The sequence below is a fragment of the Pseudomonas sp. MIACH genome (assembly GCF_001269925.1).
Taxonomy (GTDB): domain Bacteria; phylum Pseudomonadota; class Gammaproteobacteria; order Pseudomonadales; family Pseudomonadaceae; genus Aquipseudomonas.
The window spans coordinates 171,952-229,077 of the sequence record NZ_LHVO01000051.1; the positions used below are offsets into that span (position 1 = coordinate 171,952).

The window sequence follows — 57,126 nt, forward strand, 5'->3', positions numbered from 1 at the left end:
TCGCGGGGCAATCCGCGTGCAAGTAAGTGCTCAACCAGGCGCACTTGCAGCTGTTGCAAATGCGGCAGGCTCAATTGGTGACGAGCGGCCGCCTGGCAAGCATAGCCCAGCAAGTAGCTGATTTCGGTGCGACGGGCGTTGACCACGTCCTGGTACATGGAGGAGTAGTTGGCGGCGGTGGCCTGGATCACCCGTTCCACTTCGTGCTGCAGATCCTGCGCGGCGGCGGGTTGGCCACAGCATTCCAGCAATTCGCCAAGTTCGGCGCACAGGGTCGCGACTTCACATTGATGGTGTTGCAGTTCACCGTTGCGGCACTGGTAAAGCACTGTCAGCGGGTTGATCGCGCAATTGAGCGCCAGCTTGCGCCACAGGCGGGTGAGGATGTCGGTGCTCCATTCGTGGGGGATGCCCGCAGCGTGCAGGTCGTCCAGCCACAACGGTGGGGTAGGGTGGCTCGCGTCCCCCAGCCAGGTGTAGCCATGGCCGGCGAACACCACGCGCCAGTCACCGTCGCGAAATGCGCCTTCGGTACTGGAGGCAAACATGCAGCGGGCCTGGGGCAGTTGGGCGGCCACCGCGTCCTGGCTGCCGAGGCCGTTTTGCAGCAGGATCAGCTCGGCGTCCGGTGCCAGGCGATGTTGCAGTTGTGCGACAGCGCTCTGGGCATCGTAGGCCTTGCACGCTACCAGCAGGCGATGAATGGGCTCTGGGTTGTCGGGTGTTTCGCCGATCACTGGGTAAGTGTGGGCGACGTCGTGCTCCACCAGGGTCAAGCCTGGTGTAGCCCGGTAGCTGGCCAGGCGCGCAGCATCGCGCAGGATCAACCTGACGGGCACACCGGCGCGCGCCAGGCGGGTGGCCCACAGTGTGCCCAGGCTGCCGGCGCCGAGAATATGCCAGGTGGTCGACATCAGTTTTTGCTCCGTAGGATCGCTCACAGTGAACGGGACGAAAGAACCGCTATAATGCCTCGGCATTTTAGCTCGGGCGCGCTCCATCTCTACTGAGCCCGCCCCTTATATTGGAGAAATCACATGCCTTCGTTCGACGTGGTATCTGAACTGGACAAACACGAAGTCACCAACGCCGTCGAGAACGCCGTCAAGGAGCTGGACCGTCGCTATGACTTGAAAGGCAAGGGCAGCTTCGAATTCAAGGAAAAGGAACTGACCGTCAACCTGACCGCTGAAGCCGATTTCCAGCTGGAAGCGATGATCGAGATCCTCAAGCTGTCGCTGGTCAAACGCAAGATCGACGCGCAGTGCCTTGAAATCAAGGATGCCTACGCCTCCGGCAAGCTGATGAAGCAGGAAGCCGTGCTCAAGGAAGGCATCGACAAGGAACTGGCGAAGAAGATCGTCGCCCATATCAAGGATGCCAAGCTGAAAGTCCAGGCTGCTATCCAGGGTGAGCAGGTTCGCGTCACCGGCAAAAAACGTGATGACCTGCAAGACGCTATCGCGGCCCTGCGCGCCAAGACCTTCGACATGCCGCTGCAGTTCAATAACTTCCGCGACTGATGGCACATTGGGGAACCTGCGGGCGTTTTCGGCGTCCCACGCCCCACAACCTGCGCCCTCACTTGAGCCCTACGGGGCTCATTTGCATTTTAAGCAGTCAATAAAGCCGCACATCCGCCATACAGGAGAAGCTACATGGATTTAAACGCTGAAATGGATCACTTGATCAAGACCTCGCAGTCGTGGATCCCGATGATCATGGAATACGGCAGCCGGGTGTTGCTGGCGGTGATCACCCTGGCCATTGGCTGGTGGCTGATCAACGTATTGACCCACCGAGTGGGCCGCCTGCTGGCCTTGCGTAACGCGGACCTGGCACTGCAGCACTTCATCACCAGCCTTGCGAACATCGCGCTGAAAGTCATGCTGATTGTGAGTGTGGCGTCGATGATCGGCGTGGCGACTACCTCGTTCGTAGCTGCCATCGGTGCTGCTACCCTGGCCATCGGCCTGGCGTTGCAAGGCAGCCTGGCCAACTTCGCCGGTGGTGTGCTGATTCTGTTGTTCCGCCCGTTCCGCATTGGTGACTGGATCGAAGCCCAGGGCACCTCGGGGACTGTCGATAGCATCCAGATCTTTCACACTGTGCTGCGAACCGGCGACAACAAGACTGTGATCGTGCCTAACGGCATCCTGTCCAACGGCATCATCACCAACACCAACCGTCAGCCGACCCGCAAGGTGGTGTTTGACGTGGGTGTGGACTACGAGGCGGACCTGCAGAAAGCCCGTGAAGTGCTGCTGGAGCTGGCAAAAGACCCGCGCGTGCTGGCCGATCCTGCCGCTGTGGCCGTGGTGTCGACCTTGGGCGATAGCTCGATCACCGTCTCCCTGCGTTGCTGGACCAAGACGTCGGATTATTGGGACGTGGTGTTCATGCTCAATGAACTGGCGCGTGATCGTTTGAAGGCCGCGAATATTGATATTCCTTTTCCGCAGCGGGTTATTCGAGTCATGCAGGAAGCAGCACCGAAGTAAGTTCAACAGTTACGTTTGAGTTGGCCGAAAGGTCAGGTTAAACGTATCACCTGTATCTCGTTAGTTAGCTTGCTAGTTATTCTTCGCTGAAATAAAACTGCAATGAAAAAGCCGCTCCCTTGTAAACAGGGGAGCGGCTTTTTTGTTTAAGGCCGAGGCCTTAAGTCATCGTTGTAATTGAACGGGCAATTACAAGATGTTCAGCGGGTATTGCGCGATCAGACGCAGTTCGTCGAGAGAACCCGAGTAAACCTGGTCAGACGAACGATAGGTCGCTTGACGTACGCGCAGGCTCAGGTCTTTGGCTGGACCGCTCTGGATCACGTATTTGGCTTCGATATCGCGTTCCCACTCTTTACCGTTGTTAGTGGTCGAGGTGTTGGCGCCAGTACCTTTCACATAACGAGTCATGAAGCTCAGGCCTGGGATGCCAAAGGTCGCCATGTTCAGGTCATAGCGAGCCTGGTAGGACTTCTCGTCTTCAGCGTTGAAGTCGGAACGGGCGATGGAGTTGGCCAGGAAAATCGTGCCGCCGCCGTCTACGCCGTAGCCGTACTGGCCGTCGCCGCTGACCTTCTGTGCTGCCAGGGTGAAGGTGTGAGCGCCAATGGTGTACGCGCCTTGCAGGCTGAACGCACGGTTGTCGAGCTTGGTGGTGCTGTCTTTGTCAGCACGGACCAGGCCGGCGCCGTCGCTCTTGGTGTCGTAGATGTTGAAGTCGACAGCCACGGACTGGTCATCGCTGAGCGCGTGGGTCCAGTTGACGTTGGCGTAGATCTTCTTCCAGTAGTCTTCCACTTTCGAGTAGTAGAGGCTGGTGGTGAACTCTGGGGTCCAGGAGTACACGCCGCCCAGGAAGTTGGCGTCTCGCAGGCCACGTTTTGAGCCTGGTTCGGAGCTGGCGATACTGTCGCGGTAGGTTTGATCCTGGGCAACGATCGAGGTGAAGTGACCGGCTTCCAGTTTCAGATCTTTGATTTCGTTGCTGGTGATGGAAACGCCTTGCGGCAGTTCCGGCAGCAAACGGCTGTCATCGGAGGCGAACACTGGAGCGGTGGTGTATTGATCACCGACCTTCAGGACCGTATTGGAAATACGGAACTTAACGGCAGCACCGGCTTTGGAATAGTCGTCCTGCGAACGGCCGTCGGAACCCTCAGGGAACAGACCGGTACCGGCACGACCCTTGCCGCTGTCGAGCTTGACGCCGAGCAGGCCGATCACGTCGACACCGACACCGATGGTGCCTTGGGTGTAGCCCGAGCTGAACAGGCCGTGGAAGCCGAGACCGGTTTCTTCGATACGGCTTTGTTCTGCATCGTGGTTGCGGCGGTCACGGCTGAAGTACAAGGCACGCGTCAGGATGCTGGCGGTACTGTCTTCGATAAAGCCCTTGGAATCGTCCTGGGCGGACGCCATTGCGAACTGCGAGGTGCCTGCTGAAACAGCCAGGGCGATCATGCTCCACTTCATCACGCGCATCGTGATTTGCTCCTTTGGTTTTAGGAAGAGTACTGCCGTCCCACCTGTATTTTTATCTGGGCGGCTCTTTCTTTTTGTGTCGGCGCAAAGTTATATCACGCAGACCCTATTGACGATACTTACCCAACTTTCCTTTCAGCTTCTTTACGAGGCTGTCGTAAATTGCTAGATCCATGTCGCAAATTCACAGTCCGAATGTAACGGGACTGACAACTTCAATGCTGTTTTCAAACGCCTTTCGAAGTTTGAATTCTTCCGTGGGATGCACTGAAACGCTGCTGTTCTGTTATCGCGAAACACCGGCGTCCGAATCGGTGTCGTTGTCGACGATAGGGGGGTGAATGCAACAAGCGCGCCCAAACCGATAATCGAATGTCATTTTTTCGTGAAAAACGTGAAGAGCCTGTAAAAACCGCATAAGCACGGGCTTTTTACGCCGTTTGGTTTGGGCTTGACGCCCGTGTGTTACCCCTGTTCGCAGGTGCAAAAAAGCTGTACCGGAGAAAAACGTTACCGGACCACCCCTCTGAGTGGGTACTGGCGGATCTCTTTGAAGCACAAGTGGGTCATTTTGGTGCAGCCCGGTGAGGCCCGAATTAGCGTAGCTCAAATAAATACCTGCATCGAAAGGGTGCAGGCTTTTTGTCGGATTGCGCAGGCCTCTGCGCAATCGCCGTGAAGCCTGAGGCATTCAACGGTATGCTGGGCGCCTGAACTTGACCTGCCGAACGGAGCGCCCGTGGTGTTTGCCTTAGATCAACGCCTGCAACAAGACACGCTGGTCATCGGGGACTTCCCGTTGTGCCGTCTGCTGCTGTCCAATGACTCGAACTACCCCTGGTTCATCCTGGTGCCGCGTATCAACGGTATCAGCGAGGTGTTTCAGTTGGGTGTCGCAGATCAACAAACGCTGTGGCAGGAAACAACGGCCCTGGCGCAGTGGCTGAACGAAGGCCTGGCCGCCGACAAGATGAATATTGGTGCGCTGGGTAACGTTGTCAGCCAATTGCATGTGCATGTGATCGTACGTAAGCGTGACGATGCCGCCTGGCCAGCGCCGGTATGGGGCAAGCAGCCGGCCGTGCCTTACACAGACCAGCAAGTGACGGCGATTCGCGCGCGTTTGCGCGAGCTGCTGCCGGCTGACTTTATTTTTATCCAGGGTTGAATCATGGATCTGCAAGACCGCGTCACCGATCTGGAAAGCCGCCTGGCCTTTCAGGACGACACCATCGAGACCCTCAATGACATCCTGGTCGCCCAGCAGCGCGCGGTTGAACGCCTGCAACTGCAGATGACCGCGCTGCTCAAGCGTCAGGAAGAGATGGGCGGTCAGTTCGAGGCGTCCGAAGAAGAGGCGCCGCCGCCGCACTACTAATCCCCGTGCAATAAAAAACCGCGATCCAGCCAGGCTGGATCGCGGTTTTTTTATGCCTGCGAAGGCGGGTATCAGCGACGCGGCAGGGCCGCGATCACGTCTTCGGCTTGCAGGCCTTTGTCGCGATTCATCACGGAGAACTCCACGCGCTGGCCTTCCACCAGGACGCGATGGCCTTCGCCACGAATGGCCCGGAAGTGGACGAAGATATCGTCGCCCGAATCACGGGAAATAAAGCCGAAGCCTTTGGACGTGTTGAACCACTTGACGGTACCGGTATCCCGATTGGTCATGTCGTAGTTTTGCGACGCGGCCGCCGGGGACGAACGGTAGAAGCTGATGGCCAGATGAAGAACGATGGCGACCACAGCAATCACCAGGCTGAGCAGGATGGCCGGGTGGCCGCCCACTTCAGGCATAGGTGCCAGGAGGGTGAGGGTTTGTACGACAACGGTCAGTACCAGCAGTGCGCTGACCAGGTTTTGCAGTTGATGACGTGTGCCTTTGTTCCAGTAAGGGATTACGGGAGCGAGCGTCAGGTTAAGAAGGCCGAACAAGGCCAGGTACAGAGCGTCGTGTTGTTGCAGGTAGGGCAGGCTTTCAGGCTGCAGGGTCGGGATAAAGGACAGCAGCAAAGCTGCAACGCCCGTTAGCAGGTGGACGATTTTCAACATTTTGATTAACTCACGTTAAGACGGATCACAAGGAAGAGCTGACTGGCACGGTTCGCTTCTGAACAATGGGAGGCGTTGGGCACGTGCGCGGGCATCAGCCTATGCCGCTTGCCGTGGGAAATAACGGCGGCGACACGCTGCCTATTTAACAGCAAAGGCCGTGCCTACTCAAATCAAGCATTTGCGGGGGGTGAAAGGGGTACGGCATTTCTGCGGGAAACGCTTGTCCTAGACATGTGCAGGTGTTTCAGGCGGACTTAAAGGAAATTTCCTATGCGCCCCAAAGGCTTGTCCTGCACGGGCTGACAGGTCGTGCAGGGGCGATTTGCCGCATGTCGCCCTAGCGTGCCGGGCTGCGTATCTGCGGTGCTCTTGCTAGAGTGGCCTTGCACCTGATCAATGAATGCTTGTCAATTGAAGGGGATAAACATGGCAATCGATATCGGTATCAGTGAAGAAGATCGTAAATCCATCGTCGATGGGCTTTCACGACTGCTTTCCGATACCTATGTACTGTACCTGAAGACCCACAACTTCCATTGGAACGTCACGGGTCCCATGTTTCGTACGCTGCACTTGATGTTCGAAGAGCAGTACAACGAACTGGCGCTGGCGGTGGACTCCATTGCCGAGCGTATCCGCGCCCTGGGTTTCCCGGCACCGGGCGCCTATTCGATCTACGCCCGTCTTTCCTCCATCAAGGAAGAAGAGGGCGTGCCCAGCGCCGAAGAGATGATCAAGCAACTGGTGGCAGGCCAGGAGGCGGTCACACGTACTGCGCGTGGCATTTTCCCGCTGCTCGACAAAGTCAGCGATGAGCCGACTGCGGACCTGCTGACCCAGCGCATGCAGGTTCACGAGAAAACCGCGTGGATGCTGCGCTCCCTGCTCGAAAACCAGTAAACGTCGACCCGCAGTGGCGCCGTTTTGGCGCCACTCGCTTGTTTCCGCGCATTTCCTGGCGTTGTCCTACGCTGATCAACGTCCCGTCTTCTGGCTGCCTGCCCCGTCCTGCTGTTTTATAGCTCCACTGTCCATTGGGAGAACCCATGGGCTGCTGTTTGGCAATGGAGTGTCAGGTGTATGTCACGTGGAGTGGATGTTGGAGTGATGGAAATCGGCGGTTTTCATAAGATAAACGTCGACCCCTTCGCTAAGGGGTTTGATATGGGACTGGCCAAGCCACTGTCCCGATCGGTAAGGCTCAATGGGTTTTCCACCTGTCTGCGACTTGAGCAGATTTATTGGAATATCCTCACGGAAATAGCCAGGATCAACGCTTGTTCGGTCAGTGCGTTGTTGTCTTATGTTGATCGGGAAGTGCACTTGCGCTACGGAGGTGTGAAGAACTTCAGTGGGCTGGTCAGGGTGGTATGTGTCGTTCACGTATTAAAAGGTCGGGTGACCTCGCCGACCCCTGAGTAGTCAACGGGCACCGGGGCCGGCCTGCCGTCGAGGTGGGCGAGGCTCCGGGCAGAAAGGCGGCTGCGCTGCCTTGATTTACCAGATATAATCCCGCGCTTTGCTGCGCATGCCGGGGCTGTATCCCTGGTCAGGCGTGGCGCAGTAACGATCTGATCGCCGAGACATCTCCATGCCCATGTACGACTATCAATGTGCTTCCTGTGGTCATCAGTTGGAAGCCATTCAGAAGATCAGCGCCGCGCCGCTGGTCGATTGCCCGGCCTGCCAGGCACCGGAGCTCAAGAAGATGTTGTCCATGCCGGGCTTCCGCCTGAGCGGCAGCGGCTGGTACGAGACCGACTTCAAGACCGGCACGAAGAAGAATCTTGCGGGCGGCGACAAAGCAGACTGAGTTGAACTCTACGCGCAGGCTCCTGCATTATCCGTCCCCTGCTTTAATGTACGGTGACGAGGCGGGCCTCCACCGAATTTCGAATTACGAGAAGTGAAACCACTACCATGATGCGCAGCCACTATTGCGGCCAACTGAACGAGACCCTGGATGGTCAGGAAATCACCCTTTGCGGATGGGTTCACCGTCGCCGCGACCACGGCGGGGTGATCTTCCTCGATATCCGTGATCGTGATGGTCTGGCCCAGGTGGTGTTCGACCCGGACCGCGCCGAGAGCTTCGCCGCTGCCGACCGCGTGCGCAGCGAGTACGTCGTGAAGATCACCGGCAAGGTTCGCCTGCGTCCGGCCGGTGCCGTGAACGCGAACATGGCGTCCGGTGCGATCGAAGTGCTGGGCTACGAGCTGGAAGTACTGAACGAGTCGGAAACCCCGCCGTTCCCGCTGAACGAATACTCCGACGTTGGCGAAGAAACCCGCCTGCGCTACCGCTTCCTGGACTTGCGTCGTCCGGAAATGGCCGAGAAGCTGCGCCTGCGTTCGCGCATGACCGCCAGCATCCGCCGTTTCCTCGACGAGAACGGCTTCCTCGACGTTGAAACCCCTATCCTGACCCGGGCCACCCCGGAAGGTGCGCGTGACTACCTGGTACCTAGCCGTACCCACGCCGGTAGTTTCTTCGCCCTGCCGCAATCGCCACAGCTGTTCAAGCAACTGCTGATGGTGGCCGGCTTTGACCGTTACTACCAGATCGCCAAGTGCTTCCGTGACGAAGACCTGCGTGCTGATCGCCAGCCTGAATTCACCCAGATCGACATCGAAACCAGCTTCCTCGATGAAAAAGAGATCATGGGCATCACCGAGCAGATGATCCGCAACCTGTTCAAGGAAGTGCTGGACCTGGAGTTCGGCGAGTTCCCGCACATGACCTTCGAAGAAGCCATGCGCCGCTACGGTTCCGACAAGCCAGACCTGCGTAACCCGCTGGAACTGGTAGACGTGGCCGACCAGCTCACTGAAGTTGATTTCAAGGTGTTCAGCGGCCCGGCCAACGACCCGAAATGCCGCATCGCCGCCCTGCGCGTGCCTGGCGGCGCGAGCATGCCGCGCAAGCAGATCGACGACTACACCAAGTTCGTCGGCATCTACGGTGCCAAGGGCCTGGCGTACATCAAGGTCAACGAGCGCGCCAAGGGCGTTGAAGGCCTGCAGTCGCCAATCGTGAAGAACATTCCCGAAGCCAACCTCAATGTGATCCTGGATCGCGTCGGTGCGGTCGATGGCGACATCGTGTTCTTCGGCGCCGACAAAGCCAAGATCGTCAGCGAAGCCTTGGGCGCTCTGCGGATCAAGCTGGGCCACGACCTGGACCTGCTGACCTGCAAGTGGGCTCCGATGTGGGTCGTCGACTTCCCGATGTTCGAAGAGAACGACGACGGCAGCTTCAGCGCCTTGCACCACCCGTTCACCGCGCCGAAGTGCTCGCCTGAAGAGCTGGAAGCCAACCCGGCAGGCGCTCTGTCCCGCGCCTATGACATGGTGTTGAACGGTACTGAGCTGGGTGGCGGTTCGATCCGTATCCACCGCAAAGAGATGCAGCAAGCGGTCTTCCGCCTGCTGGGCATCAACGAAGCGGAACAGGAAGAGAAATTCGGCTTCCTGCTCGACGCCCTGAAATACGGCGCGCCGCCCCACGGTGGCCTGGCTTTCGGCCTCGACCGCCTGGTGATGCTGATGACCGGTGCCCAGTCGATCCGTGAAGTGATCGCCTTCCCGAAAACCCAGAGTGCTGCGGACGTCATGACCCAGGCTCCAGGTGTGGTGGATGCCAAGGCATTGCGCGAGCTGCATATCCGCCTGCGCGAGACGCCGAAGGCTGAGTAAGGCTGCTGCGTGAAAGCGCTCTAGGGTTTTTACGCAGTCAAAAAGGCGCATCTTCGGATGCGCCTTTGCGTTAAAGCGCCTTGTTTTGAAGAGATGGGCCCGCCCGGCGGGTTTGATCAAGGTTTCTAAAGAATTTCGGAGTTGTGTTATGGCTGGCCATTCCAAGTGGGCGAACATCAAGCACCGCAAAGAGCGTCAGGATGCCAAGAAAGGCAAGATCTTCACCAAGTGGATTCGCGAGCTGACGGTTGCTGCCCGCCAGGGCGGTGGTGACCCGGGCTCCAACCCGCGTCTGCGCCTGGCGCTGGACAAGGCTCTCGGCGCCAATATGAGCCGTGACATTATCGACCGTGCCGTGGCCCGTGGCGCGGGTGCTGCCGACACCGACGATATGGTCGAGTTGAGCTACGAAGGCTACGGCCCGGGTGGCGTGGCAGTGATGGTCGAATGCATGACCGATAACCGCAACCGTACTGCCGCCGCCGTGCGTCATGCGTTCAGCAAGTGTGGCGGTAACCTGGGGACTGACGGTTCGGTGGCCTACCTGTTCGAACGCAAGGGGCAGATCTCCTTCGCGCCGGGCGCGGATGAAGATGCGCTGATGGAAGCGGCGATGGAGGCGGATGCCGACGACGTGGTGACCAACGAAGATGGCTCCATCGACGTGTTTACCTCGTTCGCTGGTTTCTACGCCGTGCGTAATGCCCTGGAAGCGGCCGGTTTCAAAGGCTCCGACGCCGAGATCGTGATGCTGCCGACCACCAGTGCCGAACTGGACCTGGACGGCGCACAGAAGGTGCTGAAGATGCTCGATATGCTTGAAGACTTGGATGATGTGCAAAACGTGTATTCCAACGCCGACATCCCGGAATCCGTGGCCGAACAGTTAGGCTGAAGAATGACGTAGATCCAAATGTGGGAGGGGGCTTGCTCCCGATGGCGGTGTAGTCAGTCAGCTTACGTCTAACTGGACGATCGGCATCGGGAGCAAGCCCCCTCCCACATTAGAGCTACGGTGTATCAAAAAATGTGTTTATCCAACCCGCAGGCATTATGACTTTAATCCTAGGTATCGACCCCGGTTCGCGTATTACCGGCTTTGGCGTGGTGCAACACACCCCGCGCGGCTGTGTTTACGTGGCCTCGGGCTGCATTCGTACCGGTGCGGGCGAGTTGGCCGAGCGGCTGCAGATCGTCTATCGCGGCGTGCGTGAAGTGATCCAGACCTACGGTCCGGTCACCATGGGCATCGAAAAGGTGTTCATGGCAAAAAACGCCGATTCGGCGTTGAAGCTCGGCCAGGCCCGTGGCGCCGCCATCGTCGCCGGCGCCGAGGAGGGCATGGAGATCGCCGAGTACACCGCGACCCAGGTCAAGCAGGCCGTGGTCGGCACTGGCGCGGCCAACAAAGAGCAAGTGCAGATGATGGTCATGCATATGCTCAAGCTCACCTCAAAACCGCAGATCGACGCCTCCGACGCCCTGGCAATTGCCATTTGCCATGCGCACACTCGTTCCAGCCTGCTGCCTCATGGCTTGGGCACGGCACGCAGTCGTGGCGGGCGCCTGCGTCTCTGATAGCATCAGCGCAATCGTTATTTCCGGTCAGGCCTCGATCTGACCCCCAAGCTTTAAGGATCTGAACCGTGATTGGACGCTTGCGCGGCACCCTGGCTGAGAAACAGCCGCCGCACCTGATTCTGGATGTAAACGGGCTGGGGTATGAGCTGGAAGTGCCCATGACCACCCTGTACCGCCTACCGTCGGTCGGTGAGCCGATAACACTGCATACCCATCTGGTGGTGCGCGAAGACGCGCAACTACTCTATGGTTTCATTGGCAAGCGCGACCGCGACTTCTTCCGCGAACTGATTCGCCTCAATGGCGTGGGGCCTAAATTGGCCTTGGCGTTGATGTCGAGCCTGGAAGTGGATGAGCTGGTACGTGCGGTTTCGGCCCAGGACACCTCGGCGTTGACCAAGGTGCCGGGCGTGGGCAAGAAAACCGCCGAGCGCCTGCTGGTAGAGCTCAAGGACCGCTTTAAGGCCTGGGAAGTGGTGCCGAGCATGTTCGCCCTGGTGCCGAACCAGCCGGGTATCCCGGCGGGCCAGGTTGCGAGTGCTGAAAGCGACGCCGTCAGTGCACTGATCTCCCTGGGCTACAAGCCGCAGGAGGCCAGCAAAGCGGTATCGGCCATCAAGGACAAGAACCTGAGCAGCGAAGACATGATCCGCCGAGCCCTGAAGGGAATGATTTAAGTGATTGAAGCTGATCGTCTGATCGCGGCCACCGGCCCGCGCGACCGTGAAGAAGTCCAGGACCGCGCCATCCGCCCCTTGAGCCTGGCCGACTACATCGGTCAGCCCACCGTGCGCGAGCAGATGGAGCTGTTCATCCAGGCCGCGCGCGGGCGCAGTGAGTCCTTGGACCACACCCTGATCTTCGGTCCGCCGGGATTGGGTAAAACCACCCTGGCCAACATCATTGCCCAGGAAATGGGCGTGTCGATCAAGTCCACCTCCGGCCCGGTGCTGGAACGGCCAGGCGACTTGGCGGCGTTGTTGACCAACCTCGAACCGCATGATGTGTTGTTTATCGATGAAATCCACCGGCTTTCGCCGATTGTCGAGGAAGTGCTGTACCCGGCGATGGAAGACTTCCAACTCGACATCATGATTGGCGAAGGCCCGGCGGCCCGCTCGATCAAGCTCGACTTGCCACCGTTCACCCTGGTGGGGGCGACCACGCGCGCGGGCATGTTGACCAACCCGCTGCGAGACCGTTTCGGCATCGTGCAACGTCTGGAGTTCTATAGCACCGCAGACCTCGCGACCATCGTCAGCCGTTCGGCGAATATTCTCGGCTTGCCCCTGGACCCGGAAGGGGCGTTCGAAATTGCCCGTCGGGCCCGGGGCACGCCACGGATTGCCAACCGCCTGCTGCGTCGCGTGCGTGACTTTGCCGAAGTGCGGGCCAAGGGGCATATCACCAAGGCCGTGGCGGACCTGGCCTTGAACCTGTTGGATGTGGACGAGCACGGCTTCGATCATCAGGATCGACGTCTACTCTTGACCATGATCGAGAAGTTCGACGGCGGCCCGGTGGGTGTGGACAGCCTGGCGGCGGCCATCAGCGAAGAGCGTCATACCATTGAGGATGTACTGGAGCCGTACCTGATCCAGCAGGGCTATATCATGCGTACGCCAAGGGGGCGGGTGGTGACGCGCCATGCCTATCTGCACTTCGGGCTAAACATTCCGTCACGATTGGGTGAGATGCCCGTGGTAGACGAATTCCTTGATGCAGTAGACGATTAAAAGCTTCACGCCAGTCGATTTATTCGATGTTTGTGCTGTCCTAGTGGCTGGCGTCGTCATTCAGTCACTGGATATGTTTTTCGAGAATGAAAAAACAGTTGCCCAGCCGGATTGGCAACCTGAGGAGTAAGCACTAGAGTATGCGCGCGCAAAACGGGGATCAGTCGTTCGCACATCGCTGTCGCGTTTATTACGAGGACACCGATGCCGGCGGCATCGTGTATTACGTCAATTACCTCAAGTTCATGGAGCGGGCTCGAACCGAGCGGCTACGGGAGCTGGGCTTTGCCCAATCCCAGCTGGCAGGGGAGGACCTGTTATTCGTCGTGCATTCCAGCGAGGCGCGTTATCACGCACCGGCGCGACTGGACGACGAGTTGCTGGTCAGCGCTGAAGTAATCGAATTGAACCGTGCCAGCCTGCGTTTCAAGCAGCAGGTCAGGCGGGCAACGGATGCAACGCTGCTCTGTGAGGGGCAGTTCCTGGTGGCGTGTGTGCGCACCAACAGTTTGAAACCTCGGGCCATTCCCGAAACTCTACGTGTGGCCTTTGCCGCCGTGAGCGGCGCGGGTAAACAATCAAAGCAGGAGATTTAGCGTGGAACCTACCGTCGTCGACCATTCCTCCATGTGGAGCCTGGTCAGCAATGCCAGTGTCGTGGTTCAACTGGTGATGCTGACCCTGGTAGCCGCATCGGTTACCTCTTGGGTCATGATTTTTCAGCGCAGCAACCTGCTGCGTGCCGGTCGACGTGCCCTGGAGAGCTTTGAAGAGCGCTTCTGGTCGGGTATCGACCTGTCCAAGCTGTACCGTCAGGCCGGCAGCAACCCGGACCCGGACTCGGGCGTCGAGCAGATCTTCCGCGCCGGCTTCAAGGAATTCTCGCGCCTGCGCCAGCAGCCGGGTGTGGATCCGGAAGCGGTCATGGAAGGCGTGGCCCGTGCCATGCGCGTCGCCATTTCCCGTGAAGAAGAGAAACTGGAGCAGAGCCTGCCGTTCCTCGCTACCGTCGGTTCCGTCAGCCCGTACATCGGCCTGTTCGGTACGGTGTGGGGGATCATGAACTCGTTCCGCGGCCTGGCCCAGGCCCAGCAAGCGACCCTGGCCACCGTGGCACCGGGTATTGCCGAAGCCCTGATCGCCACCGCGATCGGCCTGTTCGCCGCTATCCCCGCAGTAATTGCCTACAACCGCTTTGCTGCAACCAGCGAAACGTTGATCAGCCGTTACTACACCTTCGCCGATGAATTCCAGGCGATCCTGCACCGTAAAGTGCACACCAGCGAAGAATAAGCAGGTAATTCCCAATGGCTTTAATCGCTCGAGCTCGCAAAAAGCGCAAGCCGGTCGCCGAGATGAACGTAGTGCCCTACATCGACGTGATGCTGGTGCTGCTGGTGATCTTCATGGTGACCGCGCCGATGCTCAACCAGGGCGTGAAGGTTGATCTGCCCAAGGTTTCCAGTGAAGCCTTGCCGCAAGACAACAACACTCAGGTCCTGACCATTTCGATCAAGGCTGACAAGACCTATTACTGGAACCTTGGCAGCGAAGTCGACACTCAGAAGCAGCAGGACAAGGCCCTGACCCTGCCGGCGATGACCGACGCGGTGACCAAGATCATTCGCTCCGGCAACGAAGGCGGCAAGCACACCCAGGTGTTCATCCGCGGCGACAAGTCAGTCGACTACGGCTCCGTCATGGGCGCTATGGGCGGGCTGCAGAAGGCCGGCGTCGGTAACGTTGGCTTGATTACCGAGGCGCCCTGATGCACCAACAGCGAGAGCCGTCCGCCTCGGAAAGCTTCTTCTGGCCTAGCGTCTGGGCAATTGCCCTGCACGTCCTGGTATTTGGCATGCTGTTCGTCAGCTTTGCCATGACCCCGGACCTGCCGCCAGCCAAGCCGATCGTGCAGGCGACCCTGTATCAGCTGAAATCGAAAAGCCAGGCCACTACCCAGACCAATCAGAAGATTGCGGGTGAGGCCCAGAAGTCGGCTGCGCGCCAGACTGAAGTCGAACAGATGGAACAGAAGAAGGTCGAGCAGGAAGCGGTGAAGGCTGCTGCGGAACAAAAGAAAGAAGAGGCGGCTCAAAAGGCCGAGGAATCGAAAAAGGCTGACGAAGCCAAGAAGGCCGACGAGGCGAAAAAGGCTGATGAAGCCAAGAAAGCCGAGAAAGCTGCCGAAGCTAAAAAAGCTGAAGAGAAACAATTGGCTGATATAGCCAAGAAGAAATCTGAAGAAGAAGCCAAAAAGGCTGCCGAAGAAGAGGCCAAGAAAAAGGCCGCTGAAGACGCCAAGAAAAAGATAGTCGAAGACGCGAAGAAGAAAGCCGCCGAAGACGCCAAGAAAAAAGCTGAAGCAGACGAGGCGAAGAAAAAAATCGCCGACGACGCGAAGAAGAAAGCTGCCGCCGATGCCACCAAGAAAAAGGCCCAGGAAGCAGCGCGTAAATCCGCCGAAGAGAAAAAGGCCCAGGCCTTGGCAGATTTGCTCTCCGACACGCCGCAGCGTCAGCAAGCCTTGGCCGATGAGCGTGGTGATGAAGTCGCGGGCAGTTTCGACGACCTGATTCGGGCACGGGCAGCAGAAGGCTGGACACGTCCACCTTCGGCACGCAAAGGCATGACAGTAGTGCTGCAGATCGGCATGTTGCCGGACGGTACGGTGACTTCGGTCAGCGTGGCCAAGTCCAGTGGTGACGGTTCGTTCGACAGTTCGGCGGTTGCCGCGGTCAAGAATATTGGCCGGTTGACCGAGATGCAGGGAATGAAACCAAGTGACTTCGCTCCCTATCGTTCATTCAAGATGACATTCACACCTGAGGATCTAGCCTTGTGAGAAACCTTCTTCGAGGAATGCTTGTCGTTATTTGCTGTATGGCAGGGATAGCGGCGGCGGATGAAAAGAACATCCTGGTCACCAGCGGTAGCGATCGGGCCACCCCGATCGCGGTAGTGCCGTTTGGCTGGCAGGGCGGCAGCGTGCTGCCGGACGACATGGCCCAGATCGTCAGCGACGACCTGCGCAACTCCGGTTACTACGCTCCGATTCCGAAAGGCAACATGATCAGCCAGCCGACCCAGGCCAGCGAAGTCATCTTCCGTGATTGGAAAGCCGTGGGCGCCCAGTACCTGATGGTCGGCAGCATCACGCCGGCTGGCGGTCGCCTGCAGATCCAGTACACGTTGTTCAACGTGGCCACCGAGCAGCAGGTCTTGACCGGCAGCGTATCGGGCACCGCCGAACAACTGCGCGACATGGCCCACTACATCTCGGACCAGTCGTTTGAAAAGCTCACCGGCATCAAGGGTGCGTTCTCGACGCGTCTGCTTTATGTAACGGCTGAGCGTTTCTCGGTAGACAACACCCGCTACACCCTGCAGCGCTCGGACTATGACGGTGCACGCGCCGTCACCTTGCTGCAATCGCGTGAGCCAATACTGTCGCCGCGCTTTGCGCCGGACGGCAAGCGTATCGCCTACGTGTCTTTCGAACAGAAGCGTCCGCGTATCTTCGTCCAGCACATCGATACTGGCCGTCGTGAGCAGATCACCAACTTCGAAGGCCTCAACGGTGCACCGGCCTGGTCGCCGGATGGTTCGCGCCTGGCGTTCGTGCTGTCCAAGGACGGCAACCCGGACATCTACGTGATGAACATGGCTTCGCGCCAGATCAGCCGTGTGACCAGCGGCCCTGGCATCAACACCGAACCGTTCTGGGGTAAGGATGGTTCGACCATCTACTTCACCTCCGATCGCGGCGGCAAGCCACAAATCTACAAAACGAGCGTTGGCGGTGGGGGTGCGGAACGCGTGACCTTTATCGGTAACTACAACGCCAATCCTAAGCTTTCGGCTGATGAAAAGACGTTGGTGATGATTCACCGTCAGGATGGGTTCACTAATTTCCGGGTTGCGGCCCAGGATTTGCAGCGTGGAACCGTAAAAATCCTCACAGATACCAACCTTGATGAGTCAGCCACTGTTGCGCCCAACGGCACCATGGTAATCTACGCCACCCGCCAGCAGGGCCGGGGAGTCTTGATGCTCGTGTCCATTAATGGACGCGTAAGGCTCCCGCTTCCTACCGCACAAGGCGAAGTCAGAGAACCGTCCTGGTCCCCTTACCTGAACTGACGCGGCGCTACAAAAAGAAGTACTTAACACACTGGGGTTCATTAGGAGTTTCACGATGGAAATGCTGAAGTTTGGTAAGTTTGCTGCTCTGGCTCTGGCTCTGTCCGTAGCCGTTGGTTGCTCGTCTAAAGGCGGCGACAATGCCGGTGAAGGCGCAGCTGTTGATCCAAACGCTGGTTACGGCGCTAACACTGGTGCAGTTGACGGCTCCCTGAGCGAAGAAGCTGCTCTGCGCGCTATCACCACTTTCTACTTCGAATACGACAGTTCGGACCTGAAGCCAGAAGCCATGCGCGCTCTGGACGTTCACGCGAAGGACCTGAAAGCTAACGGCGCTCGCGTTGTTCTGGAAGGTAACACCGACGAACGTGGTACTCGTGAGTACAACATGGCACTGGGCGAGCGTCGTGCGAAAGCCGTTCAGCGCTACCTGGTACTGCAAGGTGTTGCTCCAGGCCAACTGGAACTGGTTTCCTACGGTAAAGAGCGTCCAGTTGCTACTGGCCACGACGAGCAGTCCTGGGCTCAAAACCGTCGCGTCGAACTGCGTAAGTAATTCGTCATGCGAACGTGCCGTCGTGCTCTAACTGTATTGGCTCTCAGCTTCGCCCCGCTTGCGGTGTGGGCTGCGGTTCCTGTGGAAGATAGCAACTCTGGCTATAACAATAGCGGGAGCAGCTATCCGCCAGCGGGTTATGGCACGAACGGCGCCTATGCTGGGGGGGCGGCTACGTCTGCCCCCTCGGCACAGGGCGAACTGTTCAACCAGCTGCAACGCATGCAGGATCAATTGGCGCAGCAACAAGGCACCATTGAAGTTCTGCAAAATGAGGTGCGTCAGCTGAAGCAAGAAGGCCTGGAGCGTTACCAGGATCTTGATCGACGTATAGGAGCCGGTGTCACACCTGCCGCTACTCCTGATAATTCTTCCGCCGGTGGCGCGCCCAGTGCCGCTATCGGTGGTGCCGCTGCCGGTGCTGCAGCAGGGGGCGCGGCTGCCAGCCAAGCCCCTGCCGCCAGCACTGAACCGGGTGATCCTGCGAAGGAAAAGCTGTATTACGATGCAGCCTTCGACCTGATCAAGGCCAAGGATTTCGATAAGGCCAGCAAGGCCTTTACCGCATTCCTGGGCCGCTACCCAAACAGCCAGTATGCGGGCAACGCCCAGTATTGGTTGGGCGAGGTGAATCTGGCAAAGGGTGATTTGCAGGGGGCGGGCCAGGCATTTGCCAAGGTCAGTCAGCTGTACCCCAAGCACGCCAAGGTGCCCGATTCGCTGTATAAACTCGCTGACGTAGAACGCCGCCTGGGTCATACCGACAAGGTCAAAGGCATTCTGCAGCAGGTCGTAGCCCAATATCCGGGTACTTCCGCAGCACAGTTGGCTCAACGGGATCTGCAACGCTTGTAAGCGATACTGCCCGTTTAGAAGAAACCCGCGCCTGGCGCGGGTTTTTTCGTTAGAATCCACGCCCTTTTATGACACACGCTTCCTGGGGCCTGCGCGTTGGCGGGGTTCCTTGAAGTGCCTGACGGAGGCGGACAGCCTGTTTAGCTGTTACGCCCGTGGCGACTATGCAAGACACATTACGCATCACCGAAGTTTTTTACTCGTTACAGGGTGAAACGCGAACCGCTGGCCTGCCCACAGTTTTTGTGCGCCTGACCGGTTGCCCCTTGCGTTGCCAATACTGTGACAGCGCCTACGCCTTCAGTGGCGGCACCGTGCGCACCCTCGAAGACATCCTGGAGCAAGTTGCCAGCTACCGGCCGCGCTACGTTTGTGTGACGGGGGGCGAGCCCCTGGCCCAGCCCAATGCCATTCCCTTGCTCAAGCAGCTGTGTGACGCCGGTTACGAGGTGTCCCTGGAAACCAGCGGCGCCCTGGATATTTCCGCAGTAGACCCGCGTGTGAGCCGAGTGGTTGACCTCAAGACCCCAGGCTCCAAGGAAGCGCACCGCAACCGCTATGAGAACATCGAACTGCTGACGCCTAACGATCAGGTCAAGTTCGTGATTTGTTCCCGTGAAGACTACGACTGGGCCAACTCCAAGCTGATCCAGTACGGCCTCGACCGCCGTGCCGGTGAGGTGTTGTTTTCTCCCAGTCACCACGACCTGAACGCGCGCGATCTGGCCGACTGGGTGGTTGCCGATAACCTGCCCGTACGCCTGCAATTGCAGTTGCATAAGTACCTGTGGAACGACGAACCGGGGCGCTGACATGACTGATCAAAAGCGCGCGGTCATCCTGCTGTCAGGTGGCCTCGATTCCGCAACGCTAGTGGCCATGGTTCGCGCCCAAGGTTACAGCTGTTACACCATGAGCTTCGACTACGGCCAGCGCCACCGCGCCGAGCTGGAGGCTGCCGTCCGTGTTGCCCAGGACCTTGGAGTGGTCGAGCACAAGGTGATCGGCCTGAACCTCGACGGCATTGGAGGCTCGGCCCTGACCGATAGCACCATCGACGTCCCAGAGAGCCCCACCCAAGGCATCCCGGTCACTTACGTACCTGCACGCAACACGGTCTTCCTGTCCCTGGCCCTCGGCTGGGCAGAAGTGCTGAATGCCCGCGACATTTTCATCGGCGTGAATGCCCTTGATTACAACGGCTACCCGGACTGCCGCCCGGCGTTCGTCGAAGCGTTCGAGCGCATGGCCAATTTGGCGACCAAGGCGGGGGTAGAAGGGCAGGGTTTTCGCATTCGGGCGCCGCTGCAAAACATGAGCAAGGCCGCTATCGTGAAGGCTGGCGTAGGACTTGGTGTCGATTACTCGCTGACAGTTTCCTGCTATCAGGCAGACAATGACGGCCGTGCCTGTGGGAAATGCGACAGCTGCCGGCTGCGTGCAGAGGGCTTCCAAATGGCCGGAATTACGGACCCCACGCGTTATTTCTGATTTATTTCAAATAAGGTGTTGAATAATCCTTAGAAATCAGTATTATACGCGCCACCACACAGCGGGTCGTTAGCTCAGTTGGTAGAGCAGTTGGCTTTTAACCAATTGGTCGTAGGTTCGAATCCCACACGACCCACCATTTTTGGCGGTTTAGAAAATCCGGAAGGCCCACGCAAGTGAGGATTTCCGGGTTTTTTTTTGCCTGTGATTTGGGGCTTACCTACCGGTGCGCAATGCACCCAGCTATACCAGCATTTGGCAAACCTCCCTGTTGACTCTCCCGTTACGGGCACACCCTATCCTGGCCGCTCAACTTTTCAGGATGAAGTGATGATGAGTAAGCGAGTACTGGTGATTCTGGGGCACCCCTCAACCGACAGTTTCTGCGGGGCATTGACCGACACCTATGTGAAGGCGGCCACAGATGCCGGGTACGATGTGCGTGTGTTACGCCTGGATGCACTGCGGTTTGATCCAGTGCTGCACGATGGCTACAAACAGGTTCAGTTGCTGGAGCCCGATCTGCTCAAGGCGCAGGCCGATATCACATGGGCTGAGCACCTGGCGTTTGTCTATCCCATCTGGTGGGGGGGAATTCCGGCCTTGATGAAAGGCTTTTTAGATCGGGTATTCCTTCCCGGTTTTGCCTTCAAGTACCGCGAAGGCAAAGCCTTTCCCGACAAGCTTTTGAAGGGGCGCACGGCTCACCTGCTGGTCACGATGGATACCCCGCCGTGGTACTTCAAGTGGGTCTACCGCATGCCGGGCCTGCACCAGATGCGCAAGACCACCCTGGAGTTCTGCGGCATCAAACCGTTGAAGACCCTCACCTTCGGGCCGATCCTCGGTTCCGGCGCCTCACAGCGCGAAGCGTGGCTCAAGCAAGCCCAGGCTATCGCGGGCCGCTGACACCGCCGTTGCACAGCATCGCCTCGCAACAGGCGATGCCGGCTTCATCCCTGCCAATACACTGCCTTTTGACACCTTCGGGTTTCCGACCCCGTAGACATGTGTGAAGATGCGGCGCGCCAAAGTACGCGCCTCTTCTTGTGCCATAAAAAAGGACTTTTCATGTATATCGGCAAAGCCGCCCAGCTATCGGGCACGACAGTCAAGACGATCCGCCACTATGAAGACATTGGTTTACTGCCGCCGCCCGTGCGCGAAGGGAAGTACCGGGTCTATAGCCAGCAAAGCGTTGAGCTGCTGACGTTCATCAAATGCGCTCAGCAACTGGGTTTCAAACTCAAGGAAATGCAGGCGATCCTTCAGGATCACCGGGGCCAGGAGCTGCCGTGGGATTTGGCCAACCAGGCCATTGCGGATAAAAAGCTGGAACTGAAAACCCAGATCGAAGGCTTGCAAAATATCTACGACGGCCTGGAGCAGTTCGAAAGCAGCCTCAAGGACGCCCAGTACCAATGCCAGTTTGAACATCTTTCCAAAACGGCCTGAACGAACTTGCTGCGTGACCTCATGAAGCGGTGTGCGCTGTTCGGAAACGCCGGCAACCAGTGGTTACTTAATGGCTATGGCCGGCGTCGCCCGTTTCAGCCTCTAGCTCAAGGCGGCCTCGCGTTCTGGGTGTTCGCGTTCATCAGCCCGTTGCTCGGGCACAATGGCCGCAAAGAACCACGGAGATATCAAGGTTACTAGCAAGATGGTCATGACGCCGCTGGAGAAGAGCGCCAGCGCTACCAGTGTTCCCAAGTCAATGACCGGCTTGTAGGCGGAAAACAGCAGGGCAAGGAAGCCCACGGAGAAAATCACCACGTTGACCACTGTCGAACGTCCGACACTGTGCATCGCCGTCAGAATCGCCTCGTCCACGTGGATACCTTGCTGAACCAGCAGCTTGATGCGCGATAGCAGGTGCACCGCGTAATCCACCACGCCCACCACCAGGAACGTCACCAGCGTCGTGCCGATATTCAACTCGATGCCCAACAGGTACATAAAGCCATACACCGTCACCGACGTGGTCAGCAGCGTCAGCATGCCCAGAATGCCCAGGCGGACGGACTTCAGCCAGAACATCATCATCAGCGTGACCACCAGCAGCGCGAGCGAGAAGCTCAGTACCTGGCCCTGGGTGATCTCGGCCAATATGCCGGTCCATATTTTTGGCGTACCGGCATGGGTAACCTGCAGGTTGGCCGGCTTGTTTACCAGCAGCCAGGCGTCCAGGCGATCGAGCATGGCCTTGTAGTCGCTGGCCACCGACGAGGTCATGGTGTAGAGCGTCAACGCCTTGGAATAGTCCGCGTTGAGCACGTTCTGCAAATCGGAGCCACCGCCGTTCTCGAACATCATGATGTGTTGCTCGATCAGCGCGTTACCGTCGACCTCAAAGGTTTCCGCCTGCCCCTCATCGTTGAGGGATGTCACTTGCTCCAGGGCCTGTGGTACCCGCAGGTAATCGGGGTTCATATCATTGAGCACAAGGTTCATGCGCTTGACGTAAGCCGCCACCGAATAGGTGTAGCTGACGTTGGGCTGGGACTTGAGAAAATGATCGAGTTTGTCGAGGAACTGCACCGTCTCAGTGGTCAACGCGCCACGCGGGGTCTTGGTATCGAACGCAATCCAGCCGGGGGAAGTGCCCGCGATCCGGGAGCGGTTGATGAACTCATCGGACACGCGCACCGGGCTGTCTTTCTTGAAGTAGGCGATGCCCGAGTCTTCGATATCGACCATGAAGGTAAACACCGTCATCAGTGCCAACAACGGCAAGCTGACCAGCAGCACCGGCTTGCGCCAGCGGATCAGGCGGGCACAAAAAGCCACCAGGTAGCGCGAGATGATCGACTCTTTGTGCACGGTTTTACGCGGCGGCTGATCTTTGCCCCAGATGGAAATCCACGCCGGAATCAACAGCAGCGAGATGATCAACGCGGCCGTCAGCCCGATGGACATGAACACGCCGAAGTTTCGGATGCTGACGATGTTGTTGGTGGTGGAGATCATAAAGGTGGCGATGGTGGTCACGGTGGTCAGCACCACCGGAACCACCATGCGGCGCATGGTCTCGCGGTTGGCCTCGCGGTACGTCTTGCCGGCATTGAGTTGCTCATAGTACTCAGCCATCACATGTATCGCGTCGGCGCAGCAGATGGTGAACAAAAATACCGGCAGCACACTGGTGAGCAGGTCGATGGGCACTTTTAACAACGCCATCAGCCCCAGCGTCCAGATGGTGCAGAAGAGGATATTGAACAGCGGCAGGAACACACCCAGCGGCTTGCGAAAGAAAAACACCAGCATGGAGGTCACAAGCAGGAACACGATAGGAAACAGCAGCGCCAGGTCGTGATCGATGATCTCTTGTTGGGCGGCGATGAAAATCGGCGTCCCGGCAATAAACACTTCATCGGTGAACTGCGGGTGTTTGCTTTGATAGTCAGCGACGATCTGGCGAACCTGCTGGTAAGCCCGTAGTTGTGCCTGGGCGTCGTCTTGCTTGGTGCCCAGTTCGGCCACCACCACCGCGACTTTTTTGTCCGGGGAAACCACCCCGCCGACCATTTGCTCGTTGCCCATGATCTGCGCTTCGACCACCTGCGGGTCCATGTCCAAGCCATGCAGGGTCTTGTGAATCCACAGCTCGCCATCCGCACTCAGGCTGATGTTTTCCAGGTCGGCCATCGAGGCCATTTCCTGGATCGGGTTAATCCGCTCCGCCAGGAAGGTCAGAAACTGTTGGTCGCGCTCTGCCCAGCCCTGGCTGTGGGCGTGATCGCGCAGGGCCTTGGCTTGGGCATAATCGTTTTGGTTAAACCCGCCGGCGAGGATATCGCTGGCCAACAGTTGGGCGCGGCTGTCGTCTTCGTGCTGGCCGACAACACGGCGCAACTCGACTTCATCATCGGCATTGGCCAGCATCAGCCGGCGAAGGGCCTGGGAGATTTCGAACTGCGCGTTCAGCGACTGTTTGTTAAACACGCTGTGCGCATTGCTCTGGGCCACCATGACCGAGTCATAGGTGCCGGTGAACTCGTGTTGCAGGTCGATAATGGTTTTACGCGCTGGGTGGCTTTCCTTGAGCAAGTAGGGGTTGGTGTCCGACATCAGCGAGCCGAGGGTATAGGTGAAGTAGGCCGTGATCGCCACCAGCACAAATACAATCGCGCGCGCATAGCGCTCAACGAAGTTCAGGTATCGTTCCATAGTTCAATCGGTTCCACGAAAGGCAGGCGCAGTATTCAGCGGGCGGATACGGCAAATTCAGGCAGGTCGCCGGTTTTCAGGCCGCGTTTTATCGCGGTCTGGTTGAACAGCCAGTCGTCCAGTTCGACGTTGTACTGCAACTGGTTGAACCGCAGTTGCGAGCGCGTGCCGGCGATGAAGTCTTCGGTTTCGCTGAGGGTGATGCTGTCGATTTGATCGACTGTCTCGACTTTCAGCGTACGCATCTGCTTGAACATCACGCCTTTGACATCGAAGAAATCCTGACGCATGACCAGGTTGTTCTGCTTGTCGATCCAGACCTTGAGCTGGTTGTAGCCGGTCTTGGCAAGAATCTGCGCAGACACCGGCGTGCGTTCGATGACGTAGCACTCGCGCCCGCCCATGGTCTCTTCGCCCACCAGTGTCTGGCGATAGTCTTCGGCGCGGATCTTGTCCAGATCCGCGTAGGAGTAATCGCTGCCCATAAACGCGCCACGCTTGTCGGTGGTTGAGATCCGACGGGTCTGTCGGCTGACCGGCAGGTACATCCACTGGCTGTCCTCGGCATTCAGCGCTTCGTGGGGGTTTTCGATGTGGAAGGCGACGTTGCGCACATCGTTGGGCGCCGAGAAGTACATGGTGAACTTGTCACTGTCCGGGTAATCCTTTTGCAGGTAGCTGAACTCCCGCACCCGGCTATTGCCTTGCTTGTCGAGCAGGATCAACGACACCTGCGACATGAAACTCTTGCCGTCATTGCGGTCACGGGCCTGACGAATGATGTCGTCGGCGTTCGGGGTGGCCAATGCCCCCATGCTGGTCAGCATCAGGAGACTGGCGGTCAAGACCTTGAGGGGCGGCAACATAGAATTTCCTTTTCTTGAAGAGGTTTTTATTGAGATCAGTTCGGGGCTCAGAACAGGTAGCCGGCAGACACGCGCAGTTGATCGCGTTGGCGGTACTGGCCAAAAGTGCGGTCCTCCTTGCCAAAAAACACATCCACCTCCAGGCCGAGCTTCAGCCAGTCCACCGGGGTGTAGGTGAAGATGCCTTGCAGCAAGGCGTCGTCTTTGGCCGGTGGTGACATGGCCAATACCAGGCGCGACTTGAGCCGGTCACGCAGGTGGTTGCCCTCGGCGGACAGGGTGAACAGCGGCTGGCGTTTGTCCTGCACCATGCCCATTTGCCAGTCCAGTAACTGCTGCTCCTGCCATTGCACAGAGATCAGCCAGTTGCGCAGCAGGTAGTCGACCCCCAGCAATGACTTGATCATCGGGCTCTGGCTGCTGCCGTGGGTGCGGTAGGGGTTGGTGACGTGCCAGCGATCGAAGTAGGCCACCTCGCTGCGCACCACGAAGCTGTGGCCGGCATCGATCGCCAGGCCTGCGCCGCCCATGCTGTAACGCGGGAACTGACGTTCCAGGAGGACGCGCTGATCGTCGGCGATGCCCTCGACCGCATACACCGGGTCCTGCTGGCGGGCGTTGAGGGCCACAAAGCTGGCGTCCACCGAGCCGATCCTGCCGTTGCCGCTCATGCCATAGGAAAACCCCTTCTGCCCGCGGTAGTCCGGCTTCGAACCGACCACGAACAGGTCCGGGTCCGGGACTGCGAACAACGGCGCGTCGAACTCGCTGCCCTGGGCCGGCGCCTGGTTTTTCAGGAAGTCGGTGATCCACAGGGCTTCCACTTCCCACTCGCCCACGGGCTGGGTCAGGCGCACCATCGGCACGGCGATGCGGCTGTCTTCAAGCAAGGCCGTCACCCCTTCGCGATAGTCGATGGGGTTGATCTGGTCCAGCACCCGCAACTCGTCGGCGCGACCCCAGACCACTTGCTGCCAACCTACGGTAACTTCACCGTCACCCAGGTACTGGCCCCAGTACAGGTGCCGCCAGTCGGCACTGAAGCGGTAGTCATCCCGTGCCTCCTGGCTGTAAGGGTTGTGCCCGTCATAGCGCGCGTCGTAGCGCACCCGGCCCTTGGCCTTGTAATAGCCGCTGTCCCAGTTGTCTTCCAGGTTGGCCTTGAAATACACCGCCTTCTGGGTGACAGGATCGTCGCCGTGCAGGCGCAAGGCACTGGCCAGTCCTACTTCCGCATCGGCATGGGCCGGCAACAGGTCTGCGCCGGCCAATTGCGGCGCCAGCGAGACCAGGCCGAGCAACAGGCTGCGCGTGAACAATGCTGTGTTCATGGCTACATCCCCAACCCGGCGCCGCCATCGATCATCAGGCTCTGGGCCGTGACCCCGGAGGCCTCGGGGCTGACCAGGTAACGCACCATGGCGGCGACTTCGTCGGCCTGGATAAACCGGCGCAAGGGCAGTTTTTTCTTGGCATTGCGCAGGATCTGCTCCTGGCTGATCCCGGCAATACTGGCTTGCGTCGCCAGCTCGCCTTGCAGCATCGGCGTATCGATCCAGGCTGGCAGAATCGCATTCACGGTAATCCGGCGCGGCGCCAGGTCCAGTGCCAGTGCCTTGGTCATGCCGATAATGCCGTGCTTGGAGGCGCAGTAAGCGGTGTTGCGGACCTTGCCGATGCGGCCAAGGATCGACGACAAGTTGATGATGCGTCCGCGATCCGCCAGCAGTGGCAGGCACAGCGAGGTGACATAAAAGGTGCCATTCAGATTGACGGAAATCACCTTGTGCCAGTTGTCCAGGTCCTCCGGTTCATTCTCGTTGCAGACCCCGGCGCTGTTGACCAGTACATCGATAAAGCCGAGGCGCGCCGACAGGTCGTTGAACAACCCCTGCACGCTGGCAAGGTCGGCTATATCGACGCCATGGGTTTCGATGCTCGCGGCAAAGGTTGCGGCGCCTACCCAGTCCCGCAGCGATGCCACGTCACGGTCCACCAGGATCAGGCGATGGGCCGGGTCGTTGGCAAAATGTTCCGCCACTGCCCGGCCGATGCCGTTGGCGGCACCGGTAATCAAAAACGTTCTGGGTGTATTCATGGCATTTTCAGCCCGCCATTGACCGACAGTACTTCGCCGGTCACATAGGTCGCGCGCTCGGCGAGGTACAGCACGGCCTCGGCAATGTCCCCCGGCACGGCAAAACGCTTGATCAACAGTCGCGACTGCACTTCCTGCTTGTGGGTTTCCAGCAAGGCGGCGGTCATGTCGGTGCTGACGATGCCCGGTGCGACCGCGTTGACGCGGATATTGCGCGGTGCCAGCTCGACCGCCAGGGCGCGTGTCAGTGCCTCCACACCGCCCTTGGCGGCGGCGTAGCTGCTTTGCCCTTTGCCTGGCTTTTGCGCAGCCACTGAACTGAGGTTGATGATGCAGCCTTGACGCTGACGCATCATGCCGGGCACCACCTGTTGGCAGCAGAGCAGGGTGCCGATCAGGTTGGTCTGGATCACCTCGCAGATTGCCTCGGTGGAGAGCGTCGCCAACAACCCATCGCGCGTGATGCCGGCGTTATTGACCAGCAGGTCGATGCGCTCGAAGCGCTGTTCAACCTGTTCGAAAAACACCTTGATGCTGTGGGTGTCACTGATGTCGCACTGCGCCGTGAAGCACTCGCCGCCGAGTTTTTCGACTTCGTCACGCACCGCCAGGGCCGCCGCTTCGTCACGCACGTAGTTGAACGCGACCTGGTAGCCGGCCTCGACCAGTGCCAGGACGACCGCTTTGCCGATGCCGCGACTGCCTCCGGTGACTACCGCTGTTTTAGGGGTCATGGCCGTTCCTTAGAGTGAGTTGTGGGTCTTGAACTGCGCCAGGCCAAAGCCATGGATCGCCGCCAAGGCACGAATCTGCTGCACTTGCTCGCGGCTGATGTCGCCGTAGGAGTAATGCTGGGTGATCCCCGCCAGGCCCATCAGCACCGACTCGGCCATGCAGGCATACAACTGGCCCTGTTTCAGATAGGCCCGCACATTCGGCGCTAACCCATCGTTGAACGGCGTCTGGACGATGCCGCCGTGCATGTACAGCACGTCGCTGCGCTGGGTGTTAATCGCCTGGTCAACGTTCAACGGCACGGCGATGTCACAGATCACGCTGTGTTCGGCAAAATGCCCGGCGTCGAGAAACGGCTGCGCCGCGTTTGCCGCACACAGGACGATGCGCGCCTGCTTGAGGGCTTGCAGGTCATCGGTGACGGTAATGAATGCGTTGGCGCCAAGGCGTTCCTGCACCAGGCGCGAGACCTGCAACCCCAGCTGTGTGCTGTTGCCGTATTCGCGCAGCAGTGCGCGGATGCCGTCGATTTTGAGCAGGCGCTGCGCCAGCAGATCCTCGGCGGCCGTGCCCTTGATAATCGAGCGGGCAGCGTCGGCGTAGATCAGTTGAGCGGTTTTTTCCAGGCGGCGTACCGAGCCATCGCGGCCGCTGCCAATCAGGATCAAGTGGTCGACCGTGGCGGACAGCAGCGACGCATAGGTAGACGCCACGTTACCGGCCGCGCCAACCACGGCGGCCGTCTGCGCATGCAGCTCCAGCCCCTGTTGCTTGCAGCCTTGCTCGATGGCCTCCAGGCCCATGCCGATGGTCAAGGCATTGCCGGAGGTCAGCGCCATGTCCGGGATTTTCAGGGCCTGGCAGTTGTTGGTCACGATGGAGGTATACATGCCCAGGCCCGCGACGCGGTAGCCATCGGCGCGAGCATCCAGGATGCGATTGCCGACTTCCTTGCGGATCACCTCAAGGTCGCCGCTGATGATGTAGTCCGCCATGGCGTTGGAGTCCATGCACAGCGGGTACAACGTGAACTCTACGGCCATGCCCAATTTCGAGCGGATCACTACCGGGCCCACGGGGGCCGCCCGGCGTTCCGGTGCAGTGCGTTGCATGAACACACGTTTTTGCTCGGTGCTCAATTGGCCCAGCGAAGGGTCGACATCACCTAGGATGTCGGCATCGATCAAATGATTGATAAAGGCCACGCGGGCGACGATGGGGGTGTCTTCTGGGGCATTGGCATGGGCGGTGACCTGGAAGCCGGTGTCGCGGGGCGCCACAGCCGGGATCAAGTCATGACAAATGGTGGCGGCCAGCGGGAATGCATCGCCGCGTTGCAACAGGTCGCAGACCTTCTGCAAGGCTTTGATCAGCCCGTCAATCTCGGCGAAGCTGATGCAGGCGGGTGGCTCCAGGCGGATCACATTGGAGTTGCTGCCCGACGGCGCCACGCGCAGGGCTTCGAATTGCAGCAGGTAGCCGGCAACCAGGTAGCCCAAGGCATCGTTGTACTGGGCCGAAGCCTGTACCAGCGAGCTGTTGGCGCTCTGGTCGTGCAGTTCGAAGCCGAGCAGCAGGCCGCGACCTCGCACGTCGGCGATCACCCCGGGGTAGGCCGCCTTCAGCTCAAGCAGTGAGGCCTTGAGGTATTCGCCCTTGGTGTGTACGTCCTTGAGCATCGCATGGTCATCGGCGAACAGACGATTGAGCGCCGCCAGGGCGATATGGCAGGAGGCGTCGTCTTCGGCGAAGGTCGAGCTGTGGATATAGCTGAAGTCTTTCTCATAGTGACTGCTGCGAATCACGGTGGCCGCAATCTTCATTAAGCCACCGCCCAGTGCCTTGGACAGGCAGTAGTAGTCGCCTTGCAGATTGAAATGGCTGCTGGCCAGGAAGGTCCCGGTACGACCGAAGCCGGACTGCACCTCGTCGATGATCAGCGGGCACTGCTGCTCATTACACAGGCGGCGCAAGGCTTTATAAAAATCGGCCGCGAACTCGATGATGCCGCCTTCGCCCTGGATAGGCTCCATCAATACGGCGGTGATCGCGCTGAACGCATCGCGCTTGACCAGCAATTGATCACCGCACCATTGCACGGTCAGCCAATGGCGGGTGTGGCGCGCTGGCAGCTCCTGGAGTTGATGGGGTTGTTGGGGGTCAATGAACTCCACGTTCAAGCCGAAGCGCGCGAACGGCTGGCGATACTGTCGGCCATAGGTCAGTTGCACGGTGTTGACCAACTTGCCGTGAAAGCTGCCGCGTAACGCGACGAACACCGGCTCGACGTGCAACTCGGCGAGGTTGTGCTGACGCACTGCCTCAACCACCTGACGCACCGTGGCCGTGGTCAGGTGGGCAGGCAGCAGGCCCGCCGGCAAATCGAGGTCAGCCACATCCACTTCGCGGTAGGCGCGGTCGCTGGAGGTCAGTTGGGCCAGGGTAAAGTCCAGTTCGTCGAACTGGCGTTGCAGGTTTTTCTGGCGGCGGAACTCGGCGTGCTTGACGGCAATTTCCACCGCTTCGGCACCGCTGTTGGAAAAGGTCGAGATGTACGCTTCGTTGTTCTTCAACTCACGGTTGAAGGCTTCGCTCAACGCGCGCCCCAGAGTACCGGCCGTAGCGCGGATCGACATCTGGGCGTTAAAGGGCACGTCGTTGCGCAGCAGTGTGCAGAGCTGGTCGACGAACTGCGGGTCGTTGTGACCAAACAAGGCGGCGCCGTAGCCGCCGAGAAAATCGGTGACAGTCACCTCGTCACCCTGGCGGTTGCGGTAGAACAATTTGCTGCCCAGTGCCCGCTTGAACTCACACTCAAGCCCCAGGGCCTGAAGCAGGTCGACAAACTTTGGGCGAACAAAATCACGGTAATCCATCACAGCCATGTCCTTTAAAAGAGGAGGGGGTGTACACACACGTCAGGCGTTGTTGGCCTGTTCGCTGTACTTCAATTGGTAGCAAGCGCTGAAACCGTTGTCGTCGCGGTTGAGCACCAGGCCATCGTCGAGCCGCGTCGAGCAGGGAGCCCCCATCACAAACGGCAACTGCGCGGCCACGGGTTGGCTTAATCCGGCAATCGGTGGCACACGCTGGGCGAGCAGGGCACAGCGGGCCAGGATCAGGTCCGCCAGGCTGGGAGCCGCACTCAGCAGGCCGGTCAGCGGCACGCCACTGGTAATGTGGGCGGCGCCGGTTCGGGCCAGCGTGAGGCTCAACTGTCGGTCTTGATCGGGCGTGCCGGTACCGCTGCACACCAGCACGTCGGCTTGCTGGTCTGGCAGGTTCAAGTGCTCGATCACGACATCGGCGGTCATTGTCTGCAGGCAGACCTGGGGTCCATCCCCCAGATCCTCGCGACGGCGCAGGACCAGGGCCGCCGCGCCTTCGCCAGCGATACCGCCGGTGCCTTGCGCATCGAAAGCGCGCAGGGTATCCGAGCCGTCGGCGCTGATCGTGCCGGCCTGCACCAGGGCGCTGAGTGCCAGCGCATCGAGTTCGCTGCCTGCACCGACGATGATCGCCACGTCAATTCGTCCGCCCTGCAAGGCGGCGCACGCTTCACGCAAGGCCGCCAGGTTGCCGGAGACCCCCTGCATGTAGGCGTTGCATTCACACTCCAGCTTGAGCGCCAGGCTGACCACGCCCAGCAGGATATTGCTCAGGCCCTTGAGCACCAGGAACGGGTCCTGCGCGCGCTCGTGCAAGATACGCCGGGCCAGGTGCTGCATATCTGCACCTTCGCCCTGGCGGCATTCGTGGAGCAACTCGCCGTAGGACGCCAGTGAAGGGTGGGTATAGCCACCCTGGCAGCAATAGAGGCCATAGGTCAGGCCGTCGGCCCCTGGCGTCAGTTGGGCTTCGGCCAGTGCCTGTCGAACGGCGCTGACGCCCCAGATGACGGCAGGCGTGCAGTAACGCTGCAGATTTTGGGCGAGGTCCTGGCGACTGCGCTGGTGATCGTCATAGTGAATCTGCCCGAAGGCCGTGACCCGTTCACTGTGAAACAGCAAAGAGCGCAATGGCTTGATCCCGCTGCGCGACTCACAGGCCGCCGACCAGAAGGCGTCCACGCCCCAGCCGCTGGCCAGGACACAGCCGCTGCCGGCAATGGCGATGGATGTCGGTACGCCGCTCATTGCGCGTGCTCCTGGTATTTGCCCAGCACCAGGCAGGTATTGAGCCCACCGAAGCCGAATGAATTGCTGAGTGCCACATCGACCCGGCGGTTGACGGTCTGATGCGCGCAGTAGTCCAGGTCACAGTCGTCGGCGGCACTGTGCAGGTTGAGGGTCGGGGTAATCCTGTCCTGTTGGCAGGCCAGTGCGGTGATGATGAACTCGGGGGCGCCGGCGGCCGCGATCAAGTGGCCGAATTGGGATTTGTTGGCGCTGATCGCCAGCCGTCGATAGTGCTCGCCCTGGGCGAACACCGACTTGATCGCCAGGGTTTCGGCGGCATCGTTGAGCGGGGTGGACGTGCCGTGGGCGTTGATCAGGTCCACCTGTTGCGGGCGGATGCCGGCGTCGTGCAAGGCTGTCTGCATTGCGAGGGCGGCGCCTCGCCCTTGCGGGTCGGGCGCGGTGACCTTGTAGCCATCCAGGCTGCTGCCAAAACCCAGCACTTCGGCATAGGGCACGGCGCCACGGGCAAGTGCCCGCTCCAGGGTTTCGAGCACCACAAAGCCTGCGCCCTCACCGGCAACCAGGCCGCTGCGATGGCGATCAAACGGGCGGCAAAGCCCGGTGCCCCAGCGTTGCTCGCTGCTCGCCGCGCCCAGTAGGTAAAGCGCGGTCATGGTGTCCAGGCTCAACACCGAATCGGCGCCGCCAGCGATAGCGACGTCGACTTCTCCCCGACGGATCATCTGGAATGCATTGCCGATGGCCTGGGATGCACCGGCGCAGGCGCTGCTGATGTTGATCACCGGGCCTTCGCAACCGATGTCGTCGGCGATCACCCGGGCCAGGCGGTCGTTGCTCTGGCACAACGAGTGGGCGGCATCGACCTGATCAGCCTTGGCCATCAAGTAGCGCCAGGCCGGGGAGGCGTTCGGCTCATTGGCGACGGTCAGCAGCATGTCCTGGATCTTGTGCGCCGGTGCGCCGGAAGCACACAGCACGGCGGCATCCCGCAGTTGCGCGGGGCTCAGGCCGCTGTCGCTGATCGCTTGGCTGGCCGCCACCCAACCCAGCTGGCTGCGTTTTTCCAGGGGCGTCTGCCAGGCGGGATGGCCTTGGAGGTAGTCCGGCAGTTGGCGGGTGTCCACCGGCGCCGCATAGCGCACCGGGAAGGTGCCATCGGCCACGCCTTCGGGCTGCCAGGGGCGGATGCAGTGCTCACCGAGCAGCATCTGCGCCCACATGGTTTGCCATTCGAAACCGAAACCGGTCACGGCACCCAGGCCGGTGATCACAATCCTTGGTGCGCTCATGCCTGTTTCTCCATGGCTTCATTGGCCAGTAATACGGCGCCCCAATGGCCGGTACGGCTGTGGTTGAGCAGCAACGTGTAGCCATCGTGTTGATCGTGAAGGGCCAGGGCTATTTCAGTCAGCAAGGCGCTGGCCCCCAGGTTGCCGGTCATGTGTCGGCAGCTGTGGAGAATCGCCTGGGTGTCTGTGAGTAGAAGCGCGAGGGATGGGGTGTCAGGCGCGGCGACAATATGGGCTACGTCGCGCAAACCTAGTTTTTCTCGGCTCAAGGTCTGTTGGATAACCTTGCACGCCACGGCGTGGGAGCGTTCGGGCACAGCGCTGTAGCCACGGGCGAAGCCGGCGATGCGCAGGGCGCGCGTACCGTTTGCGGGAGGGCTGGCGGTCAGCAACAGCGCTGCGGCGCCTTCGCCGTAGACATCTGGGGCTGCGAGAGCAGGGCGTTCGGTGGTGTCGCGCAGGTACAGCGCCGGCGAGAGGTTCGGGCTGCTGCTGACCACGACCCCTGCATCGGCACGCCCTTCGGCGATGTGTTCGAAGGCCTCGATCAGCGCATCGACCCCGGCATTACTCTGTGAGCAGAAACCGCCCATCGGACCATGGCAGTGCAACGCCTCGGCGACATAGGCCATGACGCTGCTGTTGAGCATCATCAGGGCGTGCAGCGGCGGGGTATAGGCAAACAGTTGCGCGAGCAGCGCATCCGGTTGTTCGGCGATGGCCTGCACGGCCTCCCAGCAGGAACTGGGGCCATCCACTTCCGGGATGGCGGCCATCAGCGCAACCCGCTCGCCAGGCAACTGCAAGTCATTCAACGGAGCGGCAATCTGCCCGGCGCAGAACAGCAACCGGGCGCCCTGAGGTTCGACGCTGCGTTGAATCTTGCGGTCGAACACCGTGGTCGGCAAGCGCGGTACGGTCACGGGGTACGCTAACTGGTCCGGGGCAAAATCCAGCGGTTGTGCGGCTTGCACCGTGCCGTGCAAGTCGGCGCACTCAGTGCCGGCGTGGTTAAACACCGAAGCGGCGATCAGGTAGACGGGTTTTGTTTGACGGCTGTTCATCTCATGCTTTTCCCAAAACCAGCGAACTGTTGACACCACCGAAACCGAACGAATTGGACAGCACCGCATTGATGGGCTGGCGCTGCGTTTCGGTCAGGAAATTCAACTCAGGGAACTCGGCGTTTGCCGGGTCATAGTTAAGGGTGGGTAGCAGCACGCCCTGTTGCAGGCTCATCAGTGACAGCACCGCCTCGAGGGCGCCGCTGGCTGCCAGGGAGTGGCCGATCGCCGATTTGTTCGCCGTGAAGGTCATCGTGTCCACGCCGGTACCGAATACTTGCGCAATCGCCAGGGCTTCACTGCGATCGTTAGCCTGGGTCGATGTGCCATGGGTATTGACGTGATCGACCGCGTCGCAGCTCAGGCCAGCATTGGCGATGGCGGCCTTCATGCAATGGGCGTAATGGCTGCCATCGCGGCTGCTGGAGGTGATCTTCTGCGCTTCGCAAAAGTTGGCGTAACCCAGGACGCGGCCGATTGGCGTGGCCTTGCGGCGCTCGGCATGTTGCCTGGACTCCAGCACGATCATCGCCGCGCCTTCACCGAGGACGAACCCGCAACGGTCGTTCATGAACGGGCGACTCTGTTGCTCGGGCGCAAGGTCTGCACGTTGGCAAATGGCACCCAGGCCGTCGAAGCTGTAATAGGACAGTTCATGGGCCATCAGCTCCACGGCGCCACATAGGGCCAGGTCGATGTCACCGCGCTCGATGGCGCGAAACGCGGCGCCGATCGCCATGGTGCCGGCGGCGCAGGCGTCGGAGTGGGTGCTGATATGGTCGCGAATCCCGAGCAACTGGGCGATGTGCCAAGTCTGCTGATCGATCCGTCGCGCGAACGGGCCGCCGGCCAGCGTGTGGTTGTCCAGATAGCGATCCAGGTCGACGCTGCCGACGTCGTCCATATAGCGGCTGGCTTCTTGCAGATCACGGCTCACGCAATGCTTGTTGGCGCCGAGGAATACGCCGCTGGGTACGCGGCAGAAGTCTGCCCGAACCAGGCCTGCCTGCTGGAGCGCCTGCCTGGCCACGAACTCGGCGAGCAGGCTCTGGCGCGGCAGGGGGGTGTCACCCGCCGCTACCTGTGCGGTGATGGCTTGCCACTGAACGGGGTCGATGTAACCCGCAGCGCTCGCTGCAAAACCCAACTCGGCAAACACCGGGTGTTGGCGGATGCACGAACGCTTTGCGCCGATCTGCGCAAACAGCGTTGCAGCGTCCAGTGCCGTGGGCGCTACCAACCCATAGCCCGTGACTAAAACCTCTCGCGGCCCCATGCAGAACTCCTAGACCGTTTCCGGCAAACGGGACGCTGCAAACTGCTCTACCAGTTGGCGAGAAATGTCGTCGCCTTCCATTGGCGTCAAGCGCGCGCTGCAACTGCTGCATACCACCTGGCGACGCTCATTCAGACGCGCCTGGTCGGCATTGCATTCAGGGCAGGTCGCGGGCAGGTGGTCGAACATCCGATAGCACTGCACGGCCCAGTTACGCACGGTGGTGGCCGCGAACACATCCGCCGGCTGCATGCCTGCGCGCAGTTGCCCGGGGGCAAATGCGCTCAGGCTTTGCTCCAGGAGTTCTACCCCGGCCTGGGTGATACGGCCTTTTTCGACCAGTTCGCTGACGTCGCCAAACACGGCTACCGCATGGTCCAGCACGCTGGTTTTAGGCAGCGTGCAGCCATAGTGGCGGCCGAGCTGAAAACTCAGGTCGACGATATCCAGGGAGTCGGCATTCAGATCCTCCACGATGCTGCTGTGCTCATCGACTTCTGCGAGGTCCATCACCAATAGCTGCGCGAGGATTTCGCGGGTGGTGGTGATGACGCTGTTCAAGTCCAGTGGATTATTCATCGGCTATTTCCCTATAACGCGTAAATGGGGGGCAAGCAGTGGCCCTGACGGCTATTTGCTTGAGGTGATTTCTGAAGGCGGGGGAGCGTAAACCCTCCCCCGAGGGGGAGAGTCAATGTGCCATTACCGTTTTTTTTGCCCGACAGGCACACGCGTCAAAGCCAGATTAGGCTTTTGAAACCATTGGATATTCTGTAGCCTTGCGCAGCTTCACCTTTACCCGTGCTTGATGAACACAATCACTTCGTCCGGCGGCGCCCGAAGGGCTCCAGAGCCGGTGGTACACTCGACTTTCGCGCAACTGCGCCTGCAGGTCTTGCGAACATGACGCATATTTCCGAACGCCTACTGGTTCAAGCCCACCTCGACGCCAAGCAGCCCAAGGCCCTGAGCGCCGACGAAGAGGCGAGCCTGCGTGCCGCCATCGCCGCCGAGCTCAAGGCTCAGGACGCGGTGCTGGTTGCCCACTTCTATTGCGATCCGGTGATCCAGGCCCTGGCCGAAGAAACCGGCGGCTGTGTCTCGGACTCCCTGGAAATGGCCCGCTTCGGCGCAGCCCATCCGGCCAAGACCGTGCTGGTCGCCGGTGTACGTTTCATGGGCGAGACCGCCAAAATCCTCACCCCCGAAAAACGCATCCTCATGCCGACCCTGGAAGCCACGTGCTCCCTGGACCTTGGGTGTCCGGTGGATGAGTTTTCGGCGTTCTGCGACCAGCATCCCGAGCGCACTGTGGTGGTGTATGCCAACACCTCGGCAGCGGTCAAAGCCCGCGCCGACTGGGTGGTGACCTCCAGTTGCGCGCTGGAAATCGTCGAAAGCCTGATGGACAACGGCGAGACCATCATCTGGGGGCCGGACAAGCACTTGGGCACCTACATTCAGCGCCAGACCGGTGCCGACATGCTGCTGTGGGACGGTGCGTGCATCGTCCACGAGGAGTTCAAGTCCAAGCAGTTGGAAGACATGAAGGCGCTGTACCCGGACGCGGCCATTCTGGTGCACCCGGAATCGCCGACCTCGGTGATCGAACTGGCCGACGCGGTGGGTTCCACCAGCCAACTGATTGCGGCGGCACAGCGCCTGCCGAACAAGACCTTTATCGTGGCGACCGACCGCGGCATCTTCTACAAGATGCAGCAGCTGTGCCCGGACAAGGTCTTCATCGAAGCGCCCACCGCCGGCAACGGCGCCGCGTGCCGCAGTTGCGCGCACTGCCCGTGGATGGCGATGAATACGCTGGAGCGCACATTGCAGTGCCTGCGTGAGGGCAGCAACGAGATCTTCGTCGAGCCGTCGGTGATTCCTCACGCGGTGCGACCGCTCAAGCGCATGCTGGATTTCACCCAGGCTGCGCGCCTGAGGCTGGCGGGCAACGCTTGAACCGAGGCGAGCTCGGTTAAACATGTGGGAGGGGGCAAGCCCCCGCCCACATGTTGATCTCCAATAAGAAGGGTATTATTTCTTTTGCTTCGGGATGCGCACCAACTGCGTGTCCGAATAGATGTCATGCCAGCAGCGTTTCTGCTTGTCGAACAACGACCAGACAAACCCCAGCCCCACGCACAACCACGATGCAATCGACACCACAAAGCGCAACAGCGCCTGCCATAGGCTGATCCGCGAACCGTCGGCGTTCTGCACGCGCACGCCCCAGACCTGCATGCCCAGGGTTTGCCCGGAATGGGTCCAGAACTTGGCAAAGAAACCAAACAGCACGAACAACAGAATGGTCGACAGCAACGGGTCGCCGTCCAGCGCGCCGGACTCGGTGAGGGTGCGCATCCTGGCTTCGCCCACGAACGCGATCCATACCAGCTTGTAGATAAACGCAGTGACGATCATCAGCGCGGTGCACAGCAGGAAGTCATAGAACATCGCTGCCAGGCGACGGCCCAGGCCAACGGCGGGGAACTCGCCTTGGGGACTCAGCAAGGGTTTGGACATGGCAGGGCTCTCTGAAGAAAACATGCAGTTTACGGAATAGCGCCCATAAAAAAGCCCCTGATGTCATGTCAGGGGCTTTTTGTCGCAGGAAGGATCAGCCTTCTGCTTGTACTTCGTCAGCCTGCATGCCTTTCTGGCCTTGCACTGCAACGAAGGTGACCTTCTGGCCTTCCTTCAGGCTTTTGAAGCCGTTGCCTTGGATAGCGCGGAAATGCACGAACAGATCCGGACCGCTTTCTGGAGTGATAAAACCAAACCCTTTCTCGTCGTTAAACCACTTGACGGTACCGCTCTGACGATCAGCCATTTTCTTATTTCCTTGACGCTAAAAATTAATGACAGCCCCTTTCACATGAAAGAGTACTGGGCTGGGTTGCAGGAAAGTAAGAGACGTCGAACGGGTTGTAGCAAACTTTGGCTACTGCCCAGGTCCAGGTTCCAAGCGACCCATGCAAACACAGTGGGCAGACTCTACGCCAACTAACAGAGAAAAAACAAGCCCCGCCAAAAGCCCAACGTTTACTCGGCCATATGGCACTTCGTTGAATAATGGGGAGCCGGCTTATTCGATAGAATGGATCACTTGTTATAGGTTATTCCCTATAAGGGTGACTATCGTCAATGCACTGTTTTATGGCGGTTGCGTTACAGATTAGTGCACGTTAACGCAACCGCGTTACTTATAGGAACAGTCAATCAACCGCGATAGTAACGTTGCGGCACAAATGGCATTTTACTTACACGAAGTGGCACCTTTTTCCCACGCACCAGCGCAGAGACTTCGGTGTCCAGTGCGATGAATGCACTGTCCAGGTATCCCATGGCGAGTGGGCCGCCCAGGCTCGGGCCAAAGCCGCCGCTGCATACGCTGCCGATCACGCTGCCGTGTTCGTCGACGATCTCTGCGCCTTCGCGCACTGGGGTGCGTTCCTGGGGCAGCAGACCCACGCGCTTGCGGCTCACGCCGGTTTGCTGCTGGGTGAAGATGCGGTCGGCACCCGGGAAGCCACCGGCGCGCGCACCGTCGGTGCGACGGGCCTTGGAGATCGCCCACAACAGGCTGGCTTCGATCGGGGTGGTCTCGGTGTTCATGTCGTGGCCGTACAGGCACAGGCCGGCTTCCAGGCGCAGCGAGTCACGGGCGCCCAGGCCGATGGCCTCGACTTCGGTCTCGGCCAACAGGCTGCGTGCCAGGCTTTCGGCGTTGGCGGCGGGCACGGAGATTTCAAAGCCGTCTTCCCCGGTGTAGCCGGAACGGCTGACGTAGCAGTCCACGCCCAGCAGGCGCAGTGAGGCGAACTGCATGAAAGTCATCTGGGTGACTTCCGGTGCCAGTCGCGCCAATACCTTCACCGCCGCCGGGCCTTGCAGGGCGAGCAGGGCGCGCTCTTCGAACAGCGGTTCGATGCTGCACTGCTCGCCGATATGCTCGCGCAGGTGCGCCAGGTCCTGGTCCTTGCAGGCGGCGTTGACCACCAGGAACAGTTCGTCGTTACCCAGGTTCGCCACCATCAGGTCGTCGAGGATGCCGCCCTGGTCGTTGGTGAACATGGCGTAGCGCTGCATGCCAACCGGCAGGTCGATGATGTCGACCGGTACCAGGGTTTCCAGGGCCTTGGCGGCATTCGCGCCGGTGAGGCGGATCTGGCCCATGTGCGACACGTCGAACAACCCGGCCTGTTCACGGGTGTGCAGGTGTTCCTTCATCACGCCCAGCGGGTACTGCACCGGCATGTCGTAGCCGGCGAAGGGCACCATGCGTGCACCCAGCTCGAGGTGCAGGGCGTGCAATGGGGTTTTCAACAGGGTTTGGGTGGACATATTCAGCTCCTGAAAAACGTGCTGGCGCGCCTTTAGGCGTCAGCACTCGATAATGTTGACCGCCAAACCGCCACGGGCGGTTTCCTTGTATTTGCTTTTCATGTCGGCACCGGTCTGGCGCATCGTGCGGATGACCTTGTCCAGCGAGACGAAGTGTTGTCCGTCGCCACGCAAGGCCATGCGCACCGCATTGATGGCCTTCACCGAGCCCATGGCATTGCGCTCGATGCACGGCACCTGCACCAACCCGCCAATCGGGTCGCAGGTCAGGCCGAGGTTGTGTTCCATGCCGATCTCGGCGGCGTTTTCCACCTGGGAGACCGTACCGCCCAAGACTTCGCACAACGCGCCAGCGGCCATGGAACAGGCCACGCCGACTTCGCCCTGGCAACCGACTTCGGCCCCGGAGATCGAGGCGTTTTCCTTGTACAAAATACCGATGGCGGCGGCGGTGAGCAGAAAGCGCACCACACCGTCTTCGTTCGCGCCGGGGATAAAGCGCATGTAGTAATGCAGCACCGCCGGCACAATCCCGGCCGCGCCATTGGTGGGCGCGGTGACCACGCGCCCGCCGTTGGCGTTTTCTTCGTTGACGGCCAGGGCGTACAGGTTGACCCAATCGAGTACCGACAGCGGATCGCGCAAGGCCGACTCCGGGTTCTTGCACAGTTGCCGATGCAAGGCGGCGGCGCGACGCTTGACCTTCAGGCCGCCCGGCAAGATGCCTTCGTTGCGACAGCCAGCGTCCACGCAATCCTGCATCACCTGCCAGATCTTCAGCAGGCCGGCGCGGGTTTCCGCTTCCGGGCGCCAGGCGCTTTCATTGGTCAGCATCACCTGGCTGATGGACAGCCCGTAGGTGGTGCAATGGCCGAGCAAGTCCTTGGCATGCTTGAAAGGGAACGTCAGGGGCGTGGCATCTTCGACGATCCGGTCAGCACCGGCGGCGTCTTCATCCACCACAAAACCGCCGCCGACCGAGTAGTACTCGCGGCTGCGAATCTGGATACCCGCCGCATCAAAGGCACGAAAAATCATGCCATTGGGGTGGTAGGCCAGGGGTTTGCGAATCATCGCCAGGTGTTCTTTCTCATTGAACGCAATGCTGTGTTCGCCGAGCAGGTTCAAACGCGCGTCGCCGCGCATCTGCGCCAGGCGCGTGGCCACGGTTTCGGTGTTCACGGTGTCCGGGTGTTCGCCTTCCAGGCCGAGCAGCACGGCCTTGTCGCTGCCGTGGCCTTTGCCGGTGGCGCCCAGGGAGCCATAGAGTTCCACCTTGATGCCGGTGGTGGCGCTCAACAGGTTGTCACGCTTGAGGCCTTCGACGAATCGAGCGGCGGCGCGCATGGGCCCGACGGTGTGTGAACTGGAGGGGCCGATGCCAATCTTGAACAGGTCGAACACGCTTAAAGACATGAGTTGTTCTCCGGTTTCTTGTTATGTATTGGGGTGTACTCGGTCAATGTGGGAGGGGGCTTGCTCCCGATGGCAGTGTGTCAGTCAACAGAGATGTTGAATGTAAAACCGCCATCGGGAGCAAGCCCCCTCCCACATTTGATTGAGTTCAGCCTCAGGTTACGCGTAGCTCTCGATTGAAGGGCATGCGCATACGAGATTGCGATCACCAAACACGTTGTCGACCCGGCCAACCGGTGGCCAGTACTTGCCTTCGATCAGCGACGCTACCGGGTACACCGCTTGTTCACGGCTGTAGGGGTGGCTCCATTCGCCCACCAGTTCCGCTGCAGTGTGCGGAGCGTTTTTCAGTGGGTTGTCGTCCTTGTCCAGGGTGCCGTTTTCCACCGCACGGATTTCTTCGCGGATGGCGATCATGGCATCGCAGAAGCGGTCCAGTTCTTCCTTGGATTCGCTTTCGGTCGGCTCGATCATCAACGTGCCCGCGACCGGGAACGACATGGTCGGGGCGTGGAAACCAAAGTCGATCAGGCGCTTGGCCACGTCGTCCACGCTGATGCCGCTGCTGTCCTTCAGCGGGCGCAGGTCGAGGATGCATTCGTGCGCCACCAGGCCGTTGCTGCCGGTGTAGAGCACGGGGTAGTGCTCTTCCAGGCGACGGGAAATGTAGTTGGCATTCAGGATCGCCAGCTGCGAAGCGCGCTTGAGGCCCGCGCCGCCCATCATGCTGATGTACATCCAGGTGATCGGCAGGATGCTCGCGCTGCCGAACGGCGCCGCACACACCGCGCCTTCCTTGCGCGCCATGGCCGCATGGCCGGGCAGGAATGGCGTGAGGTGCGACTTGACGCCAATCGGGCCAACGCCCGGGCCGCCACCGCCGTGGGGGATGCAGAAGGTCTTGTGCAGGTTCAGGTGGGACACGTCGCCGCCGAACTTGCCCGGGGCGCAGAGGCCGACCATCGCGTTCATGTTGGCGCCGTCGATGTACACCTGGCCGCCGTTGTCGTGAATGATGCCGCAGATTTCGCGGATACCTTCTTCGAACACGCCGTGGGTGGACGGGTAGGTGATCATCAGTGCCGCGAGGTGTTCGCGGTGCTCGATGGCCTTGGCGCGCAGGTCTTCAATGTCCACGTTGCCACGGGCATCGCAGGCGGTGACGACCACACGCATACCGGCCATGTTGGCGGTCGCCGGGTTGGTGCCGTGGGCCGACGATGGGATCAGGCAGATGTCGCGACGTTCTTCGCCACGGCTCTGGTGATAGGCACGGATGGCCAGCAGGCCGGCGTACTCACCCTGGGAACCGGCGTTCGGTTGCAGCGAGATCGCGTCGTAACCGGTGGCCGCGCAGAGCATGGCTTCGAGGTCGGACGTCAGTTGCAGGTAGCCGGCGCTTTGCTCGGCTGGGGCGAAGGGGTGCAGGGCACCGAACTCGGCCCAGGTCACCGGGATCATTTCGCTGGCGGCGTTGAGCTTCATGGTGCACGAGCCCAGCGGGATCATGGTGCGGTCCAGTGCCAGGTCTTTGTCGGCCAGCTTGCGCAGGTAGCGCATCAGCTCGGTTTCCGAGTGATAACGGTTGAATACCGGGTGGCTCAGGATCGGCGACTGGCGCAGCAGTGCGGTCGGCAGGGTGGCGTCAACCTTGGCGGTGAAATCCGGCAGGGCCTGGTCGCCTGCGAAGATCGCCCACAGGGTTTCGATATCGGCCTGGGTGGTGGTTTCGTCGACCGACAGGCCGACCCGCTCAGCGTCCACCACACGCAGGTTGATGCGCTGGGCGCGGGCCTTGTCGTGCAGTGCGGCAGTGTCGGCGCCGGTGTGCAGGGTCAGGGTGTCGAAGAAGTGTTCCTGCTCGACCTTCAGGCCCAGCGCGGTCAAGCCCTTGGCGAGGATCGCGGTCAGCTGATGAATGCGCTTGGCGATCTGGGTCAGGCCCTTGGGACCGTGGTACACGGCATACATGCTGGCGATGTTGGCGAGCAGTACTTGGGCGGTGCAGATGTTGCTGGTGGCTTTCTCGCGGCGGATATGTTGTTCGCGGGTCTGCATGGCCAGGCGCAGGGCCGGCTTGCCGAAACGGTCTACCGACACACCGACCAGACGCCCCGGCATGTCGCGCTTGAACGCATCCTTGGTGGAGAAGTACGCCGCGTGCGGGCCACCGAAACCCAGTGGCACGCCGAAGCGTTGCGCGCTGCCGATGGCCACGTCGGCGCCGAACTCACCCGGTGGGGTCAGCAGGGTCAGGGCCAGCAGGTCCGCAGCCACGGCGACCAGTGCGTTGGCGGCGTGGAAGCGTTCGGTCAGCGCGCGGTAGTCGAACACGTCACCGTTGCTGGCCGGGTATTGCAGCAGCGCGCCGAAAAACGGGCTGACGTCGGTCAGTTCGCGCTCATCGCCGACGACCACATCAATGCCCAGTGGCTCGGCACGGGTGCGCAGTACGTCGAGGGTTTGCGGGTGGCTGTGGATCGAGGCGAAGAAAGCGTTGCTGCCCTTGTTCTTGCTCAGGCGCTTGCAGAAGGTCATGGCTTCGGCGGCGGCGGTGGCTTCATCGAGCAGCGAGGCGTTGGCGATCGGCAGGCCGGTGAGGTCGCTGATCAGGGTCTGGAAGTTCAGCAGCGCTTCCAGGCGGCCTTGGGAAATTTCTGGCTGGTACGGCGTGTAGGCGGTGTACCAGGCCGGGTTTTCCAGGAGGTTGCGCAGGATCGGCGACGGCGTATGGCAGTTGTAGTAGCCCTGGCCGATGTAGGTCTTGAACAGTTGGTTCTGGCTGGCGATGGCCTTGATCTTGGCCAGGGCCTCGGCTTCGCTCAGGCCGTCTTCCAGGCCGAGCACGCTGGTGCCCTTGATGCTTTCCGGGATCACGCTGGCGCTCAGGGCTTCCAGGGAATCGAAGCCCAGGCTGGTGAGCATGTGCTGCTCATCTTCCTGGCGCGGGCCGATGTGGCGGGCGATGAATTCGTTGGCGGTGCTCAGGTTGATCGTCATGGCGCGCTCCTCAGGCTTCAGCGTTGGCTTTGATCAGGCGGTCGTACGCGTCCTGATCCAACAGTTTAGCTACCGCACCGGCATCGGCCGGTTTAAAGCGGAAGAACCAGCCTTCGCCCATCGGGTCTTCGTTGACCAGTTCCGGGCTGCCATCGAGCTTGTCGTTCACTTCCAGCACTTCGCCGTCCAACGGCATGTACACGCCGCTGGCGGCCTTGACCGATTCCACGGTGGACGCTTCGGCGCCCTTGTCGTAGGCCTGCAACTCCGGCAGTTGCACGAAAACCACATCACCCAGCGCGTTCTGCGCGAAAGCAGTGATACCCACGGTGACGCTGCCGTCGGCTTCGGCGCGCAGCCATTCGTGATCTTCAGTGAAACGCAACTCGCTCATGGAAACTCCTCAGGGCCAGATTCGTCTGGTGGACGGGATTGGAATAATGGGGAGTTGCTTAGCAATATCGCGGCCAATCTTATTAATCCGTTATAAATCAACAGGTTAATAAATATGGTTATAGGCTTATGCGTATTGACTGTAGCGATTTCGCTACAGTCCGGCCCGTGAAAAAAAGCCTATGTGGATCAAAGCCTTGCATGGCGCGCAAAAAACAGGGTTGTAGCGAAATCGTTCCACTGTAGCGCTTTCAGTACAGCGGATGTCGTTCTCAGACCCTTTTTGAAACGCAACCCTGTAGGCACCCAGCTCAGGACTTATTGGGTATGCCGTACTTGCGCAACCGATGGGCGATGGCCGTGTGGGAGGTTTGCAGGCGGCTGGCCAGTTGCCGGGTCGAGGGATAGCTGGCGTAGAGTTTCTCCAGCAGACTGCGTTCGAAATCCTCGACCGCCTGTTCAAGGCTGTCGACTTCGCCGTCGCTTTGACGGGCCACCGAGGTGCCGGCGATGTCCAGGTCGCCGATGTCCACCAGGCTGCTTTCGCAGATGGCGGCGGCGCGGAAGATCACGTTCTGCAACTGGCGCACATTACCCGGCCAACGGTTGCCCAACAGTGCCGGATAGGTGCCGGGCGCCAGGCGGCACACCGGGCGCTGGATCTGTGCACAGGCCTGCTGCATGAAGTAGCGCGCCAGCAACAGGATGTCCTGGCCACGTTCGCGCAGGGGCGGCACTTCGACGTTGAGCACGTTGAGGCGGTAGAACAGGTCTTCGCGAAAGGTGCCCTCGCTGACCATTTTTTCCAGGTTGCGGTGGGTGGCGCTGAGGATGCGCACATTGACCTTCACTTCACGGTCGCCGCCTACCCGGCGGAAGCTGCCGTCGTTGAGAAAGCGCAGCAACTTGGCCTGCAGGTAAGGCGACATTTCGCCGATCTCATCCAGGAATACCGTGCCTTGGTTGGCCAGCTCCATCAACCCCGGCTTACCGCCGCGCTGGGCACCGGTAAACGCGCCTGGGGCGTATCCAAACAGTTCACTCTCGGCGAGGTTCTCCGGCAGTGCCGCGCAGTTCAGCGCCAGGAACGGCGCACTGTGCCGCGCGCTGATGGCATGGCAGGCCCGCGCCACCAACTCCTTGCCGGTGCCGGTTTCGCCCTGGATCAACAGCGGTGCATCCAGCGCGGCCACCCGTTGCGCGCGGGCCTTGAGGGTGCGGATCGCCGGGGATTCGCCCAGCAGCGCATCGAAGCCTTCGGCATGGTCGTGGTGCAGTGCCGACAGTTGTTCACCGATGCGGTTGGGTTGGTACAGGGTGAGCAGGGCGCCGGCGTCGGTGATCGGCGTGGCATCGAGCAAAAAGGTTTGGCCATTGACGCTGATTTCACGCAAGGGCAGGCGAAAGCCATTTTCCAGCAAGGTCTCCAGCAGCGCCGGGTCGTTGAACAGCCCGGCGATGCTTTCCCCCGCCGGTTCGCGACCATACAGGGCGATCAACGCCGGATTGGCCAGCAGGATCTTGCCCGCGCTGTCCAAGGCCAGTACCGGGTCGGTCATGGCCGCCAGCAGGGCGTCGAGTTGCAGGTGACGGCGCTGGCCGGGGAGGATGTCCACGACAGTGACCGCCTGCACACCGTGCACGCTGAACAGCGCGTCACGCAGCTCTTCGAGCACGTCGGCGCTGAGGGTCGGCGCATCGATGTACACGTTGGGCGGCACCATCTCCACTGCATCCAGGTTGAGGTTGCGCCCACCGAGCAAGGCCAGGACTTCCTGGGTGATACCGACGCGGTCGATGAAGCTGACGTGGATACGCATGGGGCGAATGTTGGTTCTGGCGTACTGAGGGTGGCCAGTATGCCTGACAGGTGATGGAGATCAAAAATGTGGGAGCAAGCCCGCTCCCACATTTGAGTGTTGGTGTCGGGGGCGTCGGGTTATTCCAGGTGTTCAGGCTTGATCGGGTCGCCGGATTTCACATCCAGTTGATGCCGCACATCCTCGAACATCTGGTCGTACTGCTTGTGCATCGAGCCATTCAACACCGCAATCTTCGGCATCCCATACTTCTGCGCGATGTTCATCGCATGCCGGGCAAAGTCGAATGCCTGGTCCTTGGGTAAGAAAAACTCTTCCTTGAGGTCCTTGCCCTGCACCGAGCCGTGCAGCTTGAACAGCATGCCCTTGCCTTCCTTTGGGTCCTGGCTGACTTCGTAATCGATGCACAGGTTGTAGCTGTAGTCGTCGTTGTTAAGGGCGTGGCGTTCGACGTGCAGGTGACCGGGTTCAAAGGTGGCCATAGGCGTATCTCCTTTACTTCACAGATAGGTGATGCCAGGTGTCGCCGTGCTGATGCGCGTGCCGGCGCTGCTCTGGACGATGGCTTCGATGTCGGAGAGTGAACCGATCACCGCAGTTTTGCCAGTCTGGCGGGCGAACTCGCAGGCGGCTTGCACCTTGGGACCCATGGAGCCGGCGGCGAAGCCGAGTTTTTCCATGTCGTCGGGGTGGGCCTGGCCGATGGCTTTCTGGGTCGGCTTGCCGAAGTCGATAAAAACGGCGTTGACGTCGGTGGCGATCACCAGCAAATCGGCGTCCAGTTGCGCGGCCAGCAACGAGGAGCACAGGTCTTTGTCGATCACGGCTTCGATGCCCTTGAGCTTGCCGTCTTCACCGTACAGGGTCGGGATACCGCCACCACCGGCGCAGATCACGATGGCGCTTTTTTCCAGCAGCCATTTGATCGGGCGAATCTCAAAGATGCGTTTGGGCCGTGGACTGGCCACGACGCGGCGATATTTATCGCCATCCGGGGCGATGGCCCAGCCTTTCTCGGCGGCGAGTTTTTCCGCTTCGGCCTTGGAGTACACCGGGCCGATGGGCTTGGTCGGGTTCTGGAAGGCCGGGTCCTTGGCGTCCACTTCCACCTGGGTGAGCAGGGTGGCGAACGGCACTTCGAAGTCCAGCAGGTTGCCCAGTTCCTGTTCGATGATGTAGCCGATCATGCCTTCGGTCTCGGCACCCAGCACGTCCAGCGGGTACGGCGAAACGCTGGTGTAGGCCGCCGCCTGCAACGACAGCAGGCCGACCTGCGGGCCATTGCCGTGGGCGATGACCAGCTCGTTGCCGGGATGGATCTTGGCGATCTGTTCGGTGGCGATGCGGATATTGGCGCGTTGATTGTCTGCGGTCATGGGTTCACCACGGCGCAGGAGGGCGTTGCCGCCCAGGGCTACGACGATTCGCATAATGCAATCCTTCTAGAGCTCGCAATCCGTTGTAGGAGCGAGCTTGCTCGCGAAGGAGGTCAACGATAACGCGCCCATCCTGAATGAACGCGGTGCCCTTGAATTTTTCGCGAGCAAGCTCGCTCCTACAGTGGGATCGCAGCAGGGTTTAGATATCCGCGAGTGCCGACACCAGGATCGCCTTGATGGTGTGCATGCGGTTTTCCGCTTGCTCAAAGGCGATGTTGGCCGGCGACTCGAAGACTTCCTCGGTCACTTCCACGCCGTTGGCCAGGTTCGGATACCGCGCGGCGATGTCCTTGCCGACCTTGGTTTCGCTGTTATGGAACGCCGGCAGGCAGTGCATGAATTTCACCCGAGGGTTGCCCGAGGCTTTCATCATCTTGGCGTTGACCTGGTACGGCAGCAGTTGTTCGATACGTTCGTCCCACGCTTCCACCGGCTCACCCATGGACACCCAGATATCGGTGTGGATGAAGTCCACGCCCTTGACCGCCTCTTTCGGGTCTTCGGTGATGGTGATGCGCGCGCCACTTTCCTCGGCGAATGCCTGGCACTGTTTGATGAAATCTTCGTGGGGCCACAGGGCTTTCGGCGCGCCGATGCGCACATCCATGCCCAGCTTGGCGCCGATCATCAGCAGCGAGTTGCCCATGTTGTAGCGGGCGTCGCCCAGGTAGGCGTAGCTGATGTCATGCAGCGGTTTGTCACTGTGCTCGCGCATGGTCAGGGTGTCGGCGATCATTTGGGTCGGGTGGAATTCGGCGGTGAGGCCGTTGAACACCGGCACGCCGGCGAACTTGGCCAGTTCTTCGACGATTTCCTGCTCGAAGCCACGGTACTCAATGGCGTCGAACATGCGGCCGAGGACGCGGGCGGTGTCTTTCATGCTTTCTTTGTGGCCGATCTGCGACGACACCGGGTCGATGTAGGTGACGTGGGCGCCCTGGTCATGGGCGGCCACTTCGAAGGCGCAACGGGTGCGGGTCGAGGTTTTTTCGAAGATCAGCGCGATGTTCTTGCCTTGCAGGTGCGGACGCTCGGTGCCGGTGTATTTGGCGCGTTTGAGGTCGCGGGACAGGTCCAGCAGGTAATTCAGCTCGCGGGTGGTGTGGTGCATCAGCGACAGCAGGCTGCGGTTGCGCATATTGAAAGCCATGATGGAATCTCCTTAATAGTCGATAGGGTCGCGGATGATCGGGCAGGTCATGCAGTGGCCGCCGCCACGGCCACGGCCGAGTTCACCGGCGCTGATGGTGATGACTTCCACGCCAGCCTTGCGCAACAGGGTGTTGGTGTAGGTGTTGCGGTCGTAGCCGATCACCACGCCGGGCTCCACGGCCACCACGTTGTTGCCGTCGTCCCACTGCTCGCGTTCGGCGGCGAAGCTGTTGCCGCCGGTCTCGACCACGCGCAGGGCCTTGAGGTTGAGCGCGGCGGCCACGGTCTCGAGGAAGTTGGTTTTCTCGCGCTGAATGTCGATGCCGTGGGGCTTGCTGTCGTCAGGGCGCAGGGTGAAGGGCACGATCTGGTTGACCACTTCGGGGAAGATGGTCACCAGGTCGCGGTCGCAGAAGCTGAACACGGTGTCCAGGTGCATGGCGGCGCGGGATTTCGGCAGGCCGGCAACGATCACCTGTTCCACGGCTTTGTTCTTGAACAGGTTGCGCGCCAGTTGGCCGATGGCCTGGTGGGACGAACGCTCGCCCATGCCGATCAACACCACGCCATTGCCGATCGGCATGACGTCACCGCCTTCGAGCGTGGCGGCACCGTGTTCCTGGTCGGGGTCGCCGTACCAGATCTGGAAGTCCGCGTTGGTGAACTCGGGGTGGAATTTGTAGATCGCGCTGGCCAGCAGGGTTTCCTGGCGTCGGGCCGGCCAGTACATGGGGTTGAGCGTCACGCCGCCGTAGATCCAGCAGGTGGTGTCGCGGGTGAACTGGGTGTTGGGCAGCGGCGGCAGAATGAAACTGGCGTGGCCGAGGAAGTCGCGGAACATCTCGATGGTCTTGCCACCGAAGCTGCTCGGCAGGTCATCGGCCGACACGCCGCCAATCAGGAACTCGGCGATCTTGCGCGGCTCAAGGCTGCGCAGCCACGAACTGACTTCCTCGACCAGGCCCAGGCCCACGGTGTTGGAGGTGATCTTGCGCGCCAGGATCCAGTCCAGGGCTTCGGGGATGGCGACGATATCGGTCAGCAGGTTGTGCATTTCCAGCACATCAATGTCCCGCTCGCGCATCTTGGTGACGAAGTCGAAGTGGTCGCGCTTGGCCTGGGCCACCCACAACACGTCATCGAACAGCAGTTCATCGCAGTTATTGGGGGTCAGCCGTTGGTGGGCCAAACCTGGGGAGCACACCATGACTTTGCGCAGTTTGCCGGCTTCGGAATGTACGCCGTACTTCACTTTTTCCGTGGTCATTACAGATCCTCCAAGGAACAACAATTACAGAGTCAGGAAGCCGTCGTAGAGGCCATAGGCAGCCACCAGGGCGCCAATGACGACTGCGGCGAAAATCAACTTCTCGACGTTGGTGAAAATCGGTTTGCCCAGTTCATGCTTGGCCTTGGCGAACAGGATCGCGCCGGGGGCATAGAGCAGGGCGGACAGCAGCAGGTACTTGGTGCCGCCGGCGTAGAGCAGCCAGACCGCATAGATCAGCGCGACTGCGCCGATGAACAGGTCTTTGCTGCGCTCTTTGAGGGCGTTTTCGTAGGTTTCGCCGCGCACCGCCAGCAGCAGCGCGTAGGCCGCCGACCACAGGTACGGCACCAGGATCATCGAGGTGGCGAGGTAGATCAGCGACAGGTAGGTACTGGCGGAAAACAGCGTGATCACCAGGAATATCTGGACCATGGCGTTGGTCAGCCACAGGGCGTTGGCCGGCACATGGTTGGCATTTTCCTTGCGTAGGAACTCCGGCATGGTGTGGTCCTTGGCGGCGGCGAACATGATCTCCGCACACAGCAGCACCCACGACAGCAGCGCACCGAGCAACGAGATGATCAAGCCGACGCTGATCAGCACCGCGCCCCAGTGGCCCACCACATGTTCCAGCACGGCGGCCATCGACGGGTTCTGCAGCTTGGCCAGTTCCGGTTGGGTCATGATGCCCAGGGACAGCACGTTCACCAGCATCAGGAACAACAGCACAGTGATAAAGCCGATCACGGTGGCCTTGCCGACGTCGCTGCGTTTTTCGGCACGGGCCGAGAAGATGCTCGCGCCTTCGATACCAATGAACACCCACACGGTGACCAGCATCATGTTGCGCACTTGGTTCATCACGCTGCCCAGGTCCGGGTTTTTCACGCCCCAGATGTCAGCGGTGAAGATGTCCAGCTTGAACGCGAACACGGCGATCAACACGAACAGCACCAGCGGTACCACCTTGGCGACGGTGGTCACCAGGTTGATGAACGCCGCTTCCCTGATCCCGCGCAGCACCAGAAAATGCACGGCCCACAGCAAGACCGATGCGCCAATCACCGCCGCAGGCGTATTGCCTTCGCCGAAGATCGGGAAGAAATAACCGAGGGTACTGAACAGCAGTACGAAGTAGCCGACGTTGCCCAGCCAGGCGCTGATCCAGTAACCCCAGGCAGACGAAAAGCCCATGTAGTCACCGAAGCCGGCCTTGGCGTAGGCGTAGACACCGCCGTCCAGATCAGGTTTGCGGTTGGCCAGGGTCTGGAAGACGAAGGCCAGGGTCAACATGCCCACGGCGGTAATTACCCAACCGATCAATACCGCGCCAACATCGGCACTCGCCGCCATGTTTTGCGGCAGAGAGAAGATCCCGCCGCCAATCATTGAGCCAACGACAAGTGCAACCAGTGCGCCCAGTCGAAGTTTTCCGGGAGATTCAGACATTGCATAACTCCAATGCAGGAGAAGAGAGACCACAGAATAATTCTGTGCGCTAATCAAACAGCTGACTCAGATCACTTCATTGGCACATTCCATTGTGAATTAATGAGTTAGGGGGAAAGCTGCGAGCAATACTTCCCCTCGCAAAGTCGCGTTCCAGAGCGATTTCTGCGGTTTTATTAATTAATTAGTCTGCCGTGTGGACGTTTGAAACTAGACCCTTTTACTGAATGCGCAAGTTTTTCCAAAAGGCGACAATAAATGACCTGGAAACGACAAAGTAATGGTCGTATTTAAATTCTAAATAAGCCTGAACTAGATAAACTGTCATGCCGTTGAGTTATGAGCGTGGCGGTTTTATCGCTGTCTTTAATAAACGCTAAACTCGCTGACTTAATTAGTTGAGTTCAGGGTTGTCAGCTCAATTTTTATTTAGGAGTCTGCATGTCTCAACCGGTCCAGAAACTTCGGCTTGGCGCTTTGATTGCCCTGGTGGTGGGGTCGATGATCGGCGGCGGGATTTTCTCGTTGCCCCAGAACATGGCTGCGCGCGCCGAGGTGGGCGCGGTGTTGATCGGCTGGGCGATCACTGCCGTGGGCATGTTGACCCTGGCCTTCGTCTTCCAGACCCTGGCCAACCGCAAGCCTGAGCTGGATTCCGGGGTGTATGCCTACGCCAAGGCCGGTTTCGGCGACTACATGGGCTTTTCGTCTGCCTGGGGCTACTGGATCAGCGCGTGGATGGGCAACGTCGGTTATTTCGTGCTGCTGTTCAGCACCCTGGGGTATTTTTTCCCGGTGTTCGGGCAAGGCAACACGCCGGTGGCCATCGGCTGCGCATCGTTGCTGCTATGGGCCGTGCACTTCCTGGTGATGCGCGGAATCAAGGAAGCCGCGTTCATCAACCAGATCACCACCGTGGCCAAGCTGGTGCCGCTGCTGATGTTCGTGGTCATCGCCGCCGTGGCGTTCAAGGCCGATATCTTCACGGCTGACATCTGGGGCCTGGGCAAGCCGCAATTCGGCAGTGTGGTGGACCAGGTGCGCAATATGATGCTGGTCACGGTGTTTGTGTTTATCGGCATTGAGGGTGCCAGTGTGTATTCGGCGCGGGCCGAGAAGCGCGCGGACGTGGGGCGGGCCACCGTGATCGGCTTTCTTGGCGTGCTGGCGTTGTTGGTGTTGGTCAACCTGTTGTCCCTGGGGATCATGAGCCAGCCGGAGCTGGCCCAACTGCAAAACCCGTCCCTGGCCGGTGTGCTTGAACATATCGTCGGGCCCTGGGGGGCGTTGCTGATCAGTATCGGCCTGGCGGTTTCATTGCTGGGCGCCTTGCTGTCCTGGGCGCTGCTCTGTGCCGAAATCCTCTACGCCACCGCCCATGACAAGACCATGCCGGCCTTCCTGAAGAAGGAAAATGCCAACCAGGTGCCGGTCAACGCCTTGTGGCTGACCAATGTGATGATCCAGGTCTTCCTGGTGATCACGCTGTTTTCCCACAGCACCTACACCACCCTGATTTACCTGGCGTCGTCGATGATCCTGGTGCCGTACCTGTGGTCGGCGGCGTATGCCGTGCTGTTGAGCGGGCGGGGTGAAACCTATGAAGGTGCCCACCGCCATCGCATCAAGGACCTGCTGGTGGGGTTGATCGCCCTGGGCTACGCCGTATGGTTGCTCTACGCCGGGGGCCTTAAATACCTGCTGCTGTCAGCGCTGTTGTATGCGCCGGGCGTGATCCTGTTCGCCCTCGCCAAGCGCGAACAGGGCCAGCCTTTGTTTACCCACGTTGAAAAAGGCATTTTCAGCTGTGTGATCGCCGGTGCAGGGCTGGCGGCGTATGGGTTGTACAGCGGGGTATTGTCGTTGTGATGGGGTGAGGGCACTGGCCTCATCGCGAGCAAGCGCCCTCCCACATTTTGAATATGTTCACTCATCAAAGTGTGGGAGGGGGCTTGCTCCGGATAGCGGTAGTCAAGTCACCATTGCGGCCTGTGCGAGCCCAAGTCTCCAGCCGGCAAATCCCATTGCAATGGCGTTCCGCCGATGGTCAGCGGGGGCAGCAGCCGGTGGGCCTGGCCCCAGGCGGTCTGTTCGACGACCAGGCCTTGATCCCCTGGTTCTTCCTCTCGCAACGCCGGCTGCTCGGGCACTTGTCCGGCTTCCACCAGTAGCCTCGCCGTACGCGCCAACGACAACCGCGCCGAACCGCCACGACCCGATGTGAACCGTTCGCTCAATGCCCGAATCGCGCTGGCCGCCATCAAATACCCAGTGGCATGGTCCAGCGCCTGCACCGGCAGCGGCACGGGTTTGTCTGCCTGCTTCCAGGCCATGCCTGCCGCGGCGATCCCGCTGCTCATCTGCACCAGGCTGTCGAAGCCCCGGCGGTTACGCCACGGGCCGCTCCAGCCGTAGGCGTTGAGGCTGACGTCGATCAGGCCGGGGGCGAGGGCTTGCAGGCTGTCGGCGGTGTAGCCCAGTTGCTCCAGGGCGTCAGCGCGGTAACCGTGGAACAGGATGTCGGCGTCCTTGAGCAACCTCTCGAACATCAGCCGGCCTTCGGGCGTTTTCAGGTCCAGCCGCGCGCAGCGTTTGCCCAGGGTCATTTCCGGGACTACGCCGGGTTCGTTCCAGGTGGGTGAGTCGATGCGCAGTACATCCGCGCCGAGACCGGCCAGAAAACGACTGGCCACCGGGCCGGCCAATACGCGGGTCAGGTCCAGCACCTTGAGGCCGGCCAGCGGGCGTGCCACCGAGCCGCGCCAGGGTTTATCGGTGGTAGTTTCGAAAGTCTGGCGTTGGACCAGCGCCTCGGCGTTCACCGCCAACCCTTGTGGATGTTGCTGCCAGGCCTGCCATGTACGCATCTGCGCCGCGCAGCCACCGTGGTCGACAATCGCCTGTTCCAGTTCTGCGGCGTTCCACGCCGCGACCTTGCTGGCCATCTCGGCGCGGTCGGCGACCTTGCCCAGCACCCGTTCGGCGGCGGCACGGTGATGGGGCGCGTTGGTGTGCAGGCGAATCCAGCCATCGGCGCTGGCGTAGTCGCCGGCCACCGGGTCCCACAGGGGCGGCACTTGCCAGCCCAGCGGGCGGATCGAGGAAGAGAACCAGAAAGAGGCGAGGCGTCGGTCCACACTCACGCTGGGTAAGCGCCCGGTCTGTTGTTGGATCAGTTGGGCGACGGCCTGCCCGGCGGCGCCGATGCTGGCACTGGCCAGTTCGGTGACGGCGTAGGTTGAGGGCAGGGCGCCGGCCTCGGTGAAGGTCAGCGGGGTGTGGGGTAGGTCGAGTGCGGCTTGGATGGGGGTCAGCAGGTCAGTCATCAAAGGCCCTCCGTAAGAGAAGGGCCACTATAGAAGATCATCACACCGGTGTGACAACCCCGGGCGTCAACGGCAAGTCGATGCTGGCGATAAAACCACCGTCGGGGTGATTGGCCAGGATCAGGCTGCCACCGTGGCGTTCGGCCGCGCGTCGGGCAATTGCCAGGCCCAAGCCGTGCCCTTGGGCCGTCTGGCCGGGAGCGCGGTAGAACGGCTCGCCGAGTTGACTCAGGTGTTCGGCGTCCACACCCGGGCCATGGTCGCGCACGCTGATCAGGATGCGGTCGCCGTGGCGCTGGGCGTGCAAATCGATCGGTTGCCCAGGCGGGTTGAAGCGCTGGGCATTGCGCAGCAGGTTATCCACCGCTCGTTCGATCATGGTCGGCCAGCCCTTCAGTTGCAGGTCCGGGTCGCTGCTCAGTTGCACCACCTGGTCCGGCGCGCTGAGCTGGGCATCCTTTTGCAGGGTTTTGAGCAGTGGGATGAGGTCGACGTCTTCGGCGCTGGCATTGTCGGCGTCGACGCGGGCCAGGACCAGAATTTCACTGATCAGGGCTTCCAGGCGGTCGCATTCGCGGGTCAGGCGGGGCCAGAGTTTTTCCCGTTCTTCGGCGCTGGCGCGTTCGGCCAGGGCCAGGGCGATGCGCAGGCGGGCGAGGGGCGAGCGCAGTTCATGGGACACATCGCGCAGCAACTGGCGCTGGCTGCCGATCAGGCTTTGCAGGCGTGCGCCCATGCGGTTGAAGTCGGTGGCGAGTACGCCGAATTCATCGCGGCGGTTGGCCAGCTGCGCCAGGCTGTTCTGTTGATAGGTGGCCTGGCCGAGGTCATGCACCGCGCCGCGCAGGCGGCTTAGTGGGCGGGTGATGGACAGGGTGACGAACAGGCTGAACAAGGTCAGCACCACCAGTGCAATCACCAGCGCGCTCAACGGCCATGCCAGGCTGCTGCGATGCCATTCGTCCAGTTCGGGGTGCGGGATGCGGTAGATCAACAGGTAGGTGTCGCCGGTCTTGTCGCTGGTGTACTCGGCGGTCAGTCGCCGCCAGGGCAGATGGCCTTCCTTGCTGTCGTTCTGCCGGGCTTCGAAGGCGGCGGCGCGGCGCGGGAAGGTGCCGCGTACCACCGGCTCGCCGCTTTCGTTCAGCACTTGCACGTCGATGTGGTACTGGCGCTTGCGCTGTTGCAGCAGCTCTTGGGCGGCGTCCTCGCCCTGGGCTTCGTAGAGCTGGGTCCACTCTTGCGCCAGGTTATTGAGGCCGGGGTGACGGCTGAGAATCCAGGCATCCTGGTTAAGCATGTGCCCAAGCAGGATCGACAACCCGGCAACCAAGGCGATGGCCAGCCAGAAACTGGCCAGGATGCGCCAGAACAATGAACGCACAGGAAACCCTCAAACAGGAAAAGCCCAGTGGCGGGGGCCACTGGGCTGGGAGTGTTAACGCGGGGACATTATTGCGCTTTTTGCGGCTGCTGCGCTTTCCAGGCTTGGAATTCCTTCCATTCGGCACGACGCTGTTCTTGCTTCTTGACGATCTCGTCGAACTTCTTCTGCTGGTCAGGCTTGAGCACGGCACGGATGTCGGCCTGGGTTTTCTGCTTGCCGGCGGCGATTTCATCCTGCATGGCTTTCTGGTCGGCGGCCGGGAGTTTGTCCAGGTACTTTTTGACCAGGTCTTTGCGAGCGTGCCATTGGTCGCCCATCAGCTTGCCGATCTGCTCGCGCTGTTCGCGGCTCAGGTCCAGTTGGCTGAAGGGGCCGCCTTTGCCACGCGGACCGTGTT

The 57,126-nt window shown here is 60.3% G+C and carries 54 protein-coding genes and 1 tRNA gene (2 of these 55 cut by a window edge); 26 read left to right on the forward strand and 29 right to left on the reverse strand.

Features of this window, described 5'->3' with window-relative positions; genetic code table 11:
- Window positions 1-914, reverse strand: the 5' portion of a protein-coding gene (locus AD670_RS19175) for a putative 2-dehydropantoate 2-reductase (protein WP_053135811.1). The gene continues 4 nt to the left of window position 1, outside the view; the window shows 914 of its 918 coding nt (coding positions 1-914); its start codon is at window positions 912-914; the stop codon falls past the left edge of the window.
- Window positions 915-1,037: 123 nt separating this feature from the next.
- Between AD670_RS19175 and AD670_RS19180 the strand changes: the two genes are divergently transcribed.
- Complete coding sequence (locus AD670_RS19180) at window positions 1,038-1,523, forward strand: YajQ family cyclic di-GMP-binding protein (protein WP_053135814.1); 486 nt, start codon at window positions 1,038-1,040, stop codon at window positions 1,521-1,523.
- 135 nt (window positions 1,524-1,658) lie between these two features.
- Window positions 1,659-2,501 carry a mechanosensitive ion channel family protein gene (locus AD670_RS19185; protein WP_053135816.1) on the forward strand — a complete coding sequence of 281 codons (843 nt, stop codon included), beginning with the start codon at window positions 1,659-1,661 and terminating at the stop codon, window positions 2,499-2,501.
- Between the two features lie 189 nt (window positions 2,502-2,690).
- Here the strand turns inward: AD670_RS19185 and AD670_RS19190 are convergent, their stop codons facing one another.
- Window positions 2,691-3,983, reverse strand: a complete 1,293-nt coding sequence (locus AD670_RS19190) for an OprD family porin (RefSeq protein ID WP_053135819.1) — start codon at window positions 3,981-3,983, stop codon at window positions 2,691-2,693.
- Window positions 3,984-4,725: 742 nt separating this feature from the next.
- Between AD670_RS19190 and AD670_RS19195 the strand changes: the two genes are divergently transcribed.
- Together AD670_RS19195 and AD670_RS19200 are read left to right on the forward strand one after the other, a co-directional pair.
- Entirely contained in the window at window positions 4,726-5,151 is a 426-nt protein-coding gene (locus AD670_RS19195) for an HIT domain-containing protein (RefSeq protein WP_053135959.1), read from the forward strand.
- Window positions 5,152-5,154: 3 nt separating this feature from the next.
- On the forward strand, window positions 5,155-5,361 hold the full coding sequence (locus tag AD670_RS19200; protein ID WP_053135822.1) for a SlyX family protein: 207 nt from the start codon (window positions 5,155-5,157) through the stop codon (window positions 5,359-5,361).
- 71 nt (window positions 5,362-5,432) lie between these two features.
- Here the strand turns inward: AD670_RS19200 and AD670_RS32150 are convergent, their stop codons facing one another.
- Window positions 5,433-6,035 (reverse strand): cold-shock protein, encoded by a 603-nt coding sequence (locus AD670_RS32150; protein WP_053135824.1) that lies wholly within the window; start codon window positions 6,033-6,035, stop codon window positions 5,433-5,435.
- Between the two features lie 429 nt (window positions 6,036-6,464).
- Here AD670_RS32150 and AD670_RS19210 point away from each other — a divergent pair, with 429 nt between their 5' ends.
- The 20 genes from AD670_RS19210 (at window position 6,465) to AD670_RS19305 (ending at window position 21,548) form a co-directional block, all read left to right on the forward strand.
- Window positions 6,465-6,938 carry a Dps family protein gene (locus tag AD670_RS19210; protein WP_003193874.1) on the forward strand — a complete coding sequence of 158 codons (474 nt, stop codon included), beginning with the start codon at window positions 6,465-6,467 and terminating at the stop codon, window positions 6,936-6,938.
- 180 nt (window positions 6,939-7,118) lie between these two features.
- Window positions 7,119-7,460, forward strand: coding sequence for a ribbon-helix-helix domain-containing protein (locus AD670_RS19215; protein WP_053135827.1), 342 nt, complete (start codon window positions 7,119-7,121; stop codon window positions 7,458-7,460).
- 169 nt (window positions 7,461-7,629) lie between these two features.
- A complete protein-coding gene (locus AD670_RS19220) occupies window positions 7,630-7,851 on the forward strand; it encodes an FmdB family zinc ribbon protein (protein WP_053135830.1) in 222 nt (73 codons plus the stop codon).
- Window positions 7,852-7,958: 107 nt separating this feature from the next.
- On the forward strand, window positions 7,959-9,734 hold the full coding sequence (gene aspS, locus AD670_RS19225) for an aspartate--tRNA ligase (RefSeq protein WP_053135833.1): 1,776 nt from the start codon (window positions 7,959-7,961) through the stop codon (window positions 9,732-9,734).
- Window positions 9,735-9,882: 148 nt separating this feature from the next.
- Window positions 9,883-10,629 carry a YebC/PmpR family DNA-binding transcriptional regulator gene (locus AD670_RS19230; protein WP_053135836.1) on the forward strand — a complete coding sequence of 249 codons (747 nt, stop codon included), beginning with the start codon at window positions 9,883-9,885 and terminating at the stop codon, window positions 10,627-10,629.
- Window positions 10,630-10,787: 158 nt separating this feature from the next.
- Entirely contained in the window at window positions 10,788-11,312 is a 525-nt protein-coding gene (ruvC, locus tag AD670_RS19235) for a crossover junction endodeoxyribonuclease RuvC (protein WP_024077147.1), read from the forward strand.
- Between the two features lie 68 nt (window positions 11,313-11,380).
- Window positions 11,381-11,992 carry a Holliday junction branch migration protein RuvA gene (ruvA, locus tag AD670_RS19240; protein WP_053135839.1) on the forward strand — a complete coding sequence of 204 codons (612 nt, stop codon included), beginning with the start codon at window positions 11,381-11,383 and terminating at the stop codon, window positions 11,990-11,992.
- Window positions 11,993-13,051, forward strand: a complete 1,059-nt coding sequence (gene ruvB, locus AD670_RS19245) for a Holliday junction branch migration DNA helicase RuvB (protein WP_053135842.1) — start codon at window positions 11,993-11,995, stop codon at window positions 13,049-13,051.
- A 140-nt stretch (window positions 13,052-13,191) separates the two neighbouring features.
- Complete coding sequence (gene ybgC / locus AD670_RS19250) at window positions 13,192-13,647, forward strand: tol-pal system-associated acyl-CoA thioesterase (protein WP_034100165.1); 456 nt, start codon at window positions 13,192-13,194, stop codon at window positions 13,645-13,647.
- Window position 13,648: 1 nt separating this feature from the next.
- Window positions 13,649-14,344, forward strand: coding sequence for a protein TolQ (gene tolQ, locus AD670_RS19255; protein WP_053135845.1), 696 nt, complete (start codon window positions 13,649-13,651; stop codon window positions 14,342-14,344).
- Between the two features lie 23 nt (window positions 14,345-14,367).
- On the forward strand, window positions 14,368-14,820 hold the full coding sequence (gene tolR, locus AD670_RS19260) for a protein TolR (protein WP_161793227.1): 453 nt from the start codon (window positions 14,368-14,370) through the stop codon (window positions 14,818-14,820).
- On the forward strand, window positions 14,820-15,893 hold the full coding sequence (gene tolA, locus AD670_RS19265) for a cell envelope integrity protein TolA (RefSeq protein WP_053135848.1): 1,074 nt from the start codon (window positions 14,820-14,822) through the stop codon (window positions 15,891-15,893). Before tolR ends, tolA begins: the two co-directional genes overlap by 1 nt.
- Before the next feature lie 17 nt (window positions 15,894-15,910).
- Window positions 15,911-17,191, forward strand: coding sequence for a Tol-Pal system beta propeller repeat protein TolB (gene tolB / locus AD670_RS19270; protein ID WP_043293513.1), 1,281 nt, complete (start codon window positions 15,911-15,913; stop codon window positions 17,189-17,191).
- 55 nt (window positions 17,192-17,246) lie between these two features.
- Window positions 17,247-17,747, forward strand: a complete 501-nt coding sequence (gene pal / locus AD670_RS19275; protein WP_003209827.1) for a peptidoglycan-associated lipoprotein Pal — start codon at window positions 17,247-17,249, stop codon at window positions 17,745-17,747.
- A 6-nt stretch (window positions 17,748-17,753) separates the two neighbouring features.
- Entirely contained in the window at window positions 17,754-18,602 is an 849-nt protein-coding gene (gene ybgF, locus AD670_RS19280) for a tol-pal system protein YbgF (RefSeq protein ID WP_053135850.1), read from the forward strand.
- 164 nt (window positions 18,603-18,766) lie between these two features.
- Window positions 18,767-19,414: a 7-carboxy-7-deazaguanine synthase QueE gene (gene queE / locus AD670_RS19285; protein WP_053135852.1), complete on the forward strand. Its 648-nt coding sequence runs from the start codon at window positions 18,767-18,769 to the stop codon at window positions 19,412-19,414.
- 1 nt (window position 19,415) lies between these two features.
- A complete protein-coding gene (gene queC, locus AD670_RS19290) occupies window positions 19,416-20,093 on the forward strand; it encodes a 7-cyano-7-deazaguanine synthase QueC (protein ID WP_053135855.1) in 678 nt (225 codons plus the stop codon).
- Window positions 20,094-20,156: 63 nt separating this feature from the next.
- A tRNA-Lys gene (locus AD670_RS19295) sits at window positions 20,157-20,232 on the forward strand.
- A 191-nt stretch (window positions 20,233-20,423) separates the two neighbouring features.
- Window positions 20,424-21,002: an NAD(P)H-dependent oxidoreductase gene (locus AD670_RS19300; RefSeq protein WP_053135858.1), complete on the forward strand. Its 579-nt coding sequence runs from the start codon at window positions 20,424-20,426 to the stop codon at window positions 21,000-21,002.
- A gap of 162 nt (window positions 21,003-21,164) precedes the next feature.
- Window positions 21,165-21,548, forward strand: a complete 384-nt coding sequence (locus AD670_RS19305) for a MerR family transcriptional regulator (RefSeq protein ID WP_048727012.1) — start codon at window positions 21,165-21,167, stop codon at window positions 21,546-21,548.
- A gap of 102 nt (window positions 21,549-21,650) precedes the next feature.
- Here the strand turns inward: AD670_RS19305 and AD670_RS19310 are convergent, their stop codons facing one another.
- The 11 genes from AD670_RS19310 to AD670_RS19360 are packed head-to-tail and all read right to left on the reverse strand — an operon-like array spanning window position 21,651 to window position 36,309.
- Complete coding sequence (locus AD670_RS19310; protein ID WP_053135861.1) at window positions 21,651-24,260, reverse strand: RND family transporter; 2,610 nt, start codon at window positions 24,258-24,260, stop codon at window positions 21,651-21,653.
- Window positions 24,261-24,295: 35 nt separating this feature from the next.
- Window positions 24,296-25,126: an outer membrane lipoprotein-sorting protein gene (locus tag AD670_RS19315; protein ID WP_053135864.1), complete on the reverse strand. Its 831-nt coding sequence runs from the start codon at window positions 25,124-25,126 to the stop codon at window positions 24,296-24,298.
- 47 nt (window positions 25,127-25,173) lie between these two features.
- Window positions 25,174-26,457 (reverse strand): DUF1302 family protein, encoded by a 1,284-nt coding sequence (locus tag AD670_RS19320; RefSeq protein WP_053135867.1) that lies wholly within the window; start codon window positions 26,455-26,457, stop codon window positions 25,174-25,176.
- Window positions 26,458-26,459: 2 nt separating this feature from the next.
- Window positions 26,460-27,224, reverse strand: coding sequence for an SDR family NAD(P)-dependent oxidoreductase (locus AD670_RS19325; protein ID WP_053135870.1), 765 nt, complete (start codon window positions 27,222-27,224; stop codon window positions 26,460-26,462).
- Window positions 27,221-27,958: a 3-oxoacyl-ACP reductase family protein gene (locus tag AD670_RS19330; protein WP_053135873.1), complete on the reverse strand. Its 738-nt coding sequence runs from the start codon at window positions 27,956-27,958 to the stop codon at window positions 27,221-27,223. The genes AD670_RS19325 and AD670_RS19330 overlap by 4 nt, the downstream gene beginning before the upstream one ends.
- Window positions 27,959-27,967: 9 nt before the next feature.
- Window positions 27,968-30,835 (reverse strand): aminotransferase class III-fold pyridoxal phosphate-dependent enzyme, encoded by a 2,868-nt coding sequence (locus AD670_RS19335; RefSeq protein WP_053135876.1) that lies wholly within the window; start codon window positions 30,833-30,835, stop codon window positions 27,968-27,970.
- 42 nt (window positions 30,836-30,877) lie between these two features.
- The gene (locus tag AD670_RS19340; protein ID WP_053135879.1) at window positions 30,878-32,095 is read right to left on the reverse strand and encodes a beta-ketoacyl synthase N-terminal-like domain-containing protein; all 1,218 of its coding nucleotides are present in this window, start codon (window positions 32,093-32,095) and stop codon (window positions 30,878-30,880) included.
- On the reverse strand, window positions 32,092-33,390 hold the full coding sequence (locus AD670_RS19345; protein WP_053135882.1) for a beta-ketoacyl synthase: 1,299 nt from the start codon (window positions 33,388-33,390) through the stop codon (window positions 32,092-32,094). The genes AD670_RS19340 and AD670_RS19345 overlap by 4 nt, the downstream gene beginning before the upstream one ends.
- Entirely contained in the window at window positions 33,387-34,454 is a 1,068-nt protein-coding gene (locus tag AD670_RS19350; protein ID WP_053135885.1) for a beta-ketoacyl synthase, read from the reverse strand. Before AD670_RS19350 ends, AD670_RS19345 begins: the two co-directional genes overlap by 4 nt.
- Before the next feature lies 1 nt (window position 34,455).
- Window positions 34,456-35,730 carry a beta-ketoacyl-[acyl-carrier-protein] synthase family protein gene (locus AD670_RS19355; protein WP_053135888.1) on the reverse strand — a complete coding sequence of 425 codons (1,275 nt, stop codon included), beginning with the start codon at window positions 35,728-35,730 and terminating at the stop codon, window positions 34,456-34,458.
- 9 nt (window positions 35,731-35,739) lie between these two features.
- Window positions 35,740-36,309 (reverse strand): acyl carrier protein, encoded by a 570-nt coding sequence (locus AD670_RS19360; RefSeq protein WP_053135890.1) that lies wholly within the window; start codon window positions 36,307-36,309, stop codon window positions 35,740-35,742.
- A gap of 324 nt (window positions 36,310-36,633) precedes the next feature.
- On the opposite strand from AD670_RS19360, the gene nadA reads away from it, so the two are divergent.
- Entirely contained in the window at window positions 36,634-37,692 is a 1,059-nt protein-coding gene (gene nadA / locus AD670_RS19365; RefSeq protein WP_053135893.1) for a quinolinate synthase NadA, read from the forward strand.
- Between the two features lie 75 nt (window positions 37,693-37,767).
- On the opposite strand, the gene AD670_RS19370 is transcribed toward nadA, so the two are convergent.
- The 12 genes from AD670_RS19370 to arcD (AD670_RS19425) all read right to left on the reverse strand — a co-directional run bounded on the left by AD670_RS19370 (window position 37,768) and on the right by arcD (AD670_RS19425) (window position 52,016).
- Window positions 37,768-38,256, reverse strand: a complete 489-nt coding sequence (locus AD670_RS19370; RefSeq protein WP_053135897.1) for an RDD family protein — start codon at window positions 38,254-38,256, stop codon at window positions 37,768-37,770.
- A gap of 94 nt (window positions 38,257-38,350) precedes the next feature.
- Window positions 38,351-38,563, reverse strand: coding sequence for a cold-shock protein (locus tag AD670_RS19375; RefSeq protein WP_014339904.1), 213 nt, complete (start codon window positions 38,561-38,563; stop codon window positions 38,351-38,353).
- Between the two features lie 389 nt (window positions 38,564-38,952).
- On the reverse strand, window positions 38,953-40,077 hold the full coding sequence (gcvT, locus tag AD670_RS19380; protein WP_053135900.1) for a glycine cleavage system aminomethyltransferase GcvT: 1,125 nt from the start codon (window positions 40,075-40,077) through the stop codon (window positions 38,953-38,955).
- 39 nt (window positions 40,078-40,116) lie between these two features.
- Window positions 40,117-41,493, reverse strand: coding sequence for an L-serine ammonia-lyase (locus AD670_RS19385; protein ID WP_053135903.1), 1,377 nt, complete (start codon window positions 41,491-41,493; stop codon window positions 40,117-40,119).
- A gap of 159 nt (window positions 41,494-41,652) precedes the next feature.
- Window positions 41,653-44,493 (reverse strand): aminomethyl-transferring glycine dehydrogenase, encoded by a 2,841-nt coding sequence (gcvP, locus tag AD670_RS19390; protein WP_053135905.1) that lies wholly within the window; start codon window positions 44,491-44,493, stop codon window positions 41,653-41,655.
- Between the two features lie 10 nt (window positions 44,494-44,503).
- The gene (gcvH, locus tag AD670_RS19395) at window positions 44,504-44,887 is read right to left on the reverse strand and encodes a glycine cleavage system protein GcvH (RefSeq protein WP_010208126.1); all 384 of its coding nucleotides are present in this window, start codon (window positions 44,885-44,887) and stop codon (window positions 44,504-44,506) included.
- 310 nt (window positions 44,888-45,197) lie between these two features.
- Complete coding sequence (locus AD670_RS19400; protein ID WP_053135909.1) at window positions 45,198-46,706, reverse strand: sigma-54-dependent transcriptional regulator; 1,509 nt, start codon at window positions 46,704-46,706, stop codon at window positions 45,198-45,200.
- A gap of 119 nt (window positions 46,707-46,825) precedes the next feature.
- Window positions 46,826-47,188: a DUF5064 family protein gene (locus AD670_RS19405; RefSeq protein ID WP_053135912.1), complete on the reverse strand. Its 363-nt coding sequence runs from the start codon at window positions 47,186-47,188 to the stop codon at window positions 46,826-46,828.
- An 18-nt stretch (window positions 47,189-47,206) separates the two neighbouring features.
- Window positions 47,207-48,136 carry a carbamate kinase gene (arcC, locus tag AD670_RS19410; RefSeq protein ID WP_053135915.1) on the reverse strand — a complete coding sequence of 310 codons (930 nt, stop codon included), beginning with the start codon at window positions 48,134-48,136 and terminating at the stop codon, window positions 47,207-47,209.
- Window positions 48,137-48,284: 148 nt separating this feature from the next.
- Complete coding sequence (locus AD670_RS19415) at window positions 48,285-49,295, reverse strand: ornithine carbamoyltransferase (protein ID WP_015885593.1); 1,011 nt, start codon at window positions 49,293-49,295, stop codon at window positions 48,285-48,287.
- 12 nt (window positions 49,296-49,307) lie between these two features.
- A complete protein-coding gene (gene arcA / locus AD670_RS19420) occupies window positions 49,308-50,564 on the reverse strand; it encodes an arginine deiminase (protein ID WP_053135917.1) in 1,257 nt (418 codons plus the stop codon).
- A gap of 24 nt (window positions 50,565-50,588) precedes the next feature.
- Window positions 50,589-52,016, reverse strand: a complete 1,428-nt coding sequence (gene arcD, locus AD670_RS19425) for an arginine-ornithine antiporter (protein ID WP_053135920.1) — start codon at window positions 52,014-52,016, stop codon at window positions 50,589-50,591.
- A gap of 441 nt (window positions 52,017-52,457) precedes the next feature.
- Between arcD (AD670_RS19425) and arcD (AD670_RS19430) the strand changes: the two genes are divergently transcribed.
- On the forward strand, window positions 52,458-53,885 hold the full coding sequence (gene arcD / locus AD670_RS19430; RefSeq protein WP_053135924.1) for an arginine-ornithine antiporter: 1,428 nt from the start codon (window positions 52,458-52,460) through the stop codon (window positions 53,883-53,885).
- Window positions 53,886-53,992: 107 nt separating this feature from the next.
- On the opposite strand, the gene AD670_RS19435 is transcribed toward arcD (AD670_RS19430), so the two are convergent.
- The 3 genes from AD670_RS19435 to AD670_RS19445 form a co-directional block, all read right to left on the reverse strand.
- Window positions 53,993-55,342: a CoA transferase gene (locus AD670_RS19435; RefSeq protein WP_053135928.1), complete on the reverse strand. Its 1,350-nt coding sequence runs from the start codon at window positions 55,340-55,342 to the stop codon at window positions 53,993-53,995.
- 40 nt (window positions 55,343-55,382) lie between these two features.
- Window positions 55,383-56,726, reverse strand: a complete 1,344-nt coding sequence (locus tag AD670_RS19440; RefSeq protein WP_053135931.1) for a HAMP domain-containing sensor histidine kinase — start codon at window positions 56,724-56,726, stop codon at window positions 55,383-55,385.
- 68 nt (window positions 56,727-56,794) lie between these two features.
- Window positions 56,795-57,126, reverse strand: partial view of an LTXXQ domain protein gene (locus AD670_RS19445; RefSeq protein ID WP_053135934.1) — the 3' portion only. The gene runs 133 nt beyond the window's last position; only the last 332 of its 465 coding nucleotides appear in the window; the start codon falls outside the window, past its right edge; the stop codon is at window positions 56,795-56,797.

Bases quoted from the DNA above. Each gene is read 5' to 3' on its own strand.
- AD670_RS19350 (WP_053135885.1), bottom strand. From the start codon at position 34,454: ATGAACAGCCGTCAAACAAAACCCGTCTACCTGATCGCCGCTTCGGTG.
- nadA (WP_053135893.1), top strand. From the start codon at position 36,634: ATGACGCATATTTCCGAACGCCTACTGGTTCAAGCCCACCTCGACGCC.
- AD670_RS19435 (WP_053135928.1), bottom strand. From the start codon at position 55,342: ATGACTGACCTGCTGACCCCCATCCAAGCCGCACTCGACCTACCCCAC.
- AD670_RS19320 (WP_053135867.1), bottom strand. From the start codon at position 26,457: ATGAACACAGCATTGTTCACGCGCAGCCTGTTGCTCGGCCTGGTCTCG.
- AD670_RS19200 (WP_053135822.1), top strand. From the start codon at position 5,155: ATGGATCTGCAAGACCGCGTCACCGATCTGGAAAGCCGCCTGGCCTTT.
- pal (WP_003209827.1), top strand. From the start codon at position 17,247: ATGGAAATGCTGAAGTTTGGTAAGTTTGCTGCTCTGGCTCTGGCTCTG.
- tolA (WP_053135848.1), top strand. From the start codon at position 14,820: ATGCACCAACAGCGAGAGCCGTCCGCCTCGGAAAGCTTCTTCTGGCCT.
- AD670_RS19370 (WP_053135897.1), bottom strand. From the start codon at position 38,256: ATGTCCAAACCCTTGCTGAGTCCCCAAGGCGAGTTCCCCGCCGTTGGC.
- AD670_RS19185 (WP_053135816.1), top strand. From the start codon at position 1,659: ATGGATTTAAACGCTGAAATGGATCACTTGATCAAGACCTCGCAGTCG.
- AD670_RS19215 (WP_053135827.1), top strand. From the start codon at position 7,119: ATGTCACGTGGAGTGGATGTTGGAGTGATGGAAATCGGCGGTTTTCAT.
- AD670_RS19385 (WP_053135903.1), bottom strand. From the start codon at position 41,493: ATGTCTTTAAGCGTGTTCGACCTGTTCAAGATTGGCATCGGCCCCTCC.
- ruvC (WP_024077147.1), top strand. From the start codon at position 10,788: ATGACTTTAATCCTAGGTATCGACCCCGGTTCGCGTATTACCGGCTTT.
- AD670_RS19335 (WP_053135876.1), bottom strand. From the start codon at position 30,835: ATGGATTACCGTGATTTTGTTCGCCCAAAGTTTGTCGACCTGCTTCAG.
- arcD (WP_053135920.1), bottom strand. From the start codon at position 52,016: ATGTCTGAATCTCCCGGAAAACTTCGACTGGGCGCACTGGTTGCACTT.
- AD670_RS19210 (WP_003193874.1), top strand. From the start codon at position 6,465: ATGGCAATCGATATCGGTATCAGTGAAGAAGATCGTAAATCCATCGTC.
- AD670_RS19220 (WP_053135830.1), top strand. From the start codon at position 7,630: ATGCCCATGTACGACTATCAATGTGCTTCCTGTGGTCATCAGTTGGAA.
- AD670_RS19325 (WP_053135870.1), bottom strand. From the start codon at position 27,224: ATGAATACACCCAGAACGTTTTTGATTACCGGTGCCGCCAACGGCATC.
- AD670_RS19300 (WP_053135858.1), top strand. From the start codon at position 20,424: ATGATGAGTAAGCGAGTACTGGTGATTCTGGGGCACCCCTCAACCGAC.
- queC (WP_053135855.1), top strand. From the start codon at position 19,416: ATGACTGATCAAAAGCGCGCGGTCATCCTGCTGTCAGGTGGCCTCGAT.
- AD670_RS19330 (WP_053135873.1), bottom strand. From the start codon at position 27,958: ATGACCCCTAAAACAGCGGTAGTCACCGGAGGCAGTCGCGGCATCGGC.
- AD670_RS19415 (WP_015885593.1), bottom strand. From the start codon at position 49,295: ATGGCTTTCAATATGCGCAACCGCAGCCTGCTGTCGCTGATGCACCAC.
- aspS (WP_053135833.1), top strand. From the start codon at position 7,959: ATGATGCGCAGCCACTATTGCGGCCAACTGAACGAGACCCTGGATGGT.
- arcC (WP_053135915.1), bottom strand. From the start codon at position 48,136: ATGCGAATCGTCGTAGCCCTGGGCGGCAACGCCCTCCTGCGCCGTGGT.
- AD670_RS19310 (WP_053135861.1), bottom strand. From the start codon at position 24,260: ATGGAACGATACCTGAACTTCGTTGAGCGCTATGCGCGCGCGATTGTA.
- AD670_RS32150 (WP_053135824.1), bottom strand. From the start codon at position 6,035: ATGTTGAAAATCGTCCACCTGCTAACGGGCGTTGCAGCTTTGCTGCTG.
- tolB (WP_043293513.1), top strand. From the start codon at position 15,911: ATGCTTGTCGTTATTTGCTGTATGGCAGGGATAGCGGCGGCGGATGAA.
- arcD (WP_053135924.1), top strand. From the start codon at position 52,458: ATGTCTCAACCGGTCCAGAAACTTCGGCTTGGCGCTTTGATTGCCCTG.
- AD670_RS19180 (WP_053135814.1), top strand. From the start codon at position 1,038: ATGCCTTCGTTCGACGTGGTATCTGAACTGGACAAACACGAAGTCACC.
- AD670_RS19305 (WP_048727012.1), top strand. From the start codon at position 21,165: ATGTATATCGGCAAAGCCGCCCAGCTATCGGGCACGACAGTCAAGACG.
- AD670_RS19400 (WP_053135909.1), bottom strand. From the start codon at position 46,706: ATGCGTATCCACGTCAGCTTCATCGACCGCGTCGGTATCACCCAGGAA.
- AD670_RS19230 (WP_053135836.1), top strand. From the start codon at position 9,883: ATGGCTGGCCATTCCAAGTGGGCGAACATCAAGCACCGCAAAGAGCGT.
- gcvP (WP_053135905.1), bottom strand. From the start codon at position 44,493: ATGACGATCAACCTGAGCACCGCCAACGAATTCATCGCCCGCCACATC.
- queE (WP_053135852.1), top strand. From the start codon at position 18,767: ATGCAAGACACATTACGCATCACCGAAGTTTTTTACTCGTTACAGGGT.
- AD670_RS19190 (WP_053135819.1), bottom strand. From the start codon at position 3,983: ATGCGCGTGATGAAGTGGAGCATGATCGCCCTGGCTGTTTCAGCAGGC.
- arcA (WP_053135917.1), bottom strand. From the start codon at position 50,564: ATGACCACGGAAAAAGTGAAGTACGGCGTACATTCCGAAGCCGGCAAA.
- AD670_RS19355 (WP_053135888.1), bottom strand. From the start codon at position 35,730: ATGGGGCCGCGAGAGGTTTTAGTCACGGGCTATGGGTTGGTAGCGCCC.
- AD670_RS19340 (WP_053135879.1), bottom strand. From the start codon at position 32,095: ATGAGCGGCGTACCGACATCCATCGCCATTGCCGGCAGCGGCTGTGTC.
- AD670_RS19405 (WP_053135912.1), bottom strand. From the start codon at position 47,188: ATGGCCACCTTTGAACCCGGTCACCTGCACGTCGAACGCCACGCCCTT.
- AD670_RS19315 (WP_053135864.1), bottom strand. From the start codon at position 25,126: ATGTTGCCGCCCCTCAAGGTCTTGACCGCCAGTCTCCTGATGCTGACC.
- AD670_RS19360 (WP_053135890.1), bottom strand. From the start codon at position 36,309: ATGAATAATCCACTGGACTTGAACAGCGTCATCACCACCACCCGCGAA.
- ybgF (WP_053135850.1), top strand. From the start codon at position 17,754: ATGCGAACGTGCCGTCGTGCTCTAACTGTATTGGCTCTCAGCTTCGCC.
- AD670_RS19375 (WP_014339904.1), bottom strand. From the start codon at position 38,563: ATGGCTGATCGTCAGAGCGGTACCGTCAAGTGGTTTAACGACGAGAAA.
- AD670_RS19345 (WP_053135882.1), bottom strand. From the start codon at position 33,390: ATGAGCGCACCAAGGATTGTGATCACCGGCCTGGGTGCCGTGACCGGT.
- gcvH (WP_010208126.1), bottom strand. From the start codon at position 44,887: ATGAGCGAGTTGCGTTTCACTGAAGATCACGAATGGCTGCGCGCCGAA.
- gcvT (WP_053135900.1), bottom strand. From the start codon at position 40,077: ATGTCCACCCAAACCCTGTTGAAAACCCCATTGCACGCCCTGCACCTC.
- ybgC (WP_034100165.1), top strand. From the start codon at position 13,192: ATGCGCGCGCAAAACGGGGATCAGTCGTTCGCACATCGCTGTCGCGTT.